Raw genomic sequence first — 44,142 nt, 5'->3', positions numbered from 1 at the left:
TCGCTCGGTTCAAGGTCGGCGCGTAAGTCTTTCCTGACGGGAGGCATGCGCCTCTCTTGTCTGTTGTTGGCCGACCTTGTCCCGGCTCACGCTCGGGATCGGCGATGGGTAGGTGCACGAACGCTCTCGGTGCGTGACCGATACTCTGAAGTCATGCCTCAGAAGAAGCGCCGGCGTCGGGTCCTTCTCAAGCTGTCCGGTGAGGCCTTCGGGGGCGGGTCGCTCGGCGTCAACCCTGACGTCGTCAGCGCGATTGCTCGGGAGATCGCCGAAGCGGCTCCGAAGAATCAGAACGACCCGGGCGGGGTCGAGATCGCGGTGGTCGTCGGCGGCGGCAACTTCTTCCGCGGGGCCGAACTGAGCCAGCGTGGCATGGATCGCGGCCGCGCCGACTACATGGGCATGCTCGGCACCATGATGAACGCTCTGGCCCTTCAAGACTTTCTGGAGCAGGCGGGTGCTCCGGTGCGGGTTCAGTCGGCGATCTCGATGACGCAGGTTGCGGAGCCCTACATCCCGTTGCGCGCGGAGCGGCACCTCGAGAAGGGTCGCATCGTCATCTTCGGTGCGGGCGCCGGGCTGCCCTACTTTTCTACCGACACCGTGAGTGCGCAGCGCGCCCTAGAGATCGGCGCAGATGCTGTGCTGGTCGCGAAGAACGGAGTCGACGGCGTCTACGACGACGACCCCCGCAAGAACCCGAAGGCGAAGAAGCTGGAAGAGATCTCGTATCAGGAGGCTCTCGTGCAGGGTCTCAAGGTGGTCGACTCGACAGCGTTCAGCCTGTGCATGGACAACGGGATGCCGATGGTGGTTTTCGGAATGGAACCGGCCGGCAACATTACCCGTGCACTCGAGGGCGAGAAGATCGGAACGTTGGTGCGGGCCTGAATCCGGCGCGCGTTGCCTGGGTTGTCGTCGGTGCCGTGCTGCTGACGTTGGGGATCGCTTTCCTCGGATTTCCGGTGTTCGCGGGGGTGTTCGGTGCCCGGATCGACCTCGGTAAGGCCTTCCTCCTGGCGCTCGTGGTCGACACCGCGCTGGCCGCCGTCTACGTCGGTGGCATCCGGATCGCCCGTCGCAGTCCCGACGGGAGCCTGCGCGCCATCCCGCCCGCGATTGCGTGCGCCGTACTCGCGCCGCTCGCGATCATCGGAGGCAACCTCGTGTTCGCCGTCGCCGCGCGATGACCGGCACTCGCGCGATGACCGGCACTCGCACAATGACCGGCACTCGCACCTTGACCGGCACGGTGGACTGCGGCAGCGCGTGAGCGATCGATATGGCGAGGATGTTCTCGCCGCCGGGTGGCGCGACCGGGGCAAGAAGGTCGTTCCGGAAGTGGCGGCCGAGCCGGGGCTGGTCGTCGAACGGGCTGACGGTTTCGGCGGCGCCATCGTCGGTCTCAGCAAGGGGTTGCTCGAACTCGAGGACCGGCACGGCAAGGTTCGAGTTTTCCCGGTGACGGACGGCTACCTCATCGACGGCGCACCAGTGACTCTCGTCCCGCCGAAGGCGCCGCCGACGATCGCGGGGCGCACAGCATCCGGAAGCACCGCGCCGCCGCTGGCCCGAGCCCGCGTCGCACGGGGGAGTCGCCTCTACGTCGAGGGCAGGCACGACGCCGAACTGATCGAGAAGGTGTGGGGTGCCGACCTGCGCGTCGAGGGTGTCGTCGTCGAACTCCTCGACGGCGTCGACAACCTCTCGGCAGCGCTCGCCGAGTTCGAACCGGGTCCAGGTCGACGGGCCGGCGTGCTCGTCGACCATCTCGTCGCCGGCTCTAAGGAGAGTCGCATTGCCGCCGCGGTGGCGAACGCCCACGTGCTCGTGCTCGGGCATCCCTATATCGACGTCTGGCAGGGAGTTCGTCCGCAGCGACTCGGACTCGAGAACTGGCCCGACATTCCGCGCGGCGTGGAGTGGAAGCACGGCATCTGCGACGCGCTCGGCTGGCCGCACGACGACGCGGCGGATGTCGCAGCCGCGTGGCAGCGCATCCTCGGCACCGTGCGCGGCTACGGCGACCTTGAGCCGTCGCTGCTCGGGCGAGTCGAGGAACTCATCGACTTCGTCACCGGCGCGGGCTGAAACCGCCTCGATAAGGTGGAGCGTATGAGCATCGTGACGCCCCCGCAGCTGCGTCCGCGCAAAGTGTGGGACATCGCGCTCTCGGTCATCCTGCTCGTTCTCACCTACGCCGCGTTCCTGATCGGCGCGACGTTCATGCTTCTCGCGCTCGCGTTCACCGACAAGTGCACGCCCGAAACCTGCAACACCGCGCTCGCCAGTCACTCGGCGATCATTGCCGGCGCGTTGATCGCGCTGGTCGGACTGGTGGCGACCGCCGTGGTCGTTGTGCTGTTGGTGCGCCGGTTCCGCGCGTGGTGGGTGGCCGCAGCAGCGTTGGCGCTCACAATCCTTGGGTGGATCATTTCGTTCGCGATCTACGGCGCGGCCGTCAGCTAGCCGCACCCCGGCTGGCTGGCCGCACTCTAAGCTTGGCGTCGGTACGGATGCGAAGGAGTGTGCCGTGATCATCGATGTCCTCACCGAAGCACGGGAGAAGATGGACCGCGCGGTCGAGGTCGCGAAAGAAGACTTCTCGACCGTCCGAACCGGTCGCATCAACCCCGCCCTGTTCCAGAAGATCCTGGTCGACTACTACGGCACTCCGACGCCGCTGGCTCAGTTGGCGGGACTGCAGAACCCTGAGGCGCGAACCCTCATCGTGACCCCGTACGACAAAGCCGCGCTCAAAGAGATCGAGCGCGCGATCGTGAACTTCCCGAACCTCGGTGCAACGCCGACCAACGACGGCACGATCATCAGAGTCACGATCCCCGAACTCACTGAGGACCGCCGCAAGGAGTACGTCAAGATCGCGCGCGCCAAGGGCGAGGATGCCAAGGTCGCCTTGCGCAACGTGCGCCGTAAGGCGAAGGACGACCTGGATGCCCTGGTCAAAGAGGTCGGCGAAGACGATCTCGCCCGCGCCGAGAAGGAACTCGACGCCGTGACGAAGGTGCACGTCGACGCGATCGACGAAGCGCTGAAGAAGAAGGAAGCTGAGCTCCTCGAGGTCTGATGCCCGACCACGACGACGAGGCGCCGACCGGCACCCAGAAAGCACCCGCAAAGAGGCACGGTGCCCTTGACGACTTTGAACATCGTGTCGAAGAGGCCCGAGCGCAGTTCGACGCGACGAACGAAAAGATCCGCGCCCGAACGGGCCGCAACCTGTTTGCCGCGATTGGCATCGGCCTGATCCTGGCCGGCCTGTTCCTGACGAGCATCGTCATCCCCGGGCTCGACTGGATGTTCATGATCATCGCGGCGGCCCTCATCGGCACCGCGGTCTTCGAACTTTCTAGCGCTCTGCGGTTCGCCGGACGGGACGTGCCGCGAGCGGCGTCAACGGTTGTGGGCGTCGGGCTCGTGCCACTGGCGTTCTTCTTCGGGATCGACGGTCTTTGGGTCGGGTTGCTCGTCGGGGTCGCGATTGTCACCCTGTGGCGCTTCGCCGAACTGCTGCGTCCGGGGCATCGCACCGGAGCGCGCAGTCTGGTGGCCGACATCGGTGCCGGAGCTTTCGTTCAGGTCTACGTGGGATTCCTGGCGAGCCTGTACGTCGTGCTGGTCGGCCTCGACGGCGGGGAGTGGTGGACTCTCGCCTCGATCACCATCGTCGTGATGACCGACATCGGTGCGTATGCGGCCGGGCTCACGCTCGGCCGCCACAAGCTGGCACCGACGATCAGCCCCGGCAAAACCTGGGAGGGTTTCGCGGGCTCGATCGTGGTCGCCGTGATCTGCGGCATCCTGGTCACCTGGATCATCCCCGCGCTCGGGGTGCCGTGGTGGGTCGGCGCGATCATGGGCGTGCTGCTCGCCCTGGTCGGCACGATGGGCGACCTCACCGAGTCGCTGATCAAGCGCGACCTCGGCGTGAAAGACATCTCCACCTGGCTGCCCGGCCATGGCGGATTCCTCGACCGCCTCGATTCGATGTTGCCCGCCGCTGCGGTCGCGTACGGCATCTACGTGGTCGTCACGAGTGCCGGGATTGCGTAGGAGTGCCATGGACTACATCACAGACCTCTTCATCGACGGTGAGTGGCGTGCCGGCGGCGAGGGCACGACTTTCGGAGTGACCGACCCTTCCGACGGGTCGACGATCGCGCAATTCGCGATCGCCACGGAGGCCGACTGTACGGCTGCGGTGGACGCGGCAGAGCGAGCATTCCCGTCCTGGGCGGCGACGGCGCCGCGGGTCCGTAGTGAGATTCTGCGCGGGACGTTCGAGATTCTGACCGCTGAGAAAGAGTATTTCGCGGAGATCATGGTGCGCGAGAACGGCAAGTCGTTCCCCGACGCCCTGGCGGAAGCGACCTATGCGACCGAATTCTTCCGCTGGTTCGCCGAAGAGGCGGTGCGGATCCCGGGGGAGTTTCGGCTCTCGCCGTCGGGCGACAAACGCATCGTCGTGACCCGACAGCCGGTGGGCGTCTCCCTGCTCATCACGCCGTGGAATTTCCCCGCTGCGATGGCGACGCGCAAACTCGCTCCCGCTCTCGCCGCGGGTTGCACGACAGTGCTCAAGCCCGCTCGCGAGACGCCACTGACAGCGGCCTACGTCGTCGAGGCACTGCGCCGCGCGGGTCTGCCCCAGGGGGTTGTGAACCTCGTCACCCCGGTGCCGACAGGTCCCGCCGTCGCGAAGATGATGCAGCATCCTGCGGTGCGCAAGATGTCGTTCACGGGATCGACCGAGGTCGGTCGAACGCTTCTCAAGCAGGCGGCCGACACCGTGATCTCGACGTCGATGGAACTGGGCGGCAACGCGCCATTCCTGGTGCTTCCCGGCGCTGACCTCGACCTCGCGGTGCAGGGCGCGATGGTCGCCAAAATGCGCAACGGCGGCTCGGCCTGCACCTCGGCCAACCGCTTTTACGTGCACTCTTCGGTGCACGAAGAATTTGTCGCCAAGTTCACCGCCGAGCTGGCGAAGGTCAAGAGCGGTCCGGGGCTTGATCGCGAGAACACCCTCGGGGCTCTCGTCTCAATCGAGGAGCGCGACAAGGTGGCAGGACTTGTCGAGACAGCCGTCGCGGAGGGCGCGACAGTGACACTTGGTGGGACCCCGTCGAAGGTCGGCGCGTTCTACCCCGCCACCATGCTCACCGGCGTCACGCACGGCGACACCATCAACTCGACCGAGATTTTCGGACCGGTCACCGCGATCGTGCAAGTCGGAGACGTCGACGAAATGATCAGGATGGCGAACGACTCGATCTACGGTCTGATTGCCTACGTGTTCGGCGAAGAGTCGCTCGCGCTGCGCGCAGCACTCAAGATTGACGCCGGCATGGTGGGAGTCAACCGGGGGGTAGTCAGCGACCCCGCGGCCCCGTTCGGCGGCACGAAGCAATCGGGACTCGGCCGCGAAGGATCCAGCGACGGCATTTTGGAGTACCTCGAGGAGAAGTACATCGGGATGGCACCTTAAGGTGGGTACGTGAGTACGACTTTTCCGCGGGTGCGTCGCGCCCAGGGCTACGACATCGACGAGGTCGAGGACTTCCTCGAAGACGCCCGCCGTGCCTACACGGGTGACCGCGGATCGGCCCAGGTGGTGACCGCGACCTCGATCCGCCAGATCGCGTTCACGATGCGCAAGAACGGCTACTCGCCGTCGCACGTCGATTCCGCTCTCGAACGTCTTGAGGAGGCGTTCGCCGCACGCGAGCGCGACCGTGCCCTCACGGCATCCGGTGATCAGGCGTGGTACCAGAAGGCCCGCACCGACGCCCAGGTCGTGCTCGACCGCGCAACGCGGCCCCGCGGCCAGCGTTTCAAACGGGTCGGGATGCTGACCGGCGGCTACTCGGTACGCGACGTGGATGCTTTCGCCGACCGGGTCAGCCGATACCTCCAGCAGGGCACGCCCCTGTCGGTCACTGAGGTACGCGAGGTTGCCTTTGGCACCCAGAAGGGCGGCTACCAGGAGACCCAGGTAGATCTCGTGCTCGACGCGATTGTTGACCTCCTCCTCGCGGTCAAGGCGCCTGCCTAACCCGTTCGGTACCCCGTACGGGTTCTTGTTGCCTGTCAGGCCCGCCACGTAAGCTCTCCACACTGTGAGCGGCTATCGCCGCACGGGGGCGCAGTTTCGACCCGCCGTGCTTGAGGGACATCTGGAGCGCCACGTGCGCTCCCGCTGGTCGTTGCCCTCATTCGCGACCGCGGTGACCTTCGCATTCCTGATCGTGTCGTCCCTCTCGCCGCTCGAGAGCGCCGAAGCTCGCGCGCTCGCACCCGCTCCGGGCGCTCCTGTCGCCGTCGGCGAGATCAGCGGGCAAGGGTATGTCTTCACGGATGCGGTGAACACGCCCGTCGAGCGTGACGGGTTCTCGGTGACGCATTTCTCGACGGCGCCTGCGGTCGCCCGGCCCGATCCCGGCACAGCAAAGGCCATTGCCTACGATCAGGTCACCGCCCGCGGCTGGGGCCAGAGCGAATACCAATGCCTCGTGGCGCTGTGGGAGCGTGAGTCGAATTGGAACGTGTCCGCCGCCAACCCGACGAGTGGCGCGTACGGCATCCCGCAGTCCCTTCCCGGCGACAGGATGGCGTCGGCCGGCGCCGACTGGCGCACCAACCCCGCGACTCAGATCACCTGGGGCTTGGAGTACATCGCCGGCCGATACGGCACGCCGTGCGGCGCCTGGCAGCACAGTGAGGCCAAGGGTTGGTACTAGTCGGTTCTGATCCCCACTCGGCCTTGGCAGAATTGACGCGTGACCCTGCGACTCGAACGACGTCGCGACCCGGCCGGCGTCGATGCGATCCTGACCTCGTTGCCGGAGTGGTTCGGCGATCCCGACGCGATCGCGAACTACGTGGCAGACGCCGCCGACCCCGGCTTCGACAGCCTTCTGGTTCGGGAGGGTGACCGTACCGTCGGAGTCGCGCTCATCCGCAGACACTTCTCGGAGTCCGCAGAACTGCATCTCATCGCCGTGGCACCCCACCTTCGACGCACCGGCGCTGGCCGTGCCCTGGTCGCCGAGGCCGCGCGGAATCTTCGCGCCGACGGCTGCATCCTGCTCTCGGTCCACACGGTCGGGCCCTCGTACGAGAATGCGGCCTACTTCGGAACGCGCGCGTTTTACGCCGCGATCGGCTTCCTCCCTCTCGAGGAGCACGAGGGGCTGGACTGGGCCGGTCCGACGCTCATCCTCGTGATGCCCCTCGCGACCCCCCGTTGGCCAGCCCCGGACTCACAGCCTTCGGCCCGGTAGCGTAGGGGAATGCCTCGTTCGAACCGGCGCCGCGACGAGGATGCGCCGCTCGATCTCGAACGGGCACTTGCGGGCAAGTTGCGCACCGAGTCGAAGCGCGACGGGATCTGGAACGTTCAACCCCAGTCGGCGGTATCCGCCGTCAAGAGTTACCTCTGTCCGGGGTGCGGGCTCGACATCGAGCCGGGAACAGCACATCTGGTCGCGTGGCGCGCCGATGGACTGATGGGCGAGGCCGACGACCTGGCCGCACGCAGGCACTGGCACCTGCACTGCTGGAAGATCCGGTCATGAGGGTGACGTCGTGAGCGTCGAGATCCGCGCCGGCGTCGAGCTGCCAGCCCGCCGCGAGGATGTCGAGCTGCACACCGAGGACGGCCTCACCCTGGTCGGTGAACTGTCTCTACCGCTCGAGAAGGATCCGGTCGCGACCCTCGTGTGCCTTCACCCGCTGCCGACCGCCGGTGGGTTCATGGACTCCCATGTCATCCGCAAAGCTGCGGCGCGATTGCCCGCGCTGGCCGACCTGGCGGTGCTGCGCTTCAACTTTCGCGGGGTCACATCGCCGCGTGGCACGAGTCAGGGTTCGTTCGGTGACGGCATCGACGAGCGACTCGACCTCGTCGCTGCGATGGACTTCGTGGCCCAACGCTCCCTTCCGAACCCGTGGCTGCTCGGCTGGTCGTTTGGAACCGAGGTTGCGCTCAAGTACGGTCGCGCGTTCCCGATCGCGGGCGTATTCCTGCTGTCTCCACCGCTGCGGCGCACCACCCCGGAGGAGCTGGCGGCGTGGGCCGACCGGGGAGTCCCGGTCGTGGCACTCATCCCGGAGCTGGACGACTATCTGCGCCCAGCGGAGGCCGTGCAGCGGTTCGCGGTGCTGCCGGAGGCGCAGATCATCCCGGTCGACGGTGCGAAGCACCTCTGGGTAGGTGAAGTGTCGACCAGCCGAGTGATGTCGGAGATCGTCGCGCAGCTGAACCCGTCGGCGTTGCCCCTTCCGACTACCTGGGGCTAGAGCCGGAGATCTAAAACCCGGCGCTACAGCTCGTTCTGCCTCGGGATGACGACCTGCTTGATGATCAGCAGGATCGCCGCGGCGACCGGGATCGCGATAAGCGCACCCAGGATGCCGAGCAGAGTTCCGCCGGCGAGGGCGGCAACGACGACCACGACACCCGGCACCTTGACCGCACGGTTCATGACGTTGGGGCTGATCACGTACGCCTCAACCTGCATGTAGATGAGGTAGTAGATCGCGACGACGAGAACGGCGGGCCATCCGTCGAACGCCCAGACGGCGAGCGTGATGATCGTTGAACCGGTGATCGTTCCGACCAGCGGGATGAGCGAGAACAGGCCGGCGATGAAGGCGAGCAGGGCGGCGTACTCGAGCGGCTTTCCGAGGACCAGCCCCAGGATGAAGAAGAAGATCGCGCTCAGGACGCCGTTGGTGAGTCCCATCACCACCTGGCCGACAACGAAGCGGCCGACCGAGCTCATGATCTGTTCGGCGATCCCGACGAACGACTCACGCCGCGTTGCGGGAACTAGCTGGTAGAGGCCGCGCTTGATGCTGCCGAGTGAGGTGACGAAGTAGAGCATCAGAATCAACACAATGACGACTCCAAAGCCGCCACTGACCACCCCGAGCACGGTTCCGACCACGCCGCCCGTGATGCCCTGCAGGTTCTCCTGCACGAATTTCGTGATGTTGGCGACCGCTTCGTCGTAGGTGAACCACGGGATGTTGGCATCCCACCAGGTCTGGACCTGATGGGAGCCGATCGCGTCGATGACCGCTGGCGCCTGTTCGATGAGGTTGCTGACCTGCTCCACGATGACCGGGATGATCGCCAGCACGAAGGCGACGACGACCAGGAGGATCGCGAGCAGTACCACGAGGGTCGCGAGCCCGCGCTTCCAGCCGTGCTTCTCAAGCCACGACACGAGTGGATCAATGCCGAGCGCGAGGAAGAGCGCCGCACCGATGTAGGTGATGATCGTCGCGAGCGAGCCGATCGCCCCGCCAATCACGACGGCGACGAGCACCCCGAGGCCGCCGAGCAGTCCGAGTCGGAACGCGTTCTGGATCTTCACGTTCGACAGATTAGCGGCTCAGCCGTCCGCGGCCCTCAGCCCGCGTGCTCACGCTGACGCGTGTCTTCATCGACCCCGTTGTCGCCGCTCGCGTCGGGTCCATCATCGCCCGTGGTGTCGTCGGTCGGGGCTGCCTCGAGTTCGGCTGGCTCGTCGTCTTCGCGCGCGGTCGGAAAGCCGTGATCGGTGGCTGCCTTCTCCGCCGACGCGAGCACGCCGCGCAAGCTCTGGAGGTATCCGGCGACCGATTCGCGCTCCTGACGAATCTGCACGAGACGCTGTTCGGCGTCGCCGAGAGTTTTCGTCGCGCGCTCTTCGGCGTCGGCGACGAGTGCCTTCGCGTGCTGCTCGGCCTCTTCCGTCAGGTTCTTGATCGCGGCTCGGGCATCGTCGAGAGTGGCCTTGGCCTCGGCCTTGCTCGAGGTCACGAGACGCTGCGCTTCGGCCCGGTGCTCAGCGGCCGACGACGCGGCGGCCGCGAGCTGAGCCTGAGCCTCGTCGAGGAACTTCTGAGTGGATGCCGATGCCTCGCGCTGTTGTGCGACGTAGTCCTTTTCGGCCGCGTCGCGGCGGGCGGTGAGTTCGACATCGAGGTCGCCCCGTGCCTGCTCGGCCATTGCCGTCAGCCGTGACTGGAGACCGTCGGTGTCGTGCCGAACGCGGGCGCGAGAGGTCTCGCTTTCGGCCGCCACTTCCGCGAGCTGTCGGGCGATCTCGCGCTCGGCGTCGGTGGTCTGCTTTTCGAGGTCCGACGCGAGTTTGGCGCGGGCCTGAGCGATCTCGTGTTCGGCCTCCGACTTGAGGCGTGCGAGTTCTGCGGTCAGGCTTTCGCGCGCACCCGTCGATTCGGCTGCCCAGGCATCCCGTGCGCCGGTGATTTCGGCGTCGAGGGTCGCCCGAGCGCTGGTCTGTTCAGCCTCAAGTGCCGCGCGAGCGCTGGTCAGCTCAGCCTCGAGTTCGGCACGCGTGCGAGCGGCCTCCGCGGCGATCTCGGCCCGCGACTTCTTCGCTTGAGCGCTAAGTTCGGCACGGGATTTCTGGGTGTCGGCGTCGAGTGCCTCGTTAGCGGCTTTGGTGTCGATGTCGAGCGCGGCGCGGGCATCCGCGGTGTCGCGCTCGAGGTTGGTGCGCGCCTCCTCGAGTTCACGCTCAAGATCCGACCGTCGCTGCGTCGCTTCAGCCTCGAACTCGGCGCGAGTGCGCTCAGTCTCACGGGCCAGGGCAGCGGCACCCTCGCGGGCTTCGGTCACCTCGCGCTGGGAGGCGGTGCGGAGTTCGGCGAGCGCGTGCTCGACTTCGGCGCGCTGCGAGGCGATCTCGCGCTTGGCGTCGGCGCGAGCCTCGGCGACCTCGGTTGCGGCGGCCCCGCGGATGGCGCCGGCCTCACGGAGGGCATCCTGGCGGGCGGTCTCTGCTTCAGCCGCGGCCGCCGTGGTGATGGCGGAGGCTTCGTCATGAGCATCGCGAACGGTGCGTTCGGCCTGCGCGCGGGCTTCTGAGTTCGTGCGCTCGACCTGGTCGACGGCCTCGGCGCGAAGCTGCTGCACCTCCTGCTGCACGGCCTGACGCATCTTCTCGGCGTCGATGTCGGCTTGGCTGATGAGGCGGGTCGACTGCTCTTCTGCGACGCGGAGAGTGTTTTCGAGTTTGGTACCGAGGCCCGCATAGGTGGGGTTACCCACCTCGTCGAGTTCGGCTTGCAGGTCTTCGGCGACGGCCTGAAGACGCTTGATCTCCTTGGTCTGGTCGGTCTTGACAGTGTTCGCCTTGACCAACTCTCGGCGCAGCTCGCTGACGGCCGAGTCGACCTCTTCCTTTCGGTAGCCCCGCAGTTCGGTGCTGAAACCGGTATCTTCGGACGCCACGATCTGCTCTCCGTTCGGAAGGTCATCAGGCCACCCGCAGGACTCGCAGGCAGCCGACTGAACCCTCCGAGTGTAACGGGCCCGCATGGCGAGCGAACCGTTCGGTTCGGCGCGGGCCAGGGTTCAACCCAGCCGACTCCCAGGGCTCACCCAGATGCTCCGGTATTCTGGAATGTCCTTGTCTGACCCACCGTTCCTCATCCGCCGGGAGGCATCCACCCGTGCGATTCGTCATCGCGATCGTCGCGTTTGTCATCGCCGCCGCGAGCATTGGCCTCGGCGTCGCACAGCGCACCGTCCTCGTCGGACCCGACTCGATCTCGTCCCAGATCACGACGGGCACCGCTTCCCTGACCATCATTGATGGGGCGACGCTCAACGCCAACGCCGGCACGCAGGCGATTGAGATCGCGGGCAAAGGCGACATCATGCTCGCCTACGGCCGCACCGCGGACGTCATGGCGTGGGTCGGTGACGCCTCGTTCAACCAGGTCAGTTGGGATGCCGACACCGACAAGCTGATCTCCACGGTCGTTCAAGGCACCGACCAGGAGGTGCCGTCGCCGGTTGGGTCGGACCTCTGGGTTCGGGAATTCACCGGCACCGATATCCTCACCCGCAAGCTGAAAGTGCCCGAAGGGGTCTCGGTGATCATCGCCGCTGACGGCACGTTGCCCGCGCCATCTCGGCTCTCGATCACCTGGCCGCTCGACAACTCGGCGCCCCTCTCGGTACCGCTCGTCGTGGCGGGAATCATCGCGTTGCTCGTTGGTCTGATCACTTTTCTCTGGGCGCTGGTTCATGCGCGTCGACGTCACGGTCCGCGCCGCGCGAGCCGGAAGCTGCCGAAACGTCCGCGACCACCCCAGCTCAAGCCCGGTAAGAGGCGAGACGCCGGTGCGCCTGATCCCGATCCCGAACGCGAACTCGAGCCGGCGCGGCCAGCCGGGCGTCGTCGCGCTTTCGTCGCGACGGGAACACTGCTGGTCGGCATGCTTGCCCTATCCGGATGCGGTCCCGCCACGCCCGATCCGGCGGCTAGCTCCACGGCAGCCGCAGCTCTGGACACCACGCCGGTCGCGGTGACCGAAGGGCAGTTCGCGAAGATCTTTACGGATGTCGTGAGCGCCGTCGCCGCCGCAGATACCGCGCGCGACCCCGATCTTGCGGCCACGCGCCTCGCGGGCCCCGCTCTCGCGCTCCGCGTCGCGAACTATGCGATCCGGGGAGTCGACAGCGCCGTCGCACCACTCTCCCCGATTCCTGCCGACAAGATCAAAATTGTGCTGCCTCAGCAGACTCAGAACTGGCCGCGCAGCGTCTTCGCGGTGGTCATATCGACCGACGGCTCGATCGCGCCGGTCGGTCTGATGCTGACCCAAGATTCGCCGCGCGAGAACTACAAGGTGCACTACCTCGTGGCCCTGATCGCGACCGTTCCCAACGTGGCGCCCGTCGAACTGGGTGCCGGGGCCCAGGCAGCGTCGAATGTCCTCGGCGTGATGGCCCCCGAGGACGTCGCCGCGGCGTACGGCGGCATCCTCATCAACGGGGACGCGGCTCCTTCGTTCTCGCAGTTCCAGGCGGATGGCGACGTGCTCCGCACCGCGATCGGACCCGACTACAAAGCCCAACGCAAGAAGCAACTTCCGACCAGCGCGGCGATCGAGTTCACGAACGGCCCGGGACCCGATCCGGTGATCTCGTTTGTCACAAATGACTCCGGCCAGCTCGTCGCCGCGGTCCTTGACGACGTCGAGACCGTCACGCCGCTCGAATCCGGCTCGGCGGTCAACCCGTCGGGACAGGTGAAGGCGCTGCTCAACAAAACCGCAAGCACGAGCGGGATCACGGCGACCTACGGCGTGCAGCTCTTGTTCTACATCCCCCCGGCGGGGTCGGGCCAGCAGATCATTCTGCTCGGCTTTGCTTCCGGCCTGGTCAGCGTGACCGAGGTCGGGTAGCCCGTGGCGCTCGGCCAGCGCTGCCGACACGACAACCGCACGGGATGCCAAGCTAGGACACGATGAGCACTCCTGGACCGAGCCTGCGCGGCGCCGTCGACCTTTCTGGACTTGTGCGGCGCGCCAATACCCCGCCGCCCGTTCCGGGGTCGGTGCCCCCGCCATCCACAAGTGGTTTCGTTGTCGAGGTGAACGACGCGTCGTTTCAGCAGGTTGTCGACCTGTCGGCACGGGTTCCGGTGGTCGTGGAGTTCTACGCGGCTGGCCTGACGCCAGCGCTCGGGGCGTTGATCGAGTCATACGGCGGGCGCCTCGTGCTTGCCACCGTCGACGCGCAGGCGAACCCCGGCATCGCGGAAGCCTTCCAGGTGCGCGAAGTCCCCGCAGCCGCGGCGATCGTGGCAGGCCGTCCCGTACCGCTGTTCGTCGGCATCCCGGCCGAAGACCAGGTGCGTCAAGTGCTCGACCAGCTGCTTGACGTCGCCAAGCAGAACGGGGTCACCGGTTCGCTGACCCCGCCCGCCGAAGGCGACGAGGGCGAGGTTCCGGCTGAACCCGTCGAAGAGCCACTGCCGCCCCTGCATCAGGAGGCGTTCGACGCGATCTCGTCCGGCGACTACGCGGCTGCCGTCGCGGCGTACCAGAAGGCGATCGTGCAGAATCCTCGCGACACCCTCGCGGTCGCCGGACTCGCCCAGGCGTCCCTCTTGCTGCGGCTCGACGGCGCGGTAGCGGATGACGTGCGCAAGGCCGCGGCGGATGCTCCGGCTTCGGTCGCAGCTCAGCTCGCGGTCGCCGACCTCGATGTCAGCGGCGGCCACCTCGACGACGCGTTCGACAGGTTGCTCGAACTTTTCCCGTCGCTCGACGCTGCGGCGAAAGACATTGTGCGCGCCCGCATCCTGGAGTATTTCGAGATCGCCGGTGCCGACGACCCGCGCGTCTCGGTGGCCCGTCGCCGCCTGACCCTGCTGCTGTACTGATGCTCGAGCATCCGACACCAACGTCGAAGCCGACGATCGGCCCGGTGCGGGCTGTTGTCGCCGTACTTTTTACGATCGGGCTGCTGGCGCTCCTGGTCGAGGTGATCGCGGGTCGCGTTCTCAGGTTCGATGCGATGTGGGCGCTCATCTGGACGGGTGCCGGATGCCTCGCTCTCGCCGTGATCTGGTCTCTCGGCGGCGACTTCAGATCGTGGTTCACCGCCTCGAAGCCGTTGCGGAAGTCGATCGGACTGGTTCGCTCGGAGCCTCTCGCCGGGATCGACATCTCGGCGGCGCCCGCCGATCCAGGCGTCGTGCACGAGGTCGCCGAAGACGAGAGCCGCCTCGACCGTCGCCGCATCACCCGCCTGGTCGCCGAAGCGCAGGCCAAGGACCGCAAACTCAAGAAGCGCGACTGACCTGCGCCGGGCGCAACCACAACCCGGCAAGCGGCGGAAGGGTCAACTCGACGGACGCGGGGTGCCCGTTCCAGGCTTCCTCCGAGGCGACGACCGAGCCGTAGTTACCCACTCCCGAGCCGCCGAACTCGACCGCGTCGGTGTTGATGACTTCGTCCCACCGGCCGGCGAACGGCAGTCCGATGCGGTACGGGCCGACCGGGTTACCGCCGAAGTTCACTATGGCCGCGAGCGCTTCACCCGACGCCGACCACCGCAGGAATGCGACCACGTTGTTCTCGGGATCATTCGCGAGCCACTCGAATCCGGCTTCAACGTTGTCTTGCTCCCAGAGGGCGGGGTTCTCGCGGTAGACCCGGTTGAGCTGCGCAACCTGTCGCGACAGACCCTGGTGCGCGGGCTGGTCGAGAATCCACCAGTCGAGCCCGCGCTGCTCGCTCCACTCGGACGGCTGCCCGAACTCGGATCCCATGAAGAGCAGTTGCTTTCCGGGATGCGCCCACATGAACGACAGGAAAGCGCGCACGTTCGCGAGTTTCTGCCACTGGTCGCCGGGCATTTTGTTGAGCAGCGACCCTTTGCCGTGAACCACTTCGTCGTGCGAGATCGGCAGCAAAAAGTTCTCGCTGAACGCGTAGAGGAACGAGAAGGTGATGTCGTTGTGGTGGGATGCGCGCCACATCGGGTTCTCGTGCATGTACTGCAGCGAGTCGTGCATCCAGCCCATGTTCCACTTGAGGCCGAAGCCGAGGCCGTTGCCGCCCGTCGCGCCCGTGACTCCCGGCCACGAGGTCGACTCCTCGGCGATCATCACGATGCCGGGGTTGCGCTTGTAGGCGGTCGCGGTGACTTCCTGAAGGAACGAGATCGCGCGGAGGTTCTCGCGCCCGCCGAACTCGTTCGGCACCCATTCGCCGTCTTTTCGGGAGTAATCCAGGTACAGCATCGAGGCCACCGCGTCGACTCGGAGGCCGTCGACGTGAAACTCTTCGAGCCAGTAGAGCGCGTTCGCGACCAGAAAGTTGCGCACCTGAGACTGTCCGAAGTCGAAGACCAGCGTTCCCCAGTCGGGGTGCTCGCCCATCCTCGGGTCGGCGTGCTCGTACAGCGCCTGCCCGTCGAACTTCGCCAGCGCCCACTCGTCTTTCGGAAAGTGCGCGGGCACCCAGTCAACGAGAACGCCGATGGATGCCTGGTGCAGCCGATCGACCAGGTACTTGAAGTCATCCGGATGCCCGAATCGCGACGTCGGGGCGTAGTAGCCCGTCACCTGGTAGCCCCACGAGGGTCCGTAGGGATGCTCGGCGACCGGCAGAAACTCGACGTGCGTGAAGCCCAACTCGTGAACGTACTCGATCAACTGGTCGGCGAGTTCGCGGTAGCCGAGGCCCGGCCGCCACGATCCAATGTGCAGCTCGTAGACACTCATCGCCGAGTTGTGCGGGTCGTGGGTGGCGCGCTGGGCGAGCCAGGTCGAGTCGTGCCATTCGTAGAGCGTCTGCCCGACGACGGAGGCTGTTTTCGGCGGCACCTCGGTGTAGCGCGCCATCGGATCGGCGCGTTTCGCCCACTCGCCCGACGCGGTCAGGATTTCAAACTTGTACGCCGACCCCGGCGTGAGGCCGGGGACGAACAGTTCCCACACCCCGTTGTCGTCGAGGCGGCGCATCGCGTGCCCGAGCCCTGACCAGGAGTTGAGGTCGCCAATCAGTCGCACCGCGCGTGCGTGCGGCGCCCAGACCGAGAAGCTGGTTCCCGCGACGCCTTCGTGCGGTCGGTAGTGCGCGCCGAGCACCTTCCAGATTTGCTCGTGGCGACCCTCGGCCCAGAGGTACAGGTCGACCTCGCCGACGCTCGGCACGAACCGGTAGGGGTCATCCGCCGTCCAGGACGGGCCGTTGTCGTAGGTCGCCGTCAGTTGGTAGGCCTCGCCCTCGCCCGCCGCGTAGCCCTGCCACAGCCCGTCGGTGACGTGCTCGAGGGTGACGCTCGTGCCATCCGCCCGCATCGCGGTGACCGCCTTCGCGAGCGGTCGCACGGCGCGAATCACGAACCCTGCCGTCGTTCCCGATCCGACCGGATGCTGGCCAAGCCAGTCGTGCGGGCGGGGATGCGTGGCCGCGACCAGGGAGGCGATCAGCTCCGCATCGAGGGCCGGGAGTTCGGGGGACGCGGGTGTGGTTGGGCCCGCCATCAGTGTGACTTTCCGTACTGAACCGACAGGATGTGCACGGGTTCGGTGAACGCGTCGAGCCGCACGAAATCCGATTCCTTCCAGGTCCACTTCTGGTCGGTGATCAGCTCGTGCACGTCGAACGGCGCACCGGGTTCGAGCCCGAGTTCGCGCACGTCGAGGTGCACGATCGTTTCGCGCACCGCGTGCGGGTCGAGGTTGGCGACGACGATGATGCCGTCCGGCCCGCCGGCGCCGGTGAACTCCGCCGCCAGGAACTTCGAGTAGACCAGCACCGAGTCGTCGTCGCTCCAGTGAACCCGAAGGTTGCGCAACTGCAGCAGGGCCGGATGTTCGCGGCGGATCGCATTGAGCCGCCTGAGGTAGGGCGCGAGCGTGCGACCCGTCGTATCGGCGCGCGCCCAATCCCGCTGCTTGAATTCGTACTTCTCGTTGTCGAGGTTCTCTTCGCTGCCGGGTCGAGCGACATCCTCGAAGAGTTCGTACCCGGCGTACACGCCCCACGACGGCGACGCTGTGGCCGCGATCGCGGCGCGGATTTTGTAGGCCGGCGGTCCGCCGAATTGCAGGAACTCGGTGAGGATGTCCGGCGTGTTCACGAACAGATTCGGGTGCAGGTAGTCGGCTGATTCGGTCGCCAGGTCGTGGAGAAACTCTTCGAGCTCCGGCTTCGTGTTGCGCCAGGCGAAGTAGGTGTACGACTGCTGAAACCCCGCCTCGGCAAGAGCCGCGAGCATCGGGGGGCGGGTGAAGGCCTCGGCGAGGAACACGACCTCGGGGTGCGTCTCGGCCACCCGGGTGAGCAGCCACTCCCAGAACCACAGCGGTTTCGTGTGGGGGTTGTCGACCCGGAAGATCTCCACCCCCTGTGCGATCCAGTACTCCACGATGCGCAGCACCTCGGCGCTGAGCCCCTCGGGGTCGGTGTCGAAGTTCAGCGGGTAGATGTCTTGGTACCGCTTGGGGGGGTTCTCGGCGTAGGCGATCGAGCCGTCTGAGCGGTGCGTAAACCATTCGGGATGCTCGGTCACCCACGGGTGGTCAGGGGAGCACTGCAGTGCGAGGTCGAGGGCAACTTCGAGCGCATTCGCCTGTGCCTGCGCGAGAAAGAAGCGGAAGTCGGCGAGCGTGCCCAGGTCGGGGTGGATGCTGTCGTGCCCGCCGGCCGTGCCATCTGCGAGCGCACCGCCGATGGCCCACGGGCTGCCCGGGTCGTTCGGCCCGGCCTCGGCGGCGTTGTTCGGCCCCTTGCGAAAGGCGGTGCCGATCGGATGGATCGGCGGGAGATACACGACGTCGAATCCCATCGCGGCGACGGCCGGCAGCCGTTTGGCCGCGGTGCGGAACGTGCCCGACGTCCAGCTGCCGTCCTTCGCCTTCTGGGCGCCCTCTGATCGGGGGAAAAACTCGTACCAAGATCCGACGGCGGCGCGAGCGCGTTCCACTCGCAGAATCTGCTCGTCAGAAGTGGTGGTCAGCGACACCAGAGGGTGCGCGGAAATGGCCTTCGCGAGTCGCGCGTCGTGGGCAACCTTGAGCCGAGCGGCCGGGGTCAGGCCGGTGTCGCCGAGGGCGCGGGCGGCGTCGGCGAAGACCTTGCCCCACCCGAGCTCGAGCAGAGCGACCCCGTCAGCGAAGATGACGTCGGCATCCTGACCGGTCAGGATCTGTTGTGGGTGCAGCTTCAGGTCGGCAGCGTGCAGCCAGGTCGCCCAGTCATCGCTACTTGCACTCACCCGCCAGCGCCACAGCCCGGGGGTGTCGATCAGGACGTCGGCCCGCATCCGGTCGGTGCCCTTGGCGGTTTCGGTCATCGGGTGGCGGGTCTCGGTGCCGGACGGGTCGAACAGCTCGAGTTCGACACGCAGCAGGTCGTGACCTTCGCGGAAGACCGTCGCCTCGAACGGCACGACCTCGCCGACGAAGGAGTTTGCAGCCCACAGGTTCTCGTGCTGACGCGGTCGAAGATCGCGGATCGGGATGCGACCGAGCCGTCCCGGACCTGTGACCGCGAGACCGGGGGGGACGACGGAATCGGCGACCATGACTCGACCGTACCGCGCGCGGGCCGGTGTAACGAGTCGCGCGAAACCTCGCGTTAACGCGCCGCCTCTAGGCTCGATCCTCGTGAAAGCCATTCGTCGGTTCACGTCCGGCCCGTGCTTCCCGAGAGCCTGGCGGCCCTTGACGAACTCGCGGCGAACCTGCGCTGGTCGTGGCATCAGCCGACGATCGAGCTGTTCCGCGAGATCGCCCCCGAGGCGTGGGATGAGGATGCCGACCCGGTCGGCCTGCTCGGCGCTGTTGCGCCCGAGCGGCTCGCCGACCTCGCGGCAGACGGTGGCTTCGTCGCCCGTGCGAACGCGCTTGTCGACGACCTGCGCAGCTATCTGCGCGAACCCCGGTGGTACCAGACGCTCGGCGCCGACGCTCCGACGACGATCGCCTACTTCTCGCCCGAGTTCGGGATCGCCGCCGCGCTGCCCCAGTATTCAGGGGGCCTCGGCATCCTGGCCGGCGATCACCTCAAAGCCGCATCAGACCTCGGGGTGCCGATCATCGGGGTCGGGCTGTTCTATCGGGCGGGGTATTTTCGCCAAGCGATCTCGCGCGAAGGGTGGCAAGAGGAGAGCTACCCGGTCGTCGATCCTGACGGGCTGCCGATGAGCGTGCTGCGCAATCCCGACGGGTCGGCCGCCCAGGTGGTGCTCGCTCTGCCCGAAGGTCGCGGCCTGACCGCTCGCATCTGGCGTCTCGACGTCGGTCGGGTTCCGCTGCTGCTGCTCGACACCGACGTTCCCGAGAACGACGAAGAACTCCGCGGCGTCACCGATCGCCTGTACGGCGGGGGCGGCGAGCACCGGCTGCTGCAAGAACTGCTGCTGGGCATCGGCGGCATCCGCGCTGTCGGGCTGTACACGTCGCTGGTCGGGCGACCTGCGCCCGAGGTCTTCCACAGCAACGAGGGGCACGCGGGATTCCAGGGGCTGGAGCGCGCAGCCGACCTGATCGGCCAGGGTCTGACCTTCGCCGAGGCGCTGCGTGCTGTGCGCGCGGGAACCGTTTTCACGACGCACACCCCGGTCCCTGCCGGGATCGACCGGTACGACGCATCCCTCATTCAGCGCTACTTCTCGGGCGACCTGCTGCCCGGAGTCGATGTCGCTGACGTGCTCGCGCTCGGCGCCGAACCGGATGCCCCGACCGGACCCGACGCCCCGCCGCCGAGCTTCAACATGGCCGTGATGGGACTGCGGCTCGCGCAGCGCGCGAACGGCGTCTCGAAGTTGCACGGGCAGGTGAGCCGCGGGATGTTCCAGGCGCTCTGGCCAGGCTTCGACGTCGACGACATCCCGATCGGATCGATCACGAACGGCGTCCACGCGCCGACCTGGACCGACCCCGAGGTGAAGGCGCTCGCCGCCGACAAACTGAGAACCGCAGACACCACGGCCGCCGATTGGGCCTCGGAGGGCGTCAGCGATGGCGACCTGTGGGCGCTGAAAGGCAGGATGCGCGCGAACCTCGTCGAGGATGCACGCCGCCGGATGTCTGCCGCCTGGGCCGAAGAGAACCCCGGAATCGCCGACCCCGCCTGGTTCGGCGGGCTGCTCGACCCGAACGTTCTGACCATCGGTTTCGCGCGCCGGGTGCCGACCTACAAGCGCCTCACCCTGATGCTGCACGACCCCGAGCGGCTGCGTGCGCTGTTGACCAACCCGGAGCGGCCGATTCAGCTCGTCATCGCCGGCAAGTCGCACCCGGCCGACGACGAGGGCAAGCGGCTCATCCAGAAGTTGGTCGAGTTCTCGCAGGCTCCCGACGTGCGTCAGCGCATCGTGTTCTTGCCGAACTACGACATCGGGATGGCGCGGCGGCTGTATCCGGGCTGCGACATCTGGCTGAACAACCCGCTACGACCGCTCGAAGCGTGCGGAACGTCGGGCATGAAAGCCGCGATGGGCGCAGCGCTCAACCTGTCGATTCTCGACGGCTGGTGGAACGAGTACTACGACGACCACAACGGCTGGGCCATTCCGACGGCTGACAGTGCGGGTGACGGGGCCGAACGCGACGCACTCGAGGCGTCGTCGCTCTACGACCTGCTCGAGCACCAGATCACGGCGCGTTTCTACGAACGGGATGCTGACGGCATCCCGACCAAATGGGTCGCCGACATGCGCCACACGCTCGCCACCCTGTCGCCCGCGCTCTCGGCGGATCGGATGGTCACCGAGTACGTGCAGCAGATGTACACCCCCGCTGCGCTCGCCGAACGCACGATCTCGGCGTCGTCATTCCAGCCGGCCCGGGATCTCGCGGCCTGGGTCTCGCGCGTCACTGCGGCCTGGCCCGCGGTGCATGTCACCCACGTGGAATCCGGGGGAGTGGATGCTTCCGCCCAGCTCGGCGAGCAGTTGCACGTGCGCGCCTACGTCGAGTTGGGCGACCTGCAACCCGACGACGTCAAGGTGGAGCTGGTCTACGGTCGGGCTCGCGACGGCGACCTGCTGAGCGACATTGCGCGGCTGCGGCTCGACCTCGAAGGGCACGAACCGGGATCGCCCGCGACCTTCCAGGGCAACGTCACGCTGTCGCGATCCGGCCCGTTCGGCTACACCGTGCGCGTGGTACCCAACCACCCGCTGCTCGCCACACCCGCCGAGTTGGGGTTGCTCGCCGTCGCGTGAGCGGCTATTTGCCCAACTTTGGGGTCATTTCGAGGTGTGAGACCCCGTTCTTGGGCAAATAGGGCGTTCTTGGGCCGGTGGCTAGCGCGCGATGTCGGCGATGGTGGCGTTGGTCGCGCGGATCAGGTCGACGGGCGCGAGTTCCAGGTCGAACCCGCGTCGACCGCCGCTGACGAATACCGTGTCCCACAGTTCAGCGGTCTCGTCGAGCACTGTCGGATGGGCGGACTTCTGCCCGATCGGAGAGATGCCGCCGACGAGGTAGCCGGTCTTGCGTTCGGCGACCGCCGCATCCGCCATCGTTGCGCGTTTTCCCCCGAGGGTCGTCGCGAGAGCCTTGAGGTCGAGTTTGCCCGTGACGGGCACGATGCCGACAACGAGGGTGCCGTCGACATCCACAAGCAGAGTTTTGAACACCCGATCAGGCTCGACGCCCAGCTCCGACGCGGCCTCGGCGCCGAAATCGGTCACCGCGGGGTCGTGCTGATACGCGTGCTCGGTGAACGAGACTCCGGCCGCCCGCAACGCGACGGTTGCCGGAGTGCTCACGTCGAAATCCGGACTGTTGGCAGGATGTCGGATGCGACTAGCGGTATCGCGACGTGGCCGCAGTGAACACGAGGAACAAGGTCACCATGCCGATGCCGAGGACCGCGAGCACGATGCCGACAATCAAGCCGGCCATCGCCATCCCACGACCCGAATTGGGGTTACCCATCAGTTCCCGACGCTTGGCCGCCTGAAGGCCCAGTGCCGAGAGGACGATTCCGGCGATCGGTCCGAGGAAGGAGAGGACGAGCCATCCCGCAGACGAGACGATCAGACCGGCGAGCGCCAGTCCGTTGGTGGCCTGACCCGGAGCGCCGTAGGGCTGGGCGGCATAGGGGGAGTTGGTGTAAGCCGGGGTCGCGCTATACACGGGTGGTGCCGGGAAGCCGGGTGTAGCTGTGTAGCCGGGAGTCGCTGTGTTGACGGGTGTTGCGGTGTAGCCGGGTGCTGTGTAGCCAGGAGTCGCGGTGTAGCCGGGTGTTGCGGTGTAGCCGGGAGTCGCTGTGTAGCCGGGAATCGGAGCGTACGGGTCGGCGCGTACCGGGATGGGAGCAATCGCGCCGAAAGTGAAACCAGAGGTGTCGACCGGCGCGACCGGCGGCACCGCAGGTGTCACTACCGTCGACTGGTCCGGCGAAACTTGGGTCGCCCCCGCGGCGGTCGAGTCGCGGCGGCTATCCGACCAACTGGCGCCGTTCCACCAACGCTCTCCAGAGGGCTTCTCCGGATCGGCATACCAACCGGCTTGCGGCGTCGAGGAGTCAGCCATGCGAAGAATCTACCGGACCGGCTGCGCACACCTAATGCGCGCGAAACAGCAACATCGAGGTCGGCCCGACCGGCAGCACCTCACCCGGCGCGTGCTCGGGTTCGCGGTCGCTGATGTCGTCCTGCGAGGAGTCCCAGAGCAGCGTGTAGCCCGACACCCCGTCGTGCGTCGGTAGCGTCACGGTGACGTCGGTTTCGAGGCCGTGCACGACGAGCAGAATGCGGTTGAACTCCTCGAACTCGGGAGTCGAGGCCGCGAGGTACTGCAGCGTGCGTTCGCCGGGGGAGTCCCAGTCATCCATCGTCATCGAGATGCCCTGTTTGTTGTACCAGTCCATCTGGCTGGCGCTCGGGGTGTTCTCGCCGAACCGGCCGTACCGCACCGGGCGTAGGGCGGGGTTCTCGCGGCGGAGCCGGATGAGTTGGGTCGTCACTGCGGCGAGCTCGCGCTGCCAATCCTCACGCTCCCAGCTGAGCCAGGTGAGTTCGGAATCGTGACAGTACGCGTTGTTGTTGCCGCGCTGGGTGCGGCCAAATTCATCCCCCGCGGTCATCATCGGCACGCCGCCCGAGAGCAGCAGGGTGCCGAGCAGATTCCGGATGGCGCGGCGCCGCGTTGCGAGGATCGTCGCATCGGTCGTCGGACCCTCTGCGCCGTGGTTGAACGACTTGTTGTCGTTTGACCCGTCGCGGTTGTTCTCGCCGTTACCGATGTTGTGTTTTTCGTCGTACGACACCAGGTCCCACGCGGTGAAGCCATCGTGTGCGGTGATGAAGTTGACGCTCGCAAGCGGGCCGCGCTCGAGGGCGAAGACGTGGTTGGAGCCGGCGATGCGGCGGGCGAGCGACCCGATCCCCTCACTCGGGATGCCGTCCGCAGAACGGGCGTCGGCGATGTCACGCAGCCAGAAGTTACGCATCCGGTCGCGGTAGCCGTCGTTCCACTCGGAGTAGCCGTCGGGAAAGTTGCCGACCTGCCAGCCGCCCATGCCGATATCCCACGGTTCGGCGATCATCTTGGTGCCCGCCAGTTGCGGGTCGTCGCGAATCGCGAGCAGCAGCGGATGCTCGGGGTCGAAGTCGGCGGCAGCGTTACGGCCCAGCGTCGCCATCAGGTCGAAGCGGAACCCGTCGATCTGTACCTCGTTGGTCCAGTACCGCAGTGAGTCGAGCACGAGTCGCTGCGCGGCGGGAAGTGAGAAGTCGAGAGTGTTGCCGCATCCGGTCGTGTCGATGTAGCTACCGTCCGCGCTCTGCCGGTAGTACGACGCGTTGTCGATGCCGCGAAAACTGTTGGTCGGGCCGCCGCGACCCTCCTCCGAGGTGTGGTTGTAGACGACGTCGAGCACGACCTCGAGGCCGGCTTCGTGCAGCAGTTTCACCATGCCCTTGAACTCGCGCAGCACAGCACCGGTGCCGCCGACCTGGGCCTCGCGCGTCGCGTAGGCCGCGTGCGGGGTGAAGAAGTTGAGCGTGTTGTAGCCCCAGTAGTTGATCAGACCCATCTTCTGCAGGCGCTGTTCGCTGACGCTCTGATGCACCGGCAGCAGTTCGACGGTCGTGACGCCGAGGTCTTTCAGATACTCGATCGCCGCCGGATGAGCGAGGCCCGCGTAGGTGCCGCGCAACGCGTCCGGGATGCCGGGGTGCAGTTTCGTGAACCCCTTGACATGGGCTTCGTAGACGACGGCGTGGTCGAGCGAGATGCCGGGTTTCGCGACGCCCCCCCACTCGAAGGCGTCGTCTTGCACGTAGCCGCGCCAGTCGCCGGTCGAGGTGCGGGCCAGGCCGCGCGTGTAGGGGTCGAGGAGGTTCTTGGTGGCGTCGAACGCGTGGGTCGGACCCTTCGGACCGCGAGCCCGGATCGCGTAGTAGGTGCCGGTTTTCAGGGCGGTGGTGGTGGTGCTCCAGACGCCGTCGGCATCCCGAGTCAACGGAATCGTGGTACCCGCAAACGACGGATCCTTACCCTCAAACACGCACAGATCCACGCCGGTCGCGTTCGCGCTCCAGACCCGAATACTGCCTCCGTCGGGCCCGACCCGCACGCCGAGATCGCTGAGCGGATCGGCGGGTGGCATGCGATCCAGCGTATGGGTTCCTAGGGTGGCTCTATGGACATCGGATCGCGCGTGCATCCCGCCCCGTCGGTGTACCTCGACCACGCCGCGACCACGCCGATGTCACCGTCGGTGCGAGCCGCGTACGTCGACGCGCTCGCGGTTGTCGGCAACCCCTCGTCGATCCACGCGCACGGTCAGGCGGCGCGGGACCTGCTCGAGACCGCACGCGAGAAGGTCGCGGTGTCGCTGGGCGCCGATCCGGTTGAGGTCATCTTCACGGGGGGTGGCACCGAGGCGGTGAATCTCGCGGTGAAGGGGCTGTTCTGGGCTCGCGCGCCTCGCCGCGTCATCCTCTCTTCTCGCGCGGAGCATCACGCGACCCTCGACAGCATCGACTGGTTGGTGCGGCACGAGGGTGCGTCGGTCGAATGGATCGACGTGGATGCCGTGGGCCGGCTGTCGCTCAGCTCGCTTGAGAGGGCCTTGAGCTTCGATCGCGAACGGGTGGCCTTGGCATCCTTCCTCTGGGCGAACAATGAGGTCGGCACATTGCAACCGGTTTCTTCGATCGTCGAGCTGTGTCGGGCCGCCGGAGTGCCGGTGCATCTCGACGCGATCGCCGCGTACGGGTCGGTGCCGATCGACGTGCACATGGTCGGTGCGGACGTGGTGAGCGTCTCGGCGCACAAGATCGGCGGACCGGTCGGAATCGGCGCCCTCGTCGTCGCGCGCACTGCCACCGTCGAACCGCTGGTGCACGGCGGCAACCAGCAGCGGGTGCGCTCGGGTACGCAGGATGCGGCCGGAGCCGCGGCCTTCGCCGCCGCGGCCGACCTGATCGTGCTCGGCGATCCGCGCCTGACTGGGCCGCGCGACCGGCTTGTGGCGGGCCTCTCCGCGCTGCCGGGAGTCACGATCCGCGGCGACCTCTCGCCGGAGGGCCGGCTGCCGGGAAACGTGCACGCGACCTTCGACGGCTGCGACGGCGACGCCCTGCTCTACCTGCTCGACGAGGCCGGGTTCTCGGTCTCGACCGGCTCCGCCTGTCAGGCCGGCGTCAGCGAGGTCTCGCACGTGCTGCTCGCCATGGGCGTGCCCGAGGTCGAGGCCCGCGGTGCCCTGCGATTCACCCTGGGCCACGAGACCGGGATGCGCGCGATCGAAGCCCTGCTCGCTGTGCTGCCGAGCGTGCTCGCCCAGGCCCGCACGGCATCCGTCCGCTCGTCCTAAAGATCCTCCGAGAGGTCCCCTGCGAGACGTGATGCCCGCCGCGCGGCCTGTTCCACGGGATCGGGGATCGGCAGCGACGCCAGCAGGCGTTTCGTGTAGGGGTCCTGCGGTGAGCCCAGCACCTTCGCGGTCGGCCCCTGCTCGGCGATCTCCCCGTTGTGCAACACGACGATGCGGTGCGCGAGCACGTCGACGACGGCGAGGTCGTGCGTGATGAACAGCGCGGCGAAACCGAAACGCTCTTGCAGTTCGGCGAACAGTTCGAGCACACGGGCCTGCACCGAGACGTCGAGCGCGCTGGTCGGTTCATCGGCGATCAGCAGTTTCGGGTCGAGGGCGAGGGCACGCGCGAGGGATGCCCGCTGACGCTGCCCGCCGCTCAACTCGTGCGGAAAGCGGTCGCCGTACGCGGCCGGCAGTTGCACAGCCTCGAGAAGTTCGTCGACCTTGTCGCGTGCCGCGCCCGCGTCCCGTGCCGCGCCGTGCACGATGAGCGGCTCGGCGACGCACTGCGCGATCGTCAGCAGCGGGTTGAACGAGGTCGCCGGGTCCTGGAAAACGAACCCGAGCTCGCGGCGCATGGGGCGAAACTCGCGTTCGGATGCCGTGGCCAGGTCGGTGCCGAGCACCCTCAGAGACCCGCCGGTGACCTTGGTGAGGCCGGCCATCGCCCGACCGATCGTGGTCTTACCCGAACCGCTCTCGCCGACGAGGCCGAGCACTTCTCCGGGTCCGATCTCGAAGTCGACATCATGGACGGCAACGAACCCCTTCCGACCAAACCGTCCCGGGTATTCGATTTCGAGCCCCTGTGCGACCACCACCGGTTCTGCGGCGGGGTTGTCCCGGTACTGGCGATCCACGATCTCGAGGCGCGGGACCGCCGCCAGCAGCAGCTTCGTGTATTCGTCTTTCGGCGACGCGAACAACTCCCGCACGGGAGCTGTCTCGACGATCTCGCCGTGATACATCACCGCGACTCGGTCGGCCAGGTCGGCGACGACGCCCATGTTGTGGGTGATGAGCACGATCGCGGTGCCGAACTCATCGCGCAGGGTACGCAGCAGGTCGAGAATTTCGGCTTGAACGGTCACGTCGAGTGCAGTCGTTGGTTCGTCAGCGATGATCACGCTCGGCTCAAGCGACAGGGCCATCGCGATCACGATGCGTTGCTTCTGACCGCCCGAGAACTGGTGCGGGTACTCGTCGATGCGCTTCTCGGGGTCGGGGATGCCGACCTTACGCAGCATGTCGATCGCCGTGGCGCGCGCATCCTTCTTCGAGACTTTGCCGTGGGCGCGAAGCCCTTCCGTGAGCTGCCAGCCGACCGTGTAAACCGGGTTGAGGGCGGCCGACGGCTCCTGGAAGATCATCGCCGCCTCGACGCCGCGCAATTCGCGCACCTTGCGCCGGCTCAGGCCGACGACATCCGTTCCGCTCAGAATCACGGCGCCGTCGACGCGCGCGGTTTCGGGAAGGAGACCCAGGATGCTGCGCGCCGTCACGGTTTTGCCCGAGCCGGATTCTCCGACGATCGCCAACACTTCGCCGGGCCGCACGTCGAGGTTCACACCGCGGACCGCCGCGACGTCTCCCCCGTCGGTCGCGAACGTGATGTCGAGGTTCTTGATCTGAACCGCGAACTCGGCGGCGCGGGAGGCAGCTGACTTCAGGTGGGCGGTTTTCACGGGTCCGGTCACGGGCATCAGAGTGTTTCCCCGAGTTCCTCGCGCGCGGTGGGCTCGGTCGCGGCCACCTGGTCTGCGGGCGTCGCGCCCACTGGCGTCGCGCGCACGGCCGTCGCGCCCACTGCCGTCGCGCCCTCGGCCGTCGCACCCTCGGCCCGTCGGCGAGTCCGCAGCCGTGGGTCGGCGAGGTCGTTGAGACTTTCGCCGATCAGGGTGATGCCGAGCACGATGAGCACAATCGCGAGTCCGGGCGGCACGGCCGTCCACCAGATGCCACTCGTCACGTCGCTCTTCGCGCGGTTGAGGTCGTAGCCCCACTCGGCGGCGGCGGTCGGCTCAATGCCGAATCCGAGGAAGCCCAGGGCGGCAAGGGTCAGGATCGCCTCGGACGCGTTGAGCGTGAAGATCAGCGGCAGGGTGCGGGTTGAGTTGCGCAACACGTGGCGGAACATCACTCGGGCCGTGCTCGCACCGATCACGCGGGCGGACTCGACGAACGCTTCCGACTTCACCCGCACGACCTCGGCGCGGATGACGCGGAAGTACTGCGGCACAAAGACCACGGTGATCGAGATCGCCGCGGCCGTGATGCCGCCCCAGAAACTCGACTGCCCTCCCGAGATGACGATCGCGGCGACGATGGCCAGCAGCAGGCTCGGGAACGCGTAGACCGCGTCGGCAACGACGACCAGGATGCGGTCGAGCCAGCCGCCGAAGTAGCCCGAGACCAGACCGAGCAGCACGCCGATCACGATCGACAGCACGACCGACACGACGATCGCAAGAAGTGCGGTGCGGGTGCCCCAGATGACCCGCGAAAGCACGTCGTAGCCGCCGACAGTGGTACCGAGGAGGTGCTCGGCGCTCGGCGGATCCTGTGCGCCGAACAATTGCCCGTCGAGGCGCAACTGGTTATAGGAGTAGGGGGCAAAGAGTGGCCCGAAGATCGCCAGCAGCACGAAGAAGCCGGTGATCACGAGGCCGGTGATCAGCATCCCGCGCTGCAGCCCGACGCTCTGGCGCAACTGGTGGATGATCGGCAGCCGCCGGATGCGCTCCCGGATCCCCATCAGAACCTCACCCGGGGGTCGATGACAGCCGCGACGATGTCGACGATGAAGTTGCTGAGGGCGACGATCACCGCGAGCAGGGCGACGATACCCTGCACGGCAACGAAGTCGCGTTTGCCGAGATAGAACGCCAACTCGAACCCGAGTCCGCGCCATTCGAAGGTGGTTTCGGTCAGCACCGCACCGCCGAGCAGCAGGGCCACCTGCAAGCCGATCACGGTGATGATCGGGACCAGTGCCGGACGGAATGCGTGCCTACTGACCAGGCGGTACTCACTCACGCCGCGCGAGCGGGCGGCGTCGACGTACTCCCGACCGAAGGTGCCGATGACGTTGGTGCGCACCAGGCGCAGGAAGATGCCGGCGGTGAGCAGCCCGAGCGTCAGACCGGGAAGCACCGCGTGCCACAGCACGTCACCGGGAGCCGCCGCGTTGCCCGAGCGGAAGGCGTCGATCAGGTAGATGCCGGTCGGATCGTGAAGTTTCGACAACACGATTTCGGTGCGAGTACTCGCGCGTCCCGCGATCGGGAACCAGCCCAGCCCCACCGAAAACACCAGTTTGAGCAGCAGGCCAGCGAAGAAGACCGGGGTCGCGTACGCGAGGATTGCCAAAATGCGCAGCACCGCATCCGGCCATCTGTCGCGCAGATAGGCGGCAAGCATCCCGAGCGGAATGCCGACGATCACGGCGACGAGCAGGGCGTAGATCGCGAGCTCGAGGGTTGCCGAGCCGTAGCGCAGCAGCACGTCGGAGATCAGTTGGTTGTCGGTGATCGTGCGACCGAACTGGCCGGTGAAAACCTGGCCGAGGTATTCCAGGTACTGGGTGATGATCGGCCGGTCGTAGCCGGCCTGGTGGATGCGCTCCTGCAACTGGTCAGGGGTGAGGCGGTCACCGACGGATGCCGTGATCGGGTCGCCCGTCAGGCGCATCAGAAAGAACACCATCGTGACGAGGATGAACACCGTCGGGATGATGAGCAAGAACCGCACGACGAGGTAGCGCCAGAACGTTCCGACACCCGCGCGGCGTCGCACGGGAGTCGCGGTCGCGGTCGTCATCACTGCCTATCTTCGCCCAGCTGCGAATGGATGGAGAAACGGGGTGGCTGAGAAACCTCAGCCACCCCGTTCAGTTACTTCAGTTCGGTACGGGTCAGCCCTTGACGAGCGACGAGTAGCGGAACTTGTTCGACGCGTCGAGCACGACACCGGTGATGTCGGTACCCGTCACGGCAACCTCGTGGCCCTGCAACAGCGGCAGGGTCGAGATCTCGGTCGACACCTTGTCCTGGATGCTCTCCAGCTCAGCGGTTCGCTTGTCGGCATCCAGCTCGCTCGCCTGGTCGACGATCAACTTGTCGACGTCGGCGTTCTTGTAGTGGTTGTTGAAGAAGCTGCCGTCCGACTTGAAGAACACCGTGAGGTAGTTCTCGCCGTCCGCGTAGTCCGGGAACCATCCGAGCTGGTAGATCGGGTAGCCGTCCTTCGAGTACTCGGTCTTGTAGGTGACCCACTCGGTCGAGTTGAGCGTGACCGTGAACAGCCCCGACTCATCGAGTTGGCTCTTGATCAGCGCCCACTCGTCCGCAGACGCGCTGCCGTAGTGGTCCGGGTTGTACTGGATGTTAAGGGCCAGCGGCGTCGTGATGCCGGCGTCGGCGAGAAGCTGCTTCGCCTTGGCGGTGTCAGCACCGCCCTTGCCATCGCCGTACTTGTCCTCGAACACCGGGGTCGCGCCGTTCAGGCCATCGGGGATGTACGAGTACAGCGGCACGAACGCGCCCTTGTACACCTGGTCCGAGATTTCCTGACGGTTGATCGTGTCGGCGATCGCCTGGCGAACGGCAAGAGCCTTGGCCGGGTCGGCGTCAGCGGTCGCGGTACCGAAGGGCATGGTCGCGAAGTTGAACACCATGTAGCGGATCTGGCCACCGGGGCCGTCAAGAACGCTCACCTTGCTGTCACCGCGGAGGTCCTCGATGTCGGTGGGGTTCAACGAACGGTAGGCGATGTCGACAGCACCGGACTGCACGTCGAGCTTCAGGTTCGACGGGTCGGTGTAGTACTTCACCGTGATGTCGCTGGTTTTCGCCGCGCCATACTGGCCCGCATACGCGGTGTTCGGCGCGTAGGTGATCAGCTTGTTGAAGTCGAAGTTCGAGATCACGTACGGACCCTCGAACGCGTTGGCGTCAACGATGTCCTTGTCGGGCGTGATCGCCGTCGCCGAGAACACATCCTCGTCCACGATCCAGGCGGCCGGGCTCGACAGGATCTTCGGGAAGATCACGTCGTTCTCGGTCTTCAGGGTGAAGACGACCGTCACGGCATCCGGGGTGTCAATGTGGTCGAGGTTGCCCAGCAGGTAGGCGGGGCCGCTCGGGTCATTGATCTTCACCTGACGGTCGAACGAGAACTTGACGTCCGACGAGGTGAGCGCGTTGCCGTTGGCGAACTTCAGGTCGGGCTTCAGCACGACCGTGTACTCGGTGGGGCTGGTGTACTCGGCGCTCACCGCAATGTCGGGCTTGACATCCGACTCGCCCTGGGCGGAGTCGAGCAGGGTCGCGAAGACCTGGGTCTGAACGGCCAGTGAACCGTTGTCGTACGAGCCGGCCGGGTCGAGCGTGGTCAGCGGGTCGGTCGTGCCGATGATGATGCTGTTGTCTGCGGTGGCGGCGGTACCCCCCGCGCAACCGGCGAGGGCGAATGCCGCGATCAGCGGGATTGCCAGGATCACCGCGCGCGTGCGCACGGTCTTTCGAACGGAAACCATGTCCGTTGTGCCTCTTTCTCTTGAGTGCAGAGTGCGCGTTTTACAACCGCTCCCTGTGTGGTCCTTCTGTCCTAACACACCAACGGCTGGGAATCCCGACTCGTAACGTCATCGCAACACAACGATCCGTTACCGATTCGCCCCGTTACCCTGGGATCGTGAAGGTTCTGGCGGCGATGAGTGGGGGCGTCGACAGCGCCGTCGCCGCAGCGCGCGCGGTCGAGGCCGGCCACGACGTCGTCGGCGTGCACCTGGCGCTTTCCCGCAACCCCGGCACGCTGCGCACCGGCAGTCGCGGGTGTTGCACGATCGAAGACTCGATGGATGCCCGCCGCGCGGCGAACCTGCTCGGCATCCCGTTTTACGTCTGGGATTTCAGCGAGCGCTTCCAAGAGGCGGTGGTGGATGATTTCATCGCCGAGTATGCGGCAGGTCGCACCCCGAACCCGTGCCTGCGCTGCAACGAGCGCATCAAGTTCGCCGCCCTGCTCGAGAAGGCCGTGGCGCTCGGCTTCGATGCCGTCGCGACCGGGCACTACGCCAACGTCACGACGGATGCCGACGGCAACAAGCAGTTGCACCGTGCGGCGGCCTGGGCGAAAGACCAGTCCTACGTGCTCGGGGTTCTCACCGCCGACCAGATCGCGCACGCGATGTTCCCGCTCGGGGCCACGCCGTCGAAGGCCGAAGTGCGGGCCGAGGCTGAGGCACGCGGCCTGACCGTTGCGCAGAAGCCCGACTCGCACGACATCTGCTTCATTCCGGACGGCGACACTCGCGGCTGGCTCGCCGACAAGGTCGGCGCCGAGCCGGGCGCGATTCTCGACCGGGCCGGAGAGCGGATCGGCACCCACGCCGGCGCCGTGGCATTCACGATCGGTCAGCGCAAAGGTCTCGACATCGGCTACCCGACCGACGACGGCAAGCCGCGCTTCGTGCTCGAGATCCGGCCGAAGACGAACGAGGTCGTGGTCGGGCCGCGGGAGGCGCTCGCCCTGCGCGAACTCGCCGGGTCGCGGGTTTCGTGGGCCGGGCTGCCGCCCGAGGATGCCGACATCCCGTTCGCCTGCGACGTTCAGGTGCGCGCGCACGCCGACCCGGTTCCCGCGATGGTGCGCATGCTTGGGGACGAACTGGTGATCACGGTCGATCAACCGCTGTTCGGCGTCTCGCCGGGACAGAGCGCCGTGATCTACGTCGGTACCCGGGTGCTCGGTCAGTGCACGATCGATCGCACGGTCAGCGCCGTGGCCGTGGGTGCATGAGTCGTCGGGGTGTCGCCCTTTTCGTAGCCGTCGCGGTGCTTGCGGCCAGCGTCCTCACCGCGTGCACGCCGAATCGCCCGAACGAGGCGATCGACTGGCTGAAAGGCCGCCACGGCGTCATCGGCGCGACGGTCCTGGCCGACCACTCGGACGCGTTCGCCAGCGGCGGCACGATCCGCGGCGAGCTCGACCCGGCCATCTCTGAAACCGACCTCGACAAGCTGGTGGATGAGGTTCAGGGCTATCTGAATGACCACGGGGAGGTCAGCATCCGGCTCGGTCGCAACGGTGTGGACTTCGGCGTCTACATCGACGACGGCGACACCGGGATCGGGCGCGACCTGTGGACCCGGGCGTCGGGCATCAGCGGACTGGTCAGCGGGGTGGCGAGTGGCGCGACGATTCTGATGCGGGTGCTGCGACCCGACGCGGCCACGACCCTGCGGGCTCTCGAACGGGTTGTCGTCGATGTCGAAGATCGCTACCCGGTCGCGATCGAACTGGAGGCGTTCCGCAGCGCGGAGGCTCTCGCGGCGACAGCCTCCGACGATGACTTCTTCGGTGGTCTTCAAGACCTGAACGCCCTCGGCTACCAGGTAGCGGCAGGATGCTCACCCACCACCGTCGTGCAGACTTTTGCTCTCGACCTCGCCGCCGATAACCGAGTGGATGGCGGAACGCTCGACCTCTGCAACGGACTCGACGTGCAGTATGCGGCCGGTGTTGACATGGCTCAGGTGGTGACTGAGACGCGCACTCGCCTCGAATCCGACGAGCTGGCGGCGTTCCCGGTGACGGTTGCGCAAGCCGCGGGTGGGTTCGCCGACGCCCACCACGTGGAGGTCACGCCCGGGGATGCCGCTCTGCTCGACATCGTTCCAGCGCTCGCGGCGCAGGATCCGTCGGTCTATTACTCCCTCGACGCTGCCCGCAACCTGGTGCTGACCGACTGGGAGCACGAGGCCGCGACCCTTCTGCCGCTGCTCGCGTCCGCCCCGAGTGCCCCGCTGCTGCCATCGATTCGGCTCGAAGCGAAAGACATGAAGGCGACGGGTACGTACGAACAGTTGGCATCGCTCATCCAGCAGGCCACCGATTTGCGCGCCCTCGACCCGGAGTTCTCCGACGCCGACCTGTCGAGCGAGAACGTCATTCTCGAGCTCTACTCGCCGGTGGGAACCGATCCCGACATGGCGGCGGCGGTCACGGCGCTGCGCTCCAGCCCGATTTGGATGACGCACACCGTGGACCTGAGTTACCTCAACTTCCACGTCTACATTCAGGATGGCGTGGCCACGATCGGTGACCCCGACTACGTCGGTGGTGAGGTGATGACGAACTTCGTCACCCTGTGGAACGCCCCGCCCGCTCCCTAGCTACGCGCTCCCTAGCTACCTGAGTCGCCGTCCCCTGCGGCAGCGCCGACCTCGGCGATCGCTTCGGCGGCCCAGACCTGCTGCTGCGGGGTGCCGTACTGGTCGGCGGCATCCGCGGCGGCGTGGAAAGCCTCGAGCGCGCCGTCGGTGTTCCCGGTCTCGAAGCGCGCCCAACCCAGGTTGTTGTTCAGCGAGACCGCCCACCGCAGGATGCGCGGGTCATCCACTGCGCTGAGTTCGTCAAGCGCGCGTGCGGTGGAGTCTTCGATGTTCGCGGGGTCGGCAATGCCGAGCATGTGCAGCGCGTCGATGTGGAGGAAGGTGAGCTCGGTGCTTGCCGGGGGAGCGGAGAGTGCTGCCGCCTTGCGAAAATGCCCCGCTGCTTCGACCGGGGCACCGGCCGAGTTGTGCAGCCTGCCGCGTTCGAGTGCTGCCCGCACGGCAACCACCGGGTCGTCGAGATCGAGGGCGTCGAGTACCGCGTGGGCCTCGGTGAAGCGACCTTGCAGGCCCATCGCGCGGGCGATCTGGGTGCGGAGTTCGCGGCGCTCTTCGGCATCCACCGTCTCGGAATTGCCCGCCTCGGCCGTGCCCAGATCGTCGTAAGCCTCGCGAAGGCGGCGTTCGCTGGCGGCGGGGTCGCCGAAATCCCAGAGGTCGTCGAGGGTGGTTTGACGCAGAGTCATGGCAGCAATTCTGCCGGGTTGGGCGCCGGCTGGGCGTCGGGGGGTGTTCGTAAGCTCGGGGTATGCCACGCGGTGCAGCTTCCGACCCCATCGAGCAGGTTCCTGCCGTGACCGACGCGGGCCTCGCCGCCGCAAAAGTCGAGGCCGACGATCTCACCACCCGCATCCTCGAACTGCGCGACGCGTACTACCAGCGCGACACGGTGCTCGCGAGCGACGCCGAGTACGACGATCTGATGCGCCGCCTCGAAGAGCTCGAGAGGCTGTTTCCCGAACTACAGAGCCACGACAGCCCGACCCAGACCGTCGGCGGGTCGGCAGCGACCACGTTGTTCGCACCGGTCATTCACGCGGAGCGGATGCTGAGCCTCGACAACGTGTTCAGCCGTGACGAGTTTCTGGCCTGGGCGGCGAAGGTCGAACGAGATTCCGGGCGACCTGTCGAGTACCTGTGCGAGCTCAAGATCGACGGACTCGCCATCAACCTGCGCTACGTCGACGGCGTGTTGGTCTCGGCGGCGACCCGCGGTGACGGTGTCGTGGGCGAAGACGTCACCGAAAATGTGCGGCTGATCCGGTCGATTCCTCGTCGGCTCGCTCTGCCTGACGGGGGAGGGCCGAACCCGCCGTCGATCGTCGAAGTACGAGGCGAGGTGTTCTTCACGACAGCGGCTTTCGAAACCCTCAACGCCGCCCAGGTCGCGGCCGGCGACCGGGTGTTCGCGAATCCGCGGAACGCGGCATCCGGCTCGCTGCGTCAGAAAGAGGAGGGCAAGTCGGGTGACGCCCTCGCCCGGATGCGCTCCCGGATCGGACACCTGTCGATGCTGGTGCACGGCATCGGCGCCTGGCCTGACCCGCCGGTTTCGTCGCAGTCGGAGGTCTACGGGCTGCTGAAATCGTGGGGGCTGCCGACATCCGAACGGTTCGACGTCGCCTCGAACGCTCTCGCCGCAGCTGTCTATATCGAGCACTATGGAGCCGCCCGGCACTCGGTCGAACACGAGATCGACGGCGTCGTCATCAAGGTCGACGAACTCGCCCTGCACGACGAGCTGGGGGCGACGTCGCGGGCGCCGCGCTGGGCAATCGCCTACAAGTACCCGCCCGAGCAGGTGAATACCAAGCTGCTCGACATCGTCGTCTCGATCGGTCGCACCGGCCGGGCCACCCCGTTTGCTGTCATGCAGAAAGTGCGCGTCTCGGGGTCGGAGGTGCGGCAAGCCACCCTGCACAACCAAGACGTGGTGAAACTCAAAGGCGTGTTGATCGGCGACACGGTCGTGCTACGCAAAGCGGGCGACGTGATTCCCGAAGTGCTCGGGCCGGTCGTCGAACTGCGTGACGGTACCGAACGCGAGTTCGTGATGCCGACCAACTGTCCGGTCTGTGGAACCCCGCTCGCGCCCGCGAAGGAGGGCGACGTCGACCTGCGGTGTCCGAACTCGCGGTCGTGCCCCGCCCAGGTGCGCGGACGCGTTGAGCACATCGGATCCCGCGGCGCCCTCGACATCGAAGGGCTCGGCGAGATCGGGGCGGTCGCGCTGACCCAGCCCGACGTGCCCGTGCCGCCGCCCCTGATCACCGAAGCCGGGTTGTTCGCCCTGACGATGGACGACCTTCTGCCGATCGAGGTGCGCGTGCGCGACTACGAGACCGGCGTGGTGAAAGTGGATGCCGACGGTCGGCCCGATCTGCGGTCGCCCTTTCGGCGCATCACCGTTCCGGCTCGCAAAGGCCAGCCCGCCGAGTACGGGCCGTCGGCGCTGGCCGAGAAACTGCTCGCCGAACTCGAACTCGCCAAGTCGAAAGAACTGTGGCGGTTCCTGGTCGCTCTCTCCATCCGCCATGTCGGGCCGGTCGCTGCGCGAGCGCTGGCCGCGTACTTCGGGTCGCTGCGTGAAATCCGGTCGGCATCTCGCGAAGAACTCGCGGCCGTCGAAGGCGTCGGCGCCATCATCGCTGATGCCGTGCTCGAGTGGTTCGACGTCGACTGGCACGTCGCGATCGTTGAGCAGTGGGCGGCCGCCGGGGTGCCGTGGACGGTGCCAGGTCACGCCGGACCCGGAGCCGCGGCTGCGGCCGACGGGGTGCTAGTCGGGCTGACCGTCGTCGCGACCGGATCACTTGAGGGGTACACCCGGGAAGAGGCGGAAGAAGCGATTCTGCGCGCCGGCGGCAAGTCGGGATCGAGCGTTTCGAAGAAGACCGACTTCGTCGCGGCAGGGCCCGGTGCGGGGTCGAAGTTGGGTAAAGCCGAAGAACTCGGGGTGCGCATCATCGACGCCGCCCAGTTCACACTCCTGGTGGAACAGGGGCCGGGGGCGCTCGACGTGAATCCATCGACTGAGTCCCGCGACTGAGTCCCGCGACTGAATCCGTCGACGTTACGCGACTCGCCCCGCGCCAGGTGCGTCAGAGTTTCGGGATCTCGCACCGGCCTTTTCGCCGTTCTGCGCACCAAAAGGGACGCGGGATGTTAATTTCGCATAAATTGTCGGTCAGTTCACGGTCGCGGCCCCCTTTTGGGTGCCACCGTGTCCCTAGAATGAGGGGCAGTGGAGTGATGTTTTGGCTGGAAAGTCAGGCGCGCGAAACGCTGGGCGATGGGATGACTCGACGTGCTGAACGTCGCAGCGATCTTTGCAACCCCGGCGATGGTTTCAGTCCTCGCCGGGGCCTTTGGCATGTCCTCCGTCCTCCCGCCGGTCAGCACCTCTGACGCCCTCGCGCAGCAGCCCATCGTCTCGGTCGCCACAGTCGCAAACACAGCGGTCGGCACCGTCGCAAACACAGTGGTCACCACGGTCGCGAGCGCGGTCCCCAGCCAAGTCGGTGCCGTGCCTGTTGCCGGCATCCCGAACGGCGTTCCGCAACCCTTCATCGGGCCCGACCCGGTCGGTGGCGGTGCGTCGCTCGACACCATCGCCAAGCTCGACGGGGTCGCGCTGCTTGACCAGATGGTTCGTCTCACTCCGAGCGAACTCGATACTTTTGTCTCCGCACACCCCGACGTGCTGAGCGAGCTCGTGGCCCAACCGCCGGCCGCCCTCGAGGTCGCCCAATGGTGGTCGCGTGCGTCCCAGGCCGCCCGGGGAACGTTGTCGGCTGACCTGCCGGGAGTTGTCGGAAATCTCGACGGCGTGCCCTACGCGGCCCGCGACGTCGCGAACCGTGCCTTCCTGGTGACGACGGTGGACGGCATCCGCGCCCAGCTTTCGGCGGGAGTTGGTCGCGCCATGGAAGACGAGCTCGACGCCCGCCTGCACATGTTGGGTGAGGTGTCGACGGCCCTCCAGCGCGGACCTTCCGGGGCCAAGCGCTCGCTCGTCATGCTCGATGTCAGCGGCGACGGCCGGGCCGTGGTCGCGATCGGCGACCTCGCGACCGCGGATTACGTCAGCATCCTCGTGCCGGGGATGTACTTCGGAGTTGACGCGCAACTCGTCGACTGGTCGGCGACCGCCGACGCGATGCTCGTCGAGCAACAGAAATGGATCACGCGGCTCGGGCTTCCGGGCACTGCCGCAACGGTCTCCTGGATCGGCTACCACACGCCCACTGTGGTGAGCGCACCGTCAATGCAGCTCGCGTATGAGGGTCGCGACGCGCTGACCCTGACGCTGCAGGGGATCGATGCGACCCGCGTCGCGAATGTGCAAGCTCTGCCGTTTGTCTCGATCATGGCTCACTCCTACGGTTCGACCGCCGCCATGCTCGCGCTGCAAGAGAACGACGTCACCGTCGACGCACTCGCGGTTGTCGGGTCGCCGGGGAGCCCCGCCAACAATGTCAAAGACCTCAAGGTAACCGGCGGAAACGTGTGGGTCGGTGCGGCGGACTGGGATCCCATCCCGCGCACGGGCGTCTATGGCAGTCAGCCGTTGGATGCCGACTTTGGTGCCCACCAGTTCAGCGTCAAGGGCACGACCGATTCGGTGACCGGCGAGACGCTGCTCGACACGGTTAGCCACAACGACTACTTCGCTCCCGGCACGACGTCGCAGCGCAACCTCGCGCTGATCGCTCTCAACCAGTCGTCGTTGGTGACGTCGCTCGGCGGTTTGGCGAAGTCCGCTTCCCGCTGATCGGCCCGCCTCTGAGCTGATCGTCCGGTCGTCGCCTCGTAGACTTCGGGGGTGCCCGGTAGTTCTGAAATCACCCCCGCCGTCGTGTCGCACATGGCGCACCTCGCTCGCATCGCGCTCACCGACGAGGAGGTCGCGAAGCTGACCGGTGAGCTCGGCCTGATCGTCGAGTCGGTTGCGAAGGTGACTGCCGTCGCGACGCCTGATGTTCCGGCGACCAGCCACCCCATCCCGCTCGGCATGGTGACGCGAATGGATGTCGTGGGCCAGACCCTCACGGCCGAACAAGCGCTGTCAGGGGCACCCGCCACGCAAGACGGTCAATTCAAGGTGTCGAGCATTCTGGGAGAAGAGCAGTGAGCGCCACAGCAGCGGGTGCCGAACTCACCACCCTTGCCGCCTCCCGCCTGGCGGAACTGCTGGGTTCGGGCGATGTCTCCAGCGTCGAAGTGACGCAGGCCCACCTCGACCGCATCGCGGCAGTGGATGTCGACATCCACGCGTTCCTGCATCTGAATGCCAGCGCTCTCGATGCCGCTCGCGCCGTCGATGCGGCACGCGCATCCGGTACCGCTCTGTCGCCCCTCGCCGGTGTCCCGGTCGCGATCAAAGACGTGCTGTGCACCCTCGACATGCCGTCGACGGCGGGGTCACGCATTTTGGAAGGCTGGATTCCGCCCTACGACGCGACCGTCGTCGCACGGATGCGGGCGGCCGGGCTCGTGCCACTGGGCAAGACCAACATGGATGAGTTCGCGATGGGCTCGTCGACCGAGCACTCCGCGTACGGCAACACCCACAACCCGTGGGATCTGACGCGCATCCCCGGTGGGTCGGGTGGTGGTTCGGCCGCGGCAGTTGCGTCGTTCCAGGCGCCGCTCGCCCTCGGGTCCGACACCGGCGGCTCGATCCGGCAGCCCGCCGCGGTGACCGGTTCAGTCGGCATGAAGCCCACCTACGGCGGGGTGTCGCGCTATGGAGCGATCGCGCTCGCGTCCTCCCTCGACCAGGTCGGTCCGGTGACGCGCTCGGTGCTGGATGCCGGCCTGCTGCACGACGTCATCGGCGGCCACGACCCGCGCGACTCGACATCCATTCCCGACGCCTGGCCGTCGTTCGCGGAGGCTGCCCGTGCCGGGTTGCGCGGTGAAGGGCTGCGGGGGTTGCGCGTGGGCGTCGTGAAAGAACTGTCGCAAGAGAATCAGGGTTTTCAGCCCGGCGTGCTGCAGCGGTTCCGTGAATCGCTCGCGCTGCTCGAGGCGCAGGGGGCCGAGATTGTCGAGGTTTCGGCTCCGAGTTTCGACTACGCCATCGCGGCGTACTACCTCATTTTGCCCGCTGAGGCGTCAAGCAACCTCGCCAAGTTCGACTCGGTGCGCTTCGGTCTGCGGGTCGATGTGCCCGGCGGAACCGTTGAAGATGTCATGGCCGCCTCCCGCGAGAGGGGCTTCGGCGACGAGGTGAAGCGCCGCATCATCCTGGGCACCTACGCCCTGTCGGCCGGCTACTACGACGCTTACTACGGCTCGGCGCAGAAGGTGCGCACGCTCATCCAGCGCGACTTCGCGCAGGCATTCGAGAAGTGCGACGTGTTGGCCACACCGTCGGCACCGACGACGGCCTTCCCTCTGGGATCGAAAGTGGATGACCCGCTCGCGATGTACCTCAACGACCTGACGACGATTCCCGCGAACCTCGCCGGGGTGCCGGGAATCTCGCTGCCCGCCGGACTCGCGCCGGAAGACGGACTGCCGGTCGGCATCCAGTTGATGGCTCCTGCACGGGAAGACGCGAGGCTGTACACGGTCGGTGCTGCGCTGGAGTCGCTGCTCGAAGCGTCATGGGGCGGCCCGTTGCTGTCGAAGGCGCCGGCGCTGGTTTAGAGCTGCTGGGTGAGGGCGTACTCGGCTTATGGCAGGTTCGGCGGAACGTAGTAGGTGACATACAGTTTGTTGACTCCTCGCACATTGCGCCCGTTGAGCGGGGCGGCGAGATCGATCGGGAACCAGTCCAGCGACGCCACCCCGCTCGTGGTGCACTGAAGTTTGCCGTTCGCGTCTGGTTCTTCGGCGACTGCGACGCCAACGGTGACTGTCGTATCGGTCTCGATCACGACGATGTCGATCGGGTCGCATGCGAGCCCGTAGGTTGCGATGACGAGGTCGGCCCCGGCGAGGAGTTCGTCGTTGGGACGGTCGACGCTCGGGGTCGACTGATCCCAGACGACCCTCGGACTGCGGTTTTCGGCGCTGACCGGGGAGTAATACATCGGGTCGACGACGCCGCCGGTGGCCGGGACGGCATCCAATATTGGGTACGGGATCTGCAAGTGGTTGATCGTGCGCATCGCGCTGTCGATTTCGGCTTGATGAGCTTCGGGGCTGTTGGCGGCCCGATGGTCGGCGATCTGCTGTGCGGCGCCAGCGACGATCAGCCCGACGACTAAGACGGCGCAGGCCGAGACGGCGACAGACGCATACGCGAACGTGTAGCCCAGGGAACTGGGTTCGCTCGGCGGAGGGTTGGCATCGTCGATCGCACGACGCTGGGCTTGCGTGCGCGAGACGGCCATGACGATGAACCAGGCGATCAACAGCGCGTCGCCAATGAAGATCGTGGCGAGCGCGGCGTTGGCTTTGTCGATGCCCTCGCCCGGCCAGATGGCGGCCACCAGGATGGCGATGAGACCGACCAGGATGACGGCCGCTCCCGCACGCACGACGCGCCACCGGCGGGGGCTCGGCTCCATGTCGTCGGGCGACTCGAACTGCCATGAGCTCAACGCCCACGTCCAGGAGGGCACGATGACGGTGGCCGCCGTGAACAGGACGCCGAGGCCCCAGAACATCCACATCACCATTTCTCGACTCTAGAGGTGAGCGTGAGTCACACGTCACCGGCGCCGCCTGAGCGACCCAGTTGACGTTGAACGCAACGATGCCCCGCCCGGCAAGCCGGGCGGGGCATCGTCACGCTAGATGACGGCGGGAGTTACTCCGCGTCGGTCATTTCCTGGCGACGTGACCGCATGACGATCAGCGCCAGACCGGCGGTCAGCAGCAACGCGCCGAGGGCAACCCACGGTGCGGGTGATGCTGAACCCGTGAAGGCAAGCGTCGTCAGGTCCGTGCAGACCTTGTCCGAGCTGGCGATCGTGATCGACCAGCTGGTTTCGCCGTCCAGCGTGTCATCGGGATCGTGCGGAGCCGCCGTCACCGTGTGAACACCGGGCTTGACCGTGACCGTTTGGGTGGTCATCGGCGTCAGCGATCCGTCGAGGAAGTAGTCGACGTAGGGGCTGAAGTAGGGCGCCCCGTCGACCTCGCCGACCGTGATCGTGCCGTCGACGGCGGTACCGCCGTTGCAGGTCTGATCGGTGTGGCCGGCATTGGTCGGGAAGGACGCGAGAGTCGGGATCTGGCAGATTCCGTTGTCGTTAGCTTCGAAGACCCAATGCGTTTGACCCGCCCCGAACTTGTAGGCCGCGCTGGCCGGGCTCGAGTCGATGGTCACGTTGCTCAACGACAGCGGCACGACGACCGGACCGGCGGTGGGGGTGCCACCGTTGACGCTCCACAGCACGCCTTCGATTCCCGGCAGGTACATGTTGCCATCGTGGACGTTGCTGTCACAGCTGATGACGGGCGGGTCAACGAAGCTGATGCTTCCGCATCCGGTGACGTGGCTGACCGTCGTGAACTGCCCGGCGATCGAGTTGCTCCCCAAGTGGACGCCCTGGGCGATCAACGTGTTCGTCGGGTAGATCGCCGACATCTGGTCGATCGTGGCCGGGTTGGCTTGAGAGCCGAGGCCCGGGTTGGCGATCTTGCTCGTCCAGACCTTGGTCAAGTTCGTCACCGTGAAGGTGCCGGTCTGGCCGGGTGCCCAACCGTTGTTGTACGGCTCGATCGAGATCGTGGCGAAACCGGTGGTGCCGGTACGCCAGATCTCGTAGACCAGCGCCGCGTGGTATCCGCTGGCCGAGGTGATCGTGTACGACGAACCGACGACTCCTTCGAGGTTGCCGCTCACGTAGTGGAGGTAGTCGACCGGGGCAACATTCGGACCAGCGAATCGCAGCCCGCCCGCGCTCTGGGTCGGGGCGACGTCACCAGACTCGGTGAACCAGGTGCTGCTCTGCGAGACGCACGGGTCTGACGGGCAGGTGCCGTAGGTGTACGTCGTGTAAGCATCCGCGCCCTCAACGTCGACGACGTTGCGCTGGTGGATGAGCGTCCAGGCATCACCGACGGTGGCCTGCTTGTCGGCGGTCCAGTTGGCATCCGACAGTGACGTGCTGCTCGTGCCACCGGTCAGGTAGTAGAGCGTGACGTCGGGGGTTCCGTCGTTGTTGGAAACGTCCTGCGACTCGACGTCGAGGGTGTCGCTGTCAGCGCCGGGGTTGACGGTCGACCATGCCGACCAGGGACCCCAGTTGGTGAACCCGCTCGGGTTCGAGACTTTGGTCGCGTAATACGACGCCGAACCGGCGCTGCCGGGAGCCCCGTAAACCGACAGCGGGACGCTGCCCTTGGGGCTTGCTTCCGATCCACCGATCAGGTTGTCGGGGATGCCGCTGGAACTCCAGACCGCGTTGATGACGGAGTCGGCGATGGCATGCCAAGTCGGCGAGCCGCCCAGGTTGAGCCAATGGCCGCTGACCGGGATGCCGTCGATGGTCGTGGTGCCTCCGCTGACGAAGTCCCAGGTCGAGAGGATGTATTTGTGCTCGACGTCCCCGTAGGTGACGGTGCGCGTGCGGTACCGGTACTCGGTGTGGTTGGTCGACTCGGTACCGGGGATGACCTGGTCGTACTGGAATTCGTCGTGGCTCACCTTCAGGACCGCGGGGTGCACGGTGCTGTCGGTGATGCACTGGCCGTCGTGGTCGTCGACCGCAACAGCGTTGGAGGCGAGAGCGCCCGTGGTGGCCGCGAGGCCGAGCGCAAGAGTGAGGCTCGCCAAACTGGCGAGGAACTTCTTCAACATGGTGGGGGATCCTTGCTGGCGCGCGCCCACGCACGGGTTTGGGGGGCACGACAATTTTCCCGGCACGTG

Annotated in this window: 36 protein-coding genes and 1 pseudogene; 23 read left to right on the top strand and 14 right to left on the bottom strand. The window is 66.6% G+C overall.

All coding sequences use genetic code 11. From position 1 onward, the window contains the following. Positions 1–153 precede the first annotated feature (153 nt). The 12 genes from pyrH (at position 154) to ABIR17_RS07205 (ending at position 8,322) form a co-directional block, all read left to right on the top strand. Positions 154–891: a UMP kinase gene (pyrH, locus tag ABIR17_RS07260; protein ID WP_348003714.1), complete on the top strand. Its 738-nt coding sequence runs from the start codon at positions 154–156 to the stop codon at positions 889–891. Between the two features lie 35 nt (positions 892–926). Beyond that, positions 927–1,190, top strand: a complete 264-nt coding sequence (locus ABIR17_RS07255) for a hypothetical protein (protein ID WP_348003713.1) — start codon at positions 927–929, stop codon at positions 1,188–1,190. A 79-nt stretch (positions 1,191–1,269) separates the two neighbouring features. Then, positions 1,270–2,091 (top strand): DUF3097 domain-containing protein, encoded by an 822-nt coding sequence (locus ABIR17_RS07250; protein WP_348003712.1) that lies wholly within the window; start codon positions 1,270–1,272, stop codon positions 2,089–2,091. A gap of 24 nt (positions 2,092–2,115) precedes the next feature. Further along, entirely contained in the window at positions 2,116–2,469 is a 354-nt protein-coding gene (locus ABIR17_RS07245) for a hypothetical protein (protein WP_348003711.1), read from the top strand. Between the two features lie 64 nt (positions 2,470–2,533). Continuing rightward, positions 2,534–3,088, top strand: coding sequence for a ribosome recycling factor (gene frr, locus ABIR17_RS07240; RefSeq protein WP_348003710.1), 555 nt, complete (start codon positions 2,534–2,536; stop codon positions 3,086–3,088). Continuing rightward, complete coding sequence (locus ABIR17_RS07235) at positions 3,088–4,074, top strand: phosphatidate cytidylyltransferase (protein WP_348003709.1); 987 nt, start codon at positions 3,088–3,090, stop codon at positions 4,072–4,074. The genes frr and ABIR17_RS07235 overlap by 1 nt, the downstream gene beginning before the upstream one ends. Before the next feature lie 7 nt (positions 4,075–4,081). Further along, positions 4,082–5,509, top strand: coding sequence for an NAD-dependent succinate-semialdehyde dehydrogenase (locus ABIR17_RS07230; protein WP_348003708.1), 1,428 nt, complete (start codon positions 4,082–4,084; stop codon positions 5,507–5,509). A 9-nt stretch (positions 5,510–5,518) separates the two neighbouring features. Then, positions 5,519–6,076 carry a DivIVA domain-containing protein gene (locus ABIR17_RS07225; protein WP_348003707.1) on the top strand — a complete coding sequence of 186 codons (558 nt, stop codon included), beginning with the start codon at positions 5,519–5,521 and terminating at the stop codon, positions 6,074–6,076. Positions 6,077–6,140: 64 nt separating this feature from the next. Next, positions 6,141–6,761: a transglycosylase SLT domain-containing protein gene (locus ABIR17_RS07220; protein WP_348003706.1), complete on the top strand. Its 621-nt coding sequence runs from the start codon at positions 6,141–6,143 to the stop codon at positions 6,759–6,761. Positions 6,762–6,800: 39 nt separating this feature from the next. Beyond that, positions 6,801–7,304: a GNAT family N-acetyltransferase gene (locus ABIR17_RS07215; protein WP_348003705.1), complete on the top strand. Its 504-nt coding sequence runs from the start codon at positions 6,801–6,803 to the stop codon at positions 7,302–7,304. Between the two features lie 9 nt (positions 7,305–7,313). Continuing rightward, a complete protein-coding gene (locus tag ABIR17_RS07210; RefSeq protein ID WP_348003704.1) occupies positions 7,314–7,598 on the top strand; it encodes a hypothetical protein in 285 nt (94 codons plus the stop codon). 10 nt (positions 7,599–7,608) lie between these two features. Further along, entirely contained in the window at positions 7,609–8,322 is a 714-nt protein-coding gene (locus ABIR17_RS07205; RefSeq protein ID WP_348003703.1) for an alpha/beta hydrolase, read from the top strand. 23 nt (positions 8,323–8,345) lie between these two features. Here ABIR17_RS07205 and ABIR17_RS07200 read toward each other — a convergent pair whose 3' ends face one another. Then, a complete protein-coding gene (locus tag ABIR17_RS07200; protein WP_348003702.1) occupies positions 8,346–9,404 on the bottom strand; it encodes an AI-2E family transporter in 1,059 nt (352 codons plus the stop codon). Between the two features lie 35 nt (positions 9,405–9,439). After that, a complete protein-coding gene (locus ABIR17_RS07195; protein WP_348003701.1) occupies positions 9,440–11,269 on the bottom strand; it encodes a hypothetical protein in 1,830 nt (609 codons plus the stop codon). Positions 11,270–11,490: 221 nt separating this feature from the next. Here ABIR17_RS07195 and ABIR17_RS07190 point away from each other — a divergent pair, with 221 nt between their 5' ends. From ABIR17_RS07190 to ABIR17_RS07180, 3 genes are all read left to right on the top strand, one after another. Next, positions 11,491–13,233 (top strand): hypothetical protein, encoded by a 1,743-nt coding sequence (locus ABIR17_RS07190; RefSeq protein ID WP_348003700.1) that lies wholly within the window; start codon positions 11,491–11,493, stop codon positions 13,231–13,233. Between the two features lie 62 nt (positions 13,234–13,295). Beyond that, positions 13,296–14,216 carry a tetratricopeptide repeat protein gene (locus ABIR17_RS07185; RefSeq protein WP_348003699.1) on the top strand — a complete coding sequence of 307 codons (921 nt, stop codon included), beginning with the start codon at positions 13,296–13,298 and terminating at the stop codon, positions 14,214–14,216. Further along, positions 14,216–14,635 carry a hypothetical protein gene (locus ABIR17_RS07180; RefSeq protein WP_348003698.1) on the top strand — a complete coding sequence of 140 codons (420 nt, stop codon included), beginning with the start codon at positions 14,216–14,218 and terminating at the stop codon, positions 14,633–14,635. The genes ABIR17_RS07185 and ABIR17_RS07180 overlap by 1 nt, the downstream gene beginning before the upstream one ends. On the opposite strand, the gene glgB is transcribed toward ABIR17_RS07180, so the two are convergent. Further along, positions 14,619–16,829, bottom strand: a complete 2,211-nt coding sequence (gene glgB / locus ABIR17_RS07175; protein ID WP_348003697.1) for a 1,4-alpha-glucan branching protein GlgB — start codon at positions 16,827–16,829, stop codon at positions 14,619–14,621. The genes ABIR17_RS07180 and glgB overlap by 17 nt on opposite strands. Continuing rightward, a complete protein-coding gene (locus tag ABIR17_RS07170; RefSeq protein ID WP_348003696.1) occupies positions 16,829–18,874 on the bottom strand; it encodes a maltotransferase domain-containing protein in 2,046 nt (681 codons plus the stop codon). The genes glgB and ABIR17_RS07170 overlap by 1 nt, the downstream gene beginning before the upstream one ends. 82 nt (positions 18,875–18,956) lie before the next feature. On the opposite strand from ABIR17_RS07170, the pseudogene glgP reads away from it, so the two are divergent. After that, positions 18,957–21,520 (top strand): annotated as a pseudogene (gene glgP, locus ABIR17_RS07165) (alpha-glucan family phosphorylase). Between the two features lie 81 nt (positions 21,521–21,601). On the opposite strand, the gene ybaK reads toward glgP, so the two are convergent. The 3 genes from ybaK to glgX are packed head-to-tail and all read right to left on the bottom strand — an operon-like array spanning position 21,602 to position 24,918. Then, positions 21,602–22,069: a Cys-tRNA(Pro) deacylase gene (gene ybaK / locus ABIR17_RS07160; RefSeq protein WP_348003695.1), complete on the bottom strand. Its 468-nt coding sequence runs from the start codon at positions 22,067–22,069 to the stop codon at positions 21,602–21,604. Between the two features lie 37 nt (positions 22,070–22,106). Continuing rightward, positions 22,107–22,838: a DUF4190 domain-containing protein gene (locus ABIR17_RS07155; RefSeq protein ID WP_348003694.1), complete on the bottom strand. Its 732-nt coding sequence runs from the start codon at positions 22,836–22,838 to the stop codon at positions 22,107–22,109. A gap of 31 nt (positions 22,839–22,869) precedes the next feature. Next, positions 22,870–24,918 (bottom strand): glycogen debranching protein GlgX, encoded by a 2,049-nt coding sequence (glgX, locus tag ABIR17_RS07150; protein ID WP_348003693.1) that lies wholly within the window; start codon positions 24,916–24,918, stop codon positions 22,870–22,872. A 33-nt stretch (positions 24,919–24,951) separates the two neighbouring features. Between glgX and ABIR17_RS07145 the strand changes: the two genes are divergently transcribed. Continuing rightward, positions 24,952–26,130, top strand: a complete 1,179-nt coding sequence (locus ABIR17_RS07145; RefSeq protein WP_348003692.1) for a cysteine desulfurase family protein — start codon at positions 24,952–24,954, stop codon at positions 26,128–26,130. Here the strand turns inward: ABIR17_RS07145 and ABIR17_RS07140 are convergent. The 4 genes from ABIR17_RS07140 to ABIR17_RS07125 all read right to left on the bottom strand — a co-directional run bounded on the left by ABIR17_RS07140 (position 26,127) and on the right by ABIR17_RS07125 (position 31,669). Next, positions 26,127–27,836 carry an ABC transporter ATP-binding protein gene (locus tag ABIR17_RS07140; protein ID WP_348003691.1) on the bottom strand — a complete coding sequence of 570 codons (1,710 nt, stop codon included), beginning with the start codon at positions 27,834–27,836 and terminating at the stop codon, positions 26,127–26,129. The two genes, ABIR17_RS07145 and ABIR17_RS07140, sit on opposite strands and share 4 nt — an antisense overlap. Next, complete coding sequence (locus ABIR17_RS07135; RefSeq protein WP_348003690.1) at positions 27,836–28,888, bottom strand: ABC transporter permease; 1,053 nt, start codon at positions 28,886–28,888, stop codon at positions 27,836–27,838. The genes ABIR17_RS07140 and ABIR17_RS07135 overlap by 1 nt, the downstream gene beginning before the upstream one ends. Continuing rightward, the gene (locus ABIR17_RS07130) at positions 28,888–29,952 is read right to left on the bottom strand and encodes an ABC transporter permease (protein WP_348003689.1); all 1,065 of its coding nucleotides are present in this window, start codon (positions 29,950–29,952) and stop codon (positions 28,888–28,890) included. Before ABIR17_RS07130 ends, ABIR17_RS07135 begins: the two co-directional genes overlap by 1 nt. Before the next feature lie 94 nt (positions 29,953–30,046). Beyond that, entirely contained in the window at positions 30,047–31,669 is a 1,623-nt protein-coding gene (locus tag ABIR17_RS07125; protein WP_348003688.1) for an ABC transporter substrate-binding protein, read from the bottom strand. Between the two features lie 158 nt (positions 31,670–31,827). Between ABIR17_RS07125 and mnmA the strand changes: the two genes are divergently transcribed. After that, positions 31,828–32,934, top strand: a complete 1,107-nt coding sequence (gene mnmA, locus ABIR17_RS07120) for a tRNA 2-thiouridine(34) synthase MnmA (RefSeq protein ID WP_348003687.1) — start codon at positions 31,828–31,830, stop codon at positions 32,932–32,934. Further along, a complete protein-coding gene (locus ABIR17_RS07115) occupies positions 32,931–34,310 on the top strand; it encodes a hypothetical protein (protein WP_348003686.1) in 1,380 nt (459 codons plus the stop codon). Before mnmA ends, ABIR17_RS07115 begins: the two co-directional genes overlap by 4 nt. An 11-nt stretch (positions 34,311–34,321) precedes the next feature. Here the strand turns inward: ABIR17_RS07115 and ABIR17_RS07110 are convergent, their stop codons facing one another. After that, positions 34,322–34,996 carry a hypothetical protein gene (locus ABIR17_RS07110; RefSeq protein WP_348003685.1) on the bottom strand — a complete coding sequence of 225 codons (675 nt, stop codon included), beginning with the start codon at positions 34,994–34,996 and terminating at the stop codon, positions 34,322–34,324. A 62-nt stretch (positions 34,997–35,058) separates the two neighbouring features. Here ABIR17_RS07110 and ligA point away from each other — a divergent pair, with 62 nt between their 5' ends. From ligA to gatA, 4 genes are all read left to right on the top strand, one after another. Beyond that, the gene (gene ligA / locus ABIR17_RS07105) at positions 35,059–37,359 is read left to right on the top strand and encodes an NAD-dependent DNA ligase LigA (protein WP_348003684.1); all 2,301 of its coding nucleotides are present in this window, start codon (positions 35,059–35,061) and stop codon (positions 37,357–37,359) included. A gap of 258 nt (positions 37,360–37,617) precedes the next feature. Further along, complete coding sequence (locus ABIR17_RS07100; RefSeq protein ID WP_348003683.1) at positions 37,618–39,084, top strand: alpha/beta hydrolase; 1,467 nt, start codon at positions 37,618–37,620, stop codon at positions 39,082–39,084. A gap of 51 nt (positions 39,085–39,135) precedes the next feature. After that, positions 39,136–39,444 carry an Asp-tRNA(Asn)/Glu-tRNA(Gln) amidotransferase subunit GatC gene (gatC, locus tag ABIR17_RS07095; RefSeq protein WP_348003682.1) on the top strand — a complete coding sequence of 103 codons (309 nt, stop codon included), beginning with the start codon at positions 39,136–39,138 and terminating at the stop codon, positions 39,442–39,444. Continuing rightward, on the top strand, positions 39,441–40,967 hold the full coding sequence (gene gatA, locus ABIR17_RS07090) for an Asp-tRNA(Asn)/Glu-tRNA(Gln) amidotransferase subunit GatA (protein WP_348003681.1): 1,527 nt from the start codon (positions 39,441–39,443) through the stop codon (positions 40,965–40,967). The genes gatC and gatA overlap by 4 nt, the downstream gene beginning before the upstream one ends. Positions 40,968–40,993: 26 nt before the next feature. On the opposite strand, the gene ABIR17_RS07085 is transcribed toward gatA, so the two are convergent. Both ABIR17_RS07085 and ABIR17_RS07080 read right to left on the bottom strand, forming a co-directional pair. Continuing rightward, the gene (locus tag ABIR17_RS07085) at positions 40,994–41,944 is read right to left on the bottom strand and encodes a hypothetical protein (protein WP_348003680.1); all 951 of its coding nucleotides are present in this window, start codon (positions 41,942–41,944) and stop codon (positions 40,994–40,996) included. 131 nt (positions 41,945–42,075) lie between these two features. After that, complete coding sequence (locus ABIR17_RS07080) at positions 42,076–44,073, bottom strand: hypothetical protein (protein WP_348003679.1); 1,998 nt, start codon at positions 44,071–44,073, stop codon at positions 42,076–42,078. Between the last annotated feature and the right edge of the window lie 69 nt (positions 44,074–44,142).

Source organism: Pseudolysinimonas sp. (genome assembly GCF_039912695.1).
Classification (GTDB): Bacteria; Actinomycetota; Actinomycetes; order Actinomycetales; family Microbacteriaceae; genus Pseudolysinimonas_A.
This window is presented reverse-complemented; position numbering and strand designations above follow the sequence as displayed.

Bases quoted from the DNA above. Each gene is read 5' to 3' on its own strand.
- ABIR17_RS07145 (WP_348003692.1), top strand. From the start codon at position 24,952: ATGGACATCGGATCGCGCGTGCATCCCGCCCCGTCGGTGTACCTCGAC.
- ABIR17_RS07085 (WP_348003680.1), bottom strand. From the start codon at position 41,944: ATGGTGATGTGGATGTTCTGGGGCCTCGGCGTCCTGTTCACGGCGGCC.
- glgB (WP_348003697.1), bottom strand. From the start codon at position 16,829: ATGGCGGGCCCAACCACACCCGCGTCCCCCGAACTCCCGGCCCTCGAT.
- ABIR17_RS07140 (WP_348003691.1), bottom strand. From the start codon at position 27,836: ATGCCCGTGACCGGACCCGTGAAAACCGCCCACCTGAAGTCAGCTGCC.
- ABIR17_RS07115 (WP_348003686.1), top strand. From the start codon at position 32,931: ATGAGTCGTCGGGGTGTCGCCCTTTTCGTAGCCGTCGCGGTGCTTGCG.
- pyrH (WP_348003714.1), top strand. From the start codon at position 154: ATGCCTCAGAAGAAGCGCCGGCGTCGGGTCCTTCTCAAGCTGTCCGGT.
- ABIR17_RS07130 (WP_348003689.1), bottom strand. From the start codon at position 29,952: ATGACGACCGCGACCGCGACTCCCGTGCGACGCCGCGCGGGTGTCGGA.
- ligA (WP_348003684.1), top strand. From the start codon at position 35,059: ATGCCACGCGGTGCAGCTTCCGACCCCATCGAGCAGGTTCCTGCCGTG.
- ABIR17_RS07110 (WP_348003685.1), bottom strand. From the start codon at position 34,996: ATGACTCTGCGTCAAACCACCCTCGACGACCTCTGGGATTTCGGCGAC.
- ABIR17_RS07180 (WP_348003698.1), top strand. From the start codon at position 14,216: ATGCTCGAGCATCCGACACCAACGTCGAAGCCGACGATCGGCCCGGTG.
- glgX (WP_348003693.1), bottom strand. From the start codon at position 24,918: ATGCCACCCGCCGATCCGCTCAGCGATCTCGGCGTGCGGGTCGGGCCC.
- ABIR17_RS07185 (WP_348003699.1), top strand. From the start codon at position 13,296: ATGAGCACTCCTGGACCGAGCCTGCGCGGCGCCGTCGACCTTTCTGGA.
- ABIR17_RS07155 (WP_348003694.1), bottom strand. From the start codon at position 22,838: ATGGCTGACTCCTCGACGCCGCAAGCCGGTTGGTATGCCGATCCGGAG.
- ABIR17_RS07230 (WP_348003708.1), top strand. From the start codon at position 4,082: ATGGACTACATCACAGACCTCTTCATCGACGGTGAGTGGCGTGCCGGC.
- ABIR17_RS07080 (WP_348003679.1), bottom strand. From the start codon at position 44,073: ATGTTGAAGAAGTTCCTCGCCAGTTTGGCGAGCCTCACTCTTGCGCTC.
- ABIR17_RS07135 (WP_348003690.1), bottom strand. From the start codon at position 28,888: ATGGGGATCCGGGAGCGCATCCGGCGGCTGCCGATCATCCACCAGTTG.
- ABIR17_RS07235 (WP_348003709.1), top strand. From the start codon at position 3,088: ATGCCCGACCACGACGACGAGGCGCCGACCGGCACCCAGAAAGCACCC.
- ABIR17_RS07125 (WP_348003688.1), bottom strand. From the start codon at position 31,669: ATGGTTTCCGTTCGAAAGACCGTGCGCACGCGCGCGGTGATCCTGGCA.
- ABIR17_RS07170 (WP_348003696.1), bottom strand. From the start codon at position 18,874: ATGGTCGCCGATTCCGTCGTCCCCCCCGGTCTCGCGGTCACAGGTCCG.
- ABIR17_RS07245 (WP_348003711.1), top strand. From the start codon at position 2,116: ATGAGCATCGTGACGCCCCCGCAGCTGCGTCCGCGCAAAGTGTGGGAC.
- ABIR17_RS07210 (WP_348003704.1), top strand. From the start codon at position 7,314: ATGCCTCGTTCGAACCGGCGCCGCGACGAGGATGCGCCGCTCGATCTC.